The organism is Fibrella arboris, assembly GCF_041321095.1.
Lineage (GTDB): Bacteria > Bacteroidota > Bacteroidia > Cytophagales > Spirosomataceae > Fibrella > Fibrella arboris.
In genome coordinates, this window is the sequence record NZ_JBGGWE010000001.1 from 1 (window position 1) to 57,671 (window position 57,671).

At 53.9% G+C, this 57,671-nt stretch carries 44 protein-coding genes (1 of these 44 running past the window's edge); 19 read left to right on the plus strand and 25 right to left on the minus strand.

Annotated elements, in window-relative coordinates; translation table 11 throughout:
- Positions 1 to 97: 97 nt before the first annotated feature.
- On the minus strand, positions 98 to 760 hold the full coding sequence (locus ACAW75_RS00005) for a phosphatidylserine decarboxylase family protein (protein ID WP_370726599.1): 663 nt from the start codon (positions 758 to 760) through the stop codon (positions 98 to 100).
- Between the two features lie 152 nt (positions 761 to 912).
- On the opposite strand from ACAW75_RS00005, the gene ACAW75_RS00010 reads away from it, so the two are divergent.
- The 5 genes from ACAW75_RS00010 to ACAW75_RS00030 all read left to right on the plus strand — a co-directional run bounded on the left by ACAW75_RS00010 (position 913) and on the right by ACAW75_RS00030 (position 4,957).
- Positions 913 to 1,311 carry an HIT family protein gene (locus ACAW75_RS00010; RefSeq protein WP_370727097.1) on the plus strand — a complete coding sequence of 133 codons (399 nt, stop codon included), beginning with the start codon at positions 913 to 915 and terminating at the stop codon, positions 1,309 to 1,311.
- A 59-nt stretch (positions 1,312 to 1,370) separates the two neighbouring features.
- Positions 1,371 to 2,495, plus strand: coding sequence for an SDR family NAD(P)-dependent oxidoreductase (locus ACAW75_RS00015; protein WP_370726600.1), 1,125 nt, complete (start codon positions 1,371 to 1,373; stop codon positions 2,493 to 2,495).
- A 116-nt stretch (positions 2,496 to 2,611) separates the two neighbouring features.
- Positions 2,612 to 4,033, plus strand: a complete 1,422-nt coding sequence (locus ACAW75_RS00020) for an APC family permease (protein WP_370726601.1) — start codon at positions 2,612 to 2,614, stop codon at positions 4,031 to 4,033.
- 196 nt (positions 4,034 to 4,229) lie between these two features.
- A complete protein-coding gene (locus tag ACAW75_RS00025; protein WP_370726602.1) occupies positions 4,230 to 4,553 on the plus strand; it encodes a hypothetical protein in 324 nt (107 codons plus the stop codon).
- Complete coding sequence (locus tag ACAW75_RS00030) at positions 4,550 to 4,957, plus strand: hypothetical protein (protein ID WP_370726603.1); 408 nt, start codon at positions 4,550 to 4,552, stop codon at positions 4,955 to 4,957. The genes ACAW75_RS00025 and ACAW75_RS00030 overlap by 4 nt, the downstream gene beginning before the upstream one ends.
- Positions 4,958 to 5,055: 98 nt before the next feature.
- Here the strand turns inward: ACAW75_RS00030 and ACAW75_RS00035 are convergent, their stop codons facing one another.
- Positions 5,056 to 5,382 (minus strand): nucleotide pyrophosphohydrolase, encoded by a 327-nt coding sequence (locus ACAW75_RS00035; RefSeq protein ID WP_370726604.1) that lies wholly within the window; start codon positions 5,380 to 5,382, stop codon positions 5,056 to 5,058.
- A 111-nt stretch (positions 5,383 to 5,493) separates the two neighbouring features.
- On the minus strand, positions 5,494 to 6,729 hold the full coding sequence (locus tag ACAW75_RS00040; protein WP_370726605.1) for a M16 family metallopeptidase: 1,236 nt from the start codon (positions 6,727 to 6,729) through the stop codon (positions 5,494 to 5,496).
- Between the two features lie 53 nt (positions 6,730 to 6,782).
- Here ACAW75_RS00040 and ACAW75_RS00045 point away from each other — a divergent pair, with 53 nt between their 5' ends.
- Complete coding sequence (locus ACAW75_RS00045; RefSeq protein WP_370726606.1) at positions 6,783 to 7,772, plus strand: glycosyltransferase family 9 protein; 990 nt, start codon at positions 6,783 to 6,785, stop codon at positions 7,770 to 7,772.
- 136 nt (positions 7,773 to 7,908) lie between these two features.
- Here ACAW75_RS00045 and ACAW75_RS00050 read toward each other — a convergent pair whose 3' ends face one another.
- From ACAW75_RS00050 to bshA, 3 genes are all read right to left on the minus strand, one after another.
- Positions 7,909 to 8,538 (minus strand): sterol desaturase family protein, encoded by a 630-nt coding sequence (locus tag ACAW75_RS00050; RefSeq protein WP_370726607.1) that lies wholly within the window; start codon positions 8,536 to 8,538, stop codon positions 7,909 to 7,911.
- Between the two features lie 74 nt (positions 8,539 to 8,612).
- Entirely contained in the window at positions 8,613 to 9,962 is a 1,350-nt protein-coding gene (locus tag ACAW75_RS00055; protein ID WP_370726608.1) for an NAD(P)/FAD-dependent oxidoreductase, read from the minus strand.
- Positions 9,963 to 10,066: 104 nt separating this feature from the next.
- A complete protein-coding gene (bshA, locus tag ACAW75_RS00060) occupies positions 10,067 to 11,221 on the minus strand; it encodes an N-acetyl-alpha-D-glucosaminyl L-malate synthase BshA (RefSeq protein WP_370726609.1) in 1,155 nt (384 codons plus the stop codon).
- 177 nt (positions 11,222 to 11,398) lie between these two features.
- On the opposite strand from bshA, the gene ACAW75_RS00065 reads away from it, so the two are divergent.
- The 3 genes from ACAW75_RS00065 (at position 11,399) to ACAW75_RS00075 (ending at position 15,246) form a co-directional block, all read left to right on the plus strand.
- Positions 11,399 to 12,292 carry an META domain-containing protein gene (locus ACAW75_RS00065; protein WP_370726610.1) on the plus strand — a complete coding sequence of 298 codons (894 nt, stop codon included), beginning with the start codon at positions 11,399 to 11,401 and terminating at the stop codon, positions 12,290 to 12,292.
- 259 nt (positions 12,293 to 12,551) lie between these two features.
- Positions 12,552 to 13,823, plus strand: a complete 1,272-nt coding sequence (locus ACAW75_RS00070) for an McrC family protein (RefSeq protein ID WP_370726611.1) — start codon at positions 12,552 to 12,554, stop codon at positions 13,821 to 13,823.
- Between the two features lie 91 nt (positions 13,824 to 13,914).
- Positions 13,915 to 15,246 (plus strand): gluconate:H+ symporter, encoded by a 1,332-nt coding sequence (locus ACAW75_RS00075; protein WP_370726612.1) that lies wholly within the window; start codon positions 13,915 to 13,917, stop codon positions 15,244 to 15,246.
- Between the two features lie 243 nt (positions 15,247 to 15,489).
- Here the strand turns inward: ACAW75_RS00075 and ACAW75_RS00080 are convergent, their stop codons facing one another.
- From ACAW75_RS00080 to ACAW75_RS00135, 12 genes are all read right to left on the minus strand, one after another.
- Positions 15,490 to 15,999 (minus strand): GNAT family N-acetyltransferase, encoded by a 510-nt coding sequence (locus tag ACAW75_RS00080; protein ID WP_370726613.1) that lies wholly within the window; start codon positions 15,997 to 15,999, stop codon positions 15,490 to 15,492.
- Positions 16,000 to 16,010: 11 nt separating this feature from the next.
- Positions 16,011 to 16,919 (minus strand): NmrA family NAD(P)-binding protein, encoded by a 909-nt coding sequence (locus tag ACAW75_RS00085; protein ID WP_370726614.1) that lies wholly within the window; start codon positions 16,917 to 16,919, stop codon positions 16,011 to 16,013.
- Positions 16,920 to 17,086: 167 nt separating this feature from the next.
- Positions 17,087 to 18,166, minus strand: a complete 1,080-nt coding sequence (locus tag ACAW75_RS00090) for an endo-1,4-beta-xylanase (RefSeq protein ID WP_370726615.1) — start codon at positions 18,164 to 18,166, stop codon at positions 17,087 to 17,089.
- A 60-nt stretch (positions 18,167 to 18,226) separates the two neighbouring features.
- A complete protein-coding gene (locus tag ACAW75_RS00095; RefSeq protein WP_370726616.1) occupies positions 18,227 to 19,273 on the minus strand; it encodes a glycoside hydrolase family 43 protein in 1,047 nt (348 codons plus the stop codon).
- A gap of 171 nt (positions 19,274 to 19,444) precedes the next feature.
- A complete protein-coding gene (locus tag ACAW75_RS00100) occupies positions 19,445 to 20,296 on the minus strand; it encodes a pirin family protein (RefSeq protein WP_370726617.1) in 852 nt (283 codons plus the stop codon).
- A gap of 171 nt (positions 20,297 to 20,467) precedes the next feature.
- A complete protein-coding gene (locus ACAW75_RS00105) occupies positions 20,468 to 21,280 on the minus strand; it encodes an SDR family NAD(P)-dependent oxidoreductase (protein ID WP_370726618.1) in 813 nt (270 codons plus the stop codon).
- The gene (locus ACAW75_RS00110) at positions 21,280 to 23,403 is read right to left on the minus strand and encodes an alpha-glucuronidase family glycosyl hydrolase (protein WP_370726619.1); all 2,124 of its coding nucleotides are present in this window, start codon (positions 23,401 to 23,403) and stop codon (positions 21,280 to 21,282) included. Before ACAW75_RS00110 ends, ACAW75_RS00105 begins: the two co-directional genes overlap by 1 nt.
- 244 nt (positions 23,404 to 23,647) lie before the next feature.
- Entirely contained in the window at positions 23,648 to 25,030 is a 1,383-nt protein-coding gene (locus tag ACAW75_RS00115) for a glucuronyl esterase domain-containing protein (RefSeq protein WP_370726620.1), read from the minus strand.
- Between the two features lie 52 nt (positions 25,031 to 25,082).
- On the minus strand, positions 25,083 to 27,983 hold the full coding sequence (locus ACAW75_RS00120) for a glycosyl hydrolase 115 family protein (protein ID WP_370726621.1): 2,901 nt from the start codon (positions 27,981 to 27,983) through the stop codon (positions 25,083 to 25,085).
- A 7-nt stretch (positions 27,984 to 27,990) separates the two neighbouring features.
- Entirely contained in the window at positions 27,991 to 29,643 is a 1,653-nt protein-coding gene (locus ACAW75_RS00125) for a GH35 family beta-galactosidase (RefSeq protein ID WP_370726622.1), read from the minus strand.
- A 54-nt stretch (positions 29,644 to 29,697) separates the two neighbouring features.
- Positions 29,698 to 30,975: a mandelate racemase/muconate lactonizing enzyme family protein gene (locus ACAW75_RS00130; protein WP_370726623.1), complete on the minus strand. Its 1,278-nt coding sequence runs from the start codon at positions 30,973 to 30,975 to the stop codon at positions 29,698 to 29,700.
- A 27-nt stretch (positions 30,976 to 31,002) separates the two neighbouring features.
- Entirely contained in the window at positions 31,003 to 31,947 is a 945-nt protein-coding gene (locus tag ACAW75_RS00135) for an RraA family protein (protein ID WP_370726624.1), read from the minus strand.
- 233 nt (positions 31,948 to 32,180) lie between these two features.
- Here ACAW75_RS00135 and ACAW75_RS00140 point away from each other — a divergent pair, with 233 nt between their 5' ends.
- On the plus strand, positions 32,181 to 32,573 hold the full coding sequence (locus ACAW75_RS00140) for a hypothetical protein (RefSeq protein ID WP_370726625.1): 393 nt from the start codon (positions 32,181 to 32,183) through the stop codon (positions 32,571 to 32,573).
- Positions 32,574 to 32,681: 108 nt separating this feature from the next.
- Here ACAW75_RS00140 and ACAW75_RS00145 read toward each other — a convergent pair whose 3' ends face one another.
- Both ACAW75_RS00145 and ACAW75_RS00150 read right to left on the minus strand, forming a co-directional pair.
- A complete protein-coding gene (locus ACAW75_RS00145; protein WP_370726626.1) occupies positions 32,682 to 34,496 on the minus strand; it encodes a RagB/SusD family nutrient uptake outer membrane protein in 1,815 nt (604 codons plus the stop codon).
- 14 nt (positions 34,497 to 34,510) lie between these two features.
- A complete protein-coding gene (locus ACAW75_RS00150) occupies positions 34,511 to 37,729 on the minus strand; it encodes a SusC/RagA family TonB-linked outer membrane protein (protein WP_370726627.1) in 3,219 nt (1,072 codons plus the stop codon).
- Positions 37,730 to 38,116: 387 nt separating this feature from the next.
- Here ACAW75_RS00150 and ACAW75_RS00155 point away from each other — a divergent pair, with 387 nt between their 5' ends.
- The 9 genes from ACAW75_RS00155 (at position 38,117) to ACAW75_RS00195 (ending at position 54,971) form a co-directional block, all read left to right on the plus strand.
- Positions 38,117 to 39,145 carry a LacI family DNA-binding transcriptional regulator gene (locus ACAW75_RS00155; RefSeq protein WP_370726628.1) on the plus strand — a complete coding sequence of 343 codons (1,029 nt, stop codon included), beginning with the start codon at positions 38,117 to 38,119 and terminating at the stop codon, positions 39,143 to 39,145.
- Between the two features lie 438 nt (positions 39,146 to 39,583).
- On the plus strand, positions 39,584 to 40,231 hold the full coding sequence (locus tag ACAW75_RS00160; protein ID WP_370726629.1) for a response regulator: 648 nt from the start codon (positions 39,584 to 39,586) through the stop codon (positions 40,229 to 40,231).
- A gap of 32 nt (positions 40,232 to 40,263) precedes the next feature.
- Positions 40,264 to 42,015 carry a tetratricopeptide repeat-containing sensor histidine kinase gene (locus tag ACAW75_RS00165; RefSeq protein WP_370726630.1) on the plus strand — a complete coding sequence of 584 codons (1,752 nt, stop codon included), beginning with the start codon at positions 40,264 to 40,266 and terminating at the stop codon, positions 42,013 to 42,015.
- Between the two features lie 101 nt (positions 42,016 to 42,116).
- On the plus strand, positions 42,117 to 45,344 hold the full coding sequence (locus tag ACAW75_RS00170; RefSeq protein WP_370726631.1) for a SusC/RagA family TonB-linked outer membrane protein: 3,228 nt from the start codon (positions 42,117 to 42,119) through the stop codon (positions 45,342 to 45,344).
- A gap of 124 nt (positions 45,345 to 45,468) precedes the next feature.
- A complete protein-coding gene (locus ACAW75_RS00175; protein ID WP_370726632.1) occupies positions 45,469 to 47,040 on the plus strand; it encodes a RagB/SusD family nutrient uptake outer membrane protein in 1,572 nt (523 codons plus the stop codon).
- A 115-nt stretch (positions 47,041 to 47,155) separates the two neighbouring features.
- Positions 47,156 to 48,244: an IPT/TIG domain-containing protein gene (locus ACAW75_RS00180; protein WP_370726633.1), complete on the plus strand. Its 1,089-nt coding sequence runs from the start codon at positions 47,156 to 47,158 to the stop codon at positions 48,242 to 48,244.
- A 617-nt stretch (positions 48,245 to 48,861) separates the two neighbouring features.
- Positions 48,862 to 50,583, plus strand: coding sequence for a glycosyl hydrolase (locus ACAW75_RS00185; RefSeq protein ID WP_370726634.1), 1,722 nt, complete (start codon positions 48,862 to 48,864; stop codon positions 50,581 to 50,583).
- 122 nt (positions 50,584 to 50,705) lie between these two features.
- A complete protein-coding gene (locus tag ACAW75_RS00190; protein ID WP_370726635.1) occupies positions 50,706 to 52,235 on the plus strand; it encodes a TolB family protein in 1,530 nt (509 codons plus the stop codon).
- A 240-nt stretch (positions 52,236 to 52,475) separates the two neighbouring features.
- Positions 52,476 to 54,971, plus strand: coding sequence for a glutaminase family protein (locus tag ACAW75_RS00195; protein WP_370726636.1), 2,496 nt, complete (start codon positions 52,476 to 52,478; stop codon positions 54,969 to 54,971).
- A gap of 203 nt (positions 54,972 to 55,174) precedes the next feature.
- Here ACAW75_RS00195 and ACAW75_RS00200 read toward each other — a convergent pair whose 3' ends face one another.
- The 5 genes from ACAW75_RS00200 to ACAW75_RS00220 form a co-directional block, all read right to left on the minus strand.
- Positions 55,175 to 55,492 (minus strand): hypothetical protein, encoded by a 318-nt coding sequence (locus ACAW75_RS00200; protein WP_370726637.1) that lies wholly within the window; start codon positions 55,490 to 55,492, stop codon positions 55,175 to 55,177.
- Positions 55,493 to 55,595: 103 nt separating this feature from the next.
- Entirely contained in the window at positions 55,596 to 55,922 is a 327-nt protein-coding gene (locus ACAW75_RS00205) for a hypothetical protein (RefSeq protein ID WP_370726638.1), read from the minus strand.
- Complete coding sequence (locus tag ACAW75_RS00210; RefSeq protein ID WP_370726639.1) at positions 55,907 to 56,488, minus strand: hypothetical protein; 582 nt, start codon at positions 56,486 to 56,488, stop codon at positions 55,907 to 55,909. Before ACAW75_RS00210 ends, ACAW75_RS00205 begins: the two co-directional genes overlap by 16 nt.
- Positions 56,489 to 56,622: 134 nt before the next feature.
- Entirely contained in the window at positions 56,623 to 57,339 is a 717-nt protein-coding gene (locus ACAW75_RS00215; RefSeq protein WP_370727100.1) for a hypothetical protein, read from the minus strand.
- Positions 57,269 to 57,671 carry the final stretch of a WD40/YVTN/BNR-like repeat-containing protein gene (locus ACAW75_RS00220; protein ID WP_370726640.1) on the minus strand. Its footprint extends 626 nt past the window's final position, so 403 of the gene's 1,029 nt are visible here — the last part of the coding sequence; the start codon falls outside the window, past its right edge — the gene reads right to left on this strand; its stop codon occupies positions 57,269 to 57,271. Before ACAW75_RS00220 ends, ACAW75_RS00215 begins: the two co-directional genes overlap by 71 nt.

Here is a 57,671-nt window from a genome sequence, read left to right on the forward strand (position 1 = left end):
CGGGGTAGCGTGCACAGAGCTATTTTTCTCTGTACACGCTACCCCGAAACGGCGGACCGCTCTGGGTTTTATCCTTTACCCGGGAGATGGAACGTACCTAGGTCAACTCGGCCACAACCGTAACGCCGCCTTTCGTTTTCTGGCCCATGGTCACGTTGATTTTGGCATCCAATGGCAGAAACAGGTCAACCCGCGAGCCGAACTTGATAAAGCCCATTTCTTCGGTCTGTTTCACCGAATCACCTTCATTGACATACCAGACAATGCGGCGGGCCAGTGCACCGGCAATCTGCCGCATGAGCACTTCAACGCCGCTTTCCTGTTTGATCACCACCGTTGTCCGTTCATTATCGGTGCTCGACTTCGGGTGCCAGGCCACCAGGTATTTGCCGGGATAGTATCGGAAGTAGCTCACCAGGCCCGACAGTGGATTGCGGTTGACGTGCACATTCAGCGGAGACATGAAGATGGACACCTGCTTCCGCTTATCCTTAAAATATTCGTTCTCTACCGTTTCTTCGATAACCACTACGGTACCATCAGCGGGCGCCACTACCAATTTTTCGTCCAGCGTGTGTGCCCGTTTCGGAATGCGGAAGAACTGCACGACCAGCAAGAAGAGCACCAGGCTCACGATGCCCAGTAGCCACATGGCCGTGGCGTTTTGCCGGAATAGGAAGTAATAGGCAGATAAATTAAGGCCCAGCAATACCAGCGCTGTGGTAAACATAATGGTATTGCCTTCGCGGTGAAGTCGCATAGTCTGTTCGTTAAAGAGAATAGCAAAACTACAGTTGAATACACAATGAACAATTCGCGAAACGGAGTTGCTTACCGAATCAGTCATATTCTGACAAAAAAATCGGGAATTGTTCTCCCATCTTTGTGGTCAAAAACGCAAACGACCGCCCAATGGCCTCCATCTTCTCACGCATTGTTGCCGGGGAAATCCCCGCGCATAAAATTGCCGAAACAGACCAATTCCTGGCTTTCCTCGACGTAATGCCTACTACCCTGGGGCATACGCTGGTGATCCCCAAACAGGAAGTAGACTATATTTTCAACCTTGAGGATGACCTGTATGCGGGCCTGATGGCCTTTGCAAAAAAAGTAGCGCCTGCCATCGAAAAAGCGGTGCCCTGTAAGCGAATCGGCGTGGCTGTTATTGGTTTGGAAGTGCCTCACGCCCACGTTCATCTGATTCCGATGAACTCACTGGCCGACATGGATTTTAACCATAAAATAAAACCCAGCCAGGAAGAACTGGCCGAAACCGCCGCGACGATCAGGAGCTACCTTATCAATGGATAATTGAAAACCCTTTTCTCTATAGTCTGTTGTTTTAGTTGAGTATCAAATAAACCTCAACAATGGAAACACAGAACGGTAAAACGGCCCTTGTGACGGGTGCCACCAGCGGCATCGGCCGCGAACTCGCCAACCTTTTCGCCAAAGACGGCTACAACCTTATCCTCGTCGCTCGCAGCAACGATGACCTTCAGCAACTGGCACAGAGCTACGACCATCAGTTTGGTATCAAAACCACGCTCATCGTTAAAGACCTGGCCAGTGATCAGGCCGGCCAGGAAGTTTATGATGAAGTGAAGCAGCAGGGCCTCCAGGTCGATGTGCTGGTAAACAACGCCGGCATGGGTGAGTATGGCATGTTTGCCACCGAAACCGATCTGCAAAAAGAGGTCGACATCATTCATATCAACGTGATTGCGCTGGTGAAACTGACCAAGTTGTTCCTGAAAGACATGGTGGATCGCAATGAGGGTAAGATCCTGATGCTGGGGTCGGTAGCCTCGGTTATCCCAAACCCGTTGATGGCTGTCTACGGCGCCACCAAGTCGTTTATTTACTCGTTCTCAGAAGCGCTCCGCAATGAGATCAAAGACACCAACGTAACATTAACGGTGCTGATGCCCGGCGCTACCGATACCGATTTCTTCAATAAAGCCGGTGCCTCCAACACCAAAGCCCAGGAAAAAGCCCGCGAAACGCCCGCTGCCGATGTGGCTAAAACAGGGTACGATGCGCTGATGAGCGGTAAAGACAAAGTAGTGCATGGTGTGGCCAACAAAGCCTCTGTCGCCATGGCTCACCTCCTGCCCGACTCGGCCGTGACCAGTTCGTCGCGCCGGGATATGAAAGATAAAAACGAAGCCGAAGAAGAAGAGTCGCACAGCATTGCCATGAGTCTGGGGATTGCTGCGCTGGCTATTGCCGGCCTGGTGGTCCTGTCGGCCTGGAAAAGCCACAACGCGATTGAGCAGGAATACGACGAAGCCAAGTATCGGTATAAAGGCAACAAACTAAAAAACAACCTGACCAATAAAGCCAGCCACCTGAAAGATACGGTAACGGGTAAGGCCAGTTCCTTAAAAGAGTCAGTGGCTGATAAAGCTGGTTCGTTGAAAGATGACCTGACCAGTAAAGCTAAAAGCACGTTCGACGACCTGAAAGATACGGTGCTGCATGCGGTGAATTAAGCGATTCGCAGCGGCGCATACTTGCGTCTAAGGTGGGTCAGCAATTTGTGTTGCTCTAAAAGATTGCTGACGCCCGAGGAGACGCAAGTATGCGCCGCTACGATTATCTTTAACCCATGACGACCTCTTCATCCCCTGCGCCCGAACCGGCGGCCACCACATTAGTTCGCCCTAAAATAGGGTTACTGTCGGCCATCATCTTTGTCATTAGCTCCGTTGTTGGTACGGGGGTGTTCAAGAAAGTGGTGCCGATGTCGGCCGAATTGGGGTCGCCAACGCTGGTGCTGGCCGCCTGGCTCATTGCCGGTTTGGTGAGTCTCGCGGGTACGTTGAGCAACGCTGAAGTGGCGAGTATGCTGGCGAGCGAAGGCGGAGAGTACGTTTATTTCCGGGTTATTTACAATCGGTTTTTCGCGTTTCTTTTTGGCTGGACCAACTTTGCCGTTATTCGTACGGCCTCCATTGCCTCTATTGCCTACGTATTCGCCCAGTCGGTCAATTCGTTGATTGCCCTGCCGGTCACCCCTACGTCGTGGGCCGACGTCAATCTGCTGGGGTTGCATCCTTTCGATAACCTGAGCGTAAAAATCCTGGCCATTGTGCTGGTGTGGGGGCAAACTGCCTTCAACATCCGGGGCCTGAAAACCGGCGAAGCGATCAGCCGGTTCCTGACCGCCATCATGATTGCCGTCATGCTGGGCTTTATTGTTTTCGGCTTGTTCTCGAGTGTCGGCAGTGTGGTGAATCTACAGCCGGTTGATACGGGCCTGACCGGCAAATCGTTGATCAGCGCCATGGCGCTGGCCTGCCTGAGCGCCTTCTGGCCCTACGAAGGCTGGAATACCGTCGGCTACATCGGTGGCGAAATCGAAAAACCATCGAGGAATTTGCCCTGGGCCCTCACGATAGGTACGTTGTCGATCATGGGCTTATACCTGCTTATGAACCTGGTTTACCTATACGTGATGCCGGTACATGATCTGGCTGCGCTGAAACTGAGTCCAAACAGTATTGCGGCCGTGTCGGTAGCGGGTCTGATGGGCGGTAAAGCAGGCTCGCTGATCATCTCATGCCTGCTGCTGGTGACGACCTTCAACTGTTGTAGCATCACTATTCTGATGGCCTCACGTCTCTTCTACGCCATGTCGAAAGACGGACAATTCTTTAGCCGCATCGATTACATGCACCCCACATTCCAGACGCCGTCACGCTCGCTGGTGCTGCAAGCCGCCTGGACAACCCTGATGGTCCTGTCAGGCTCTTTCGACACCCTGACCGACATGCTGATTTTCGCGGCCTTCATTTTCTACGGAGCCACTACGGTGGGCGTCTTTGTGCTGCGCCGTCGTATGCCCAATGCCGAACGGCCCTACCGCGTGATCGGCTATCCCGTAGTGCCCGCCTTGTTCATTGCGTTCTGCGCGTATCTGGTCATTAACACCCTCATCAATCGCCCCGAAGAAGCCCTCGTTGGCTTGGGCCTGATGGCAACGGGCATTCCATTCTATTTCTACTGGAATCGAAAAAAACCAGTCTAGAGAAGGTCTTTACCGTACAAGTACGCACCTCCCTTTCCTGAACTACCTGAAAACGCCTTTCACAAGAAGGCGTTTTTTTACGCTAAAAAAGGGCTACCCAAGCCGGTACGTTTGTGCTGTTGGCAATGTGCTGCTGACGAGGAGCATCCGAAAATCCTTTAACCGAGTAGGGACCGTATCCTAAACCACAAGCAACATGGATATGAAAGCTGCCACCTTCACGCTCGACGTGAAGGGCCTTGAATTACCCGACGACGTTCGGGAAGAGATTAGCCTGGCGCTAAACAATACGCTGATGCGCAAATTGGGCGAAGTAAATCTGACCGGAAAAACAAACAATGCCGCCGCGGCTACGGGTAGTAATGGCCTGTTCGGCAAGGTCATCCGCATCGACGGCGGCGACTGGTCACGTCTGCTTAATCGCCACGATTTCGGGACCGTTTTCCAGAAAGCGCTCGACAACAGACAAGTGTTGGGGGCGGGCATTGAACAGGTAGGCCATCAGCAGTTCGGCGGATGAGCCCGCGGCCACAAAACGGGCCTCTACCGACCGATTCACGGCCGCTATGCCCGTCGGCTCCGTTGCGCGAGGGATCGCAGTTACTGGGCGTTGTGCGGCCGGACGGTGGCATTAGTCTGTTGGCAGAGCCGCTTCCCGTTACGTCCGGTTTTGTGGAAGCCGCCACCGCAGCGGGTCCTGCCGAAGAACGGTTTCGATTCGTGAACAAATGCGTCGAGAAAGGGTGCACCAAGTGGGGGGCGGGTGGTTGCAGCGTCGTAGCGGGGGCGCTGCAACGCCTTCAGGCTACCCAGGAAGCTATTTTACCCAGTTGTGGCATACGGCCATCGTGCCGGTGGTTTATGCAGGAAGGTGCCGCCGCCTGCCACATCTGCCCACAGGTAACGTACCTGAACTATGAATAGAGTTTGCTGTTTTCTGTCTGCAGTTTACGGTTGCTTTGCTACCCTCCGATATGTTTCGATCGCAGCGCAACCGTAAACTGCAGACAGAAAACAGCAAACTATTTCAGCTTCTCGTTATCCAGATGCCGGGTGGCATCACGGGTGTTTTTCTTTTCGAGGTTTTTGGCAAAGGCTTCGGTCAGGTCAATGCCGGTTTGGTTGGCCAGACAGATCAGCACCCACAGCACGTCGGCCATTTCGTCGCCGAGGTCCCGGTTTTTATCCGATTCCTTTTCCGATTGTTCTCCGTAGCGGCGAGCTATAATCCGGGCCAGTTCGCCAACCTCTTCGGTCAGTATGGCCATATTTGTCAATTCGCCGAAATAGCGAACACCTACCGTTTTTATCCATTCATCGACGGTGTCCTGTGCATTGCGAAGGGTCATGAAAAAGGAGTTTACAGGTTGCCGTTTACCGTTTTCAGTTGCTTCGCTTGTTATTGGCCTTGTTGATTAGCAACGCAACGGTAAACAGCAAACTGTAAACAGTAAACTCATTTATTTTTCCGGTGTAAAAAACAAGGTACTGAATTGCTGCTCGTTCAGCATGTCAACGGCCACATCCTGCAATTGATGAGCGGTAATGGCCTGAATATCTTTGAAAATATCGGTTAGCGGCTCCACCCGGTTAATGTCGAGCAGGCTCTTGGCCATCATTAGCATAAAGCTGTTATTTCCCTCTTCCGACATGGCCAGCTGGCCCATCAATTGCTCTTTCGTGTTGTGCAGTTGGGTGGTCGTCAGCACGTTTTCGCGCAGATTTTTAAACTCGCGGTAGGTTAGCGCCAGGCTACGGTCAATCTGTTTGGGGTCGGTACCAAAGTAAATGCCGAGATACCCTGTATCGAGGTAGGGCGTATAGCCAGCGTCGATCGAGTACACCAGTCCGTAGCGTTCACGCAGGTTCATGTTCAGCCGCGAGTTCATACCGGGGCCGCCCAGCAGGTTCACGAGCATAAAGAACGGTAACCGCCGGGGGTCGTTGAGGCTATAGGCAGGTCGGCCAATGGCTACCTGTGCCTGCGTAATGGGCCGGGGCATTCGCTCGTGCGTAGGGGCATAGTGGGTCGGCGCTTGCCGTTTCCGGTTGGCGTGTTTCTCAGGTACGTCGCGCAGGTATTTTTCGACCATTTTCACCACTTTCCCGAACGGCATGTTGCTGACCGACGAAAATACGATACGGTTCGTGTCCAGATTTTCGTTAATAAACGTCTCTAGTGACTCTTTCGTGAAGGAGCGTACTGTATCGGCAGTTCCGAGAATATTATATCCGAGCGAGTGATTAGGGAACACTAATTGATCGAAATCATCCTGGATCGCATCTTCCGGCGAGTCGTAGTACATCGACATTTCTTCCAGGATGACACCCCGCTCGCGCTCGATCTGCTTTTCAGGAAATGTGGAATGAAAGGCAATATCGGCTAAAAGCTCAATGGCTTTCTCGGCATGAACCCCCAGTACCGACGCATGAAAACAGATCTTTTCTTTCGTAGTATACGCGTTGAGTTCACCACCAACATTTTCAAGACGGTTGATGATATGATGCGCCTGTCGGCGAGTTGTGCCTTTGAAGGCCATGTGTTCCCAGAAGTGAGCGATTCCCTGCTGATGGGGCAGTTCGTCGCGGCTCCCGATGTCGAGCATCAGGCCTACGTGGGCAATCTGTGTATGGGGAACCTGCTTATGGGCAATTCGGATGCCGTTGGGCAGGGTATGCAGGTGATAGTCTTCCAAAAGGCAAAATCAGCAAAAAAGACACAACTTTGTGCCGTTAATTAACCCCATCCATGCCAGCCCGGTTCCTAATCATTCAGACAGCTTTTATTGGCGACGCCATTCTGGCGACGGCTCTTCTTGAAGACCTGCACCGGGCCTGGCCCGATGCCCAAATCGACTTGCTGATCAGACGGGGTAACGAAGCACTATTTAAAGGCCATCCCTTTATCAATCAGTTACTTATCTGGGAAAAAAGGACGGAGAAATACCGTAGTTTATGGCAGTTGCTCCATCAAATCCGCGCCACGCCATACCGGGCTGTTCTTAACCTGCAACGCTTTGGTGCCACGGGCCTGCTAACCGCTCTTTCGGGTGCTAAGATGACCGTAGGCTTCGACAAGAATCCGTTCTCAGCCTGGTTCACGCACCAAATCCCGCACGTAATTGGGCAGCATCGGCACGAGGTTCAGCGAAATAATGACCTGCTCAAGCCTCTGGCTATTGCCGGGTATAGTCAATCCAGGCCTAAATTATATCCGTCGCCCGCCGACTATTCGGCCGTAGCGCACTGGCAAACGGAGCCTTACGTGTGTATTGCCCCCACCTCCGTTTGGTTCACCAAACAGTTTCCGGCAAACGGCTGGGTAAAGGTCATCGAGCAACTGCCAGCTCATTGGCGGGTTTATCTGCTCGGCGCACCAGGGGATACGGGAGCCTGCGAATACATTCGGATCGAAACGGACCGGGACCGGGTAATCAATCTGGCGGGGAAATTATCGCTGCTCGAGTCAGCGGCTCTGATGCAGGGCGCCCGCATGAACTATGTCAATGACTCGGCGCCGTTGCACCTTTGTTCGGCCATGAACGCCCCCACCACAGCTGTTTTTTGTTCAACAGTGCCGGGATTCGGTTTTGGCCCGCTTGCCGATAACTCTCGTGTTGCCGAGATCCGCGACCTGATCGAGTGCCGCCCCTGCAATCTGCACGGCCGCAAAGCCTGCCCACTGGGTCATTTCCGTTGCGCCACCGAAATTGACATCGAGGATATAGTAGGAACCTAATAGCACGCGGACTGAAGGGAGTCAACCTGATGAACGCAGCTTTCTAGACTAGAACGGATCAGCGCCGCTTACATCTAAAAATCTGCGTTCATCAGGTTGGCTCCCTTCAGTCCGCGTACCTGTAAAAATCAGTATACTACTTCTGGAAGGAGTTGAAGATGTAATCCCACATCGGCGATGAGACGCCGTAGTTACTTTCGGGATTTTTGTAGTGGTGAACGCTGTGGTTGATCCAGAGCTGTTTAAAGAAATTTTTCGGTGGCGGATAGGCGTGTACGATAAAGTGTACCGACAGATAGCCCGTATACCCCACCATGAACCCAGGGAAGAAAGCATAGGCGGCTTCGCCCATCAGCAGGAAAAACAAGCTGAAGAATGCACCTGCCACAAAAATGGCCAGCGCTGGCGGCATAGCCAAACGAGTCTTGTCTTTCGGATATTCGTGGTGAACGCCGTGGAAGGTGTACTGAATCTTAGCCCGTTGCGGCGTAGTGGGTGCCAGGTGGTACAGGTAGCGATGCAGTACGTATTCAAAGATGGTAAACACGAATAAACCGGTAGCAAAGAGACCCGCAATCTGCCCTGTGCTCATGGCTGTGTATGTAAAGGCGTACCAGCCTAAGAAAGCCGACAGAGTCAGCCACATGGTAATCGGAACCGAGATGTGTGTACGCGACAAATACTCTAGAATAGGGTTGTCGAATAGTTTCTTCGTGCCGTTATTTTTTGGGCGGCTATGAATGGCTTTGTATTCTTCGAGTTGCATAATGTGAGTCCTAGTAGTACGGCAAAAATAACCGATTTTGGTTTTTCAATGTTCCAAACGGTCAACCAAATTGACTAAATAGCTGGTGTTTTGGCTACTTCCACCGAATCGTTTAATCGTTCCTTCGGAACATCCAATGGTGCTTTTGATAACTTAGGTTTTATTATTAACCTCAGTGACTGATTATATGTTAGGTAATTCCACATCCAGTTGATGAAAATCAGTAACCGATTTTTTACGCCCAGAATAGCCATCAGGTGCACAAACAGCCAGGTAAGCCAGGCAAAGAATCCGCTGAATTTAAGGAATGGCAGATCAACCACCGCTAAGCCACGGCCGATCGTCGCCATTGAACCCAGTTCTTTATACGTAAATGGAACAGGTTGCCCACCCCGGGTCAGCAGCGTCAGATTCTTCGATAGAAGCCGCCCCTGCTGAATAGCCGGCTGCGCTACCTGTGGATGTCCATCCGGCCATTTATCCCCTTCGGCCATCAATGCCAGATCACCTACCGCGAATATATCCGTGAAACCCTGTACCTGGTTAAACCGATTGACGATCAGTCGGCCGGCGCGACCAACGGTTTCGGCGGGTAGTCCAGCGGGTGTGTTGGCCCGCACACCCGCCGCCCAGATCAGGTTATTGGTGCGTAGCGTGGTGCCGTCATTCATCGATACGGTTCGACCGTCGAAGTCTTTCACGCGGGTTTTCAGCCGAACGTGTACACCCAATTCCTGTAGATAGTCGAGGGCATGTTTCTGCGCTTCTACCGACATGGGGCCCAGCAGTTCTCCCCCCGATTCGATGAGGTGAATGTCCATGCCCTTAAAATCAAGCTCGGGATAATCACGGGGCAGTACGGTCTTGCGCAGTTCGGCGAGGGTCCCGCAGAGCTCCACGCCGGTTGGCCCACCGCCTACAACTACCACGTCCATTAGTCCGGTTAGTTCGTCGTCGGTTTCTACGCTGAGGGCTTCTTCAAAATTCTGGAGCAGGCGATTGCGCAGGGCAATCGCTTCCTGCACCGATTTCATGGGCAAGGCCAGATCAATGAACATCTGCTGACCGAAGAAGTTGGTATCGGCCCCCATAGCCAGCACCAGATAATCGTAGGTAATGGCCCCGATATCCGTATCAATGGCTTTATCGGCCGGGCGTATACCATTCATAGACGTCACCCGGATGTGCACATTGGCTTTATCGCCCAGGGCGGCCCGTAGCGGAAACAGAATGGAATTGGCCTCCAGCCCCGCCGTGGCAACCTGGTAATAGAGCGGCTGAAATTCGTGGTAGTTGTATTTGTTGATAAGCACCACCTGAAATTCACTGCGGCGTGCCAGATGCCGAGCCAGGGTTAGTCCCCCAAAACCTGCTCCCACGATCACTACGCGTTTCCGGTCTGAGATAGGTATGTTTGGATTCATAGGTCAGTTATCAAATAGCCAGTAACAGTACTCAACGAATGATGGACAATGTAGAAGAACCTCGCTTAGCAACCAGCACGCCTTATAAGCAGCGTCTCTGTTTATTACACGTTGTTCATGGCTAATTGCCCATTGTTAATTAGCTGTAGTACCCGCTCGTAGTGCGCTTCGTACAGGGGAAGAATCTTCGAGATCTCAAATTGTTTGGCGCGGTCGAGCGCATTGGCCTTGAACTGAGGCAAATGATCGTCGTTGAGCACGTAGAGGGCATTTTTGACCATGCTGGGTACGTCGCCGAGGTTGCTCAGAAAGCCCGTCACGCCCTGTATGTTCAGTTCGGGCAGGCCGCCTACGTTCGTTGAAATAACGGGCACTTCGCAGGCCATTGCTTCCAGCGCCGCCAGTCCGAAGCTTTCGTTTTCAGACGGCATCAGAAACAGATCGGCCACCGACAGTACCTCCTCAACGGCATCGAGTTTCCCCAGGAAACGAACATCATCCATGATCTCCAGTTCGCGACAAAGCTGTTGGATACGGGCACGTTCAGGGCCATCGCCTACCAGCAGCAGCTTCACGGGCATGGTTTGTCGAACATGATAAAACGTCATCACGGCATCGTCGATCCGTTTCACACGCCGGAAGTTCGACGTATGCACGATCAGTTTTTCACCGTTCGGACAAATCGCCATTTTGAAGTGGTCTTTCTGTTGCCGCTGAAACCGCGACAGGTCGATGAAGTTCGGGATAACCTCGATCTCGCGTTTAATATCGAAATGCTCGAATGTTTCCTGCTTCAGATTTTCCGACACCGCCGTCACCCCATCTGACTCATTGATACTGAACGTAACCACGGGTTCATACGAGGCGTCTTTACCCACGAGCGTGACGTCTGTTCCGTGCAGCGTTGTCACAACCGGCGTGTGCCGGCCCCGCGATTTCAGCACCATTTTGGCCATGTACGCTGCGGAGGCGTGTGGTATAGCGTAGTGTACGTGGAGCAGATCCACTTTTTCGTTCAGCACCACATTAACCATCGCACTCGTTAGCGCCGACTCGTAGGGAGCATACTGGAACAGCGGATACGATGGGATATTGACCTCGTGATAAAAGACGTTCTCGTTAAAAAAATCGAGACGAGGCGGCTGCTGGTACGTGATAAAATGCACCTGATGGCCATTCTTGGCAAGTGCCTTGCCTAACTCAGTGGCTACTACGCCACTTCCCCCAAAGGTGGGGTAACAGACTATACCAATTTTCATGCGCCAGGCCGCGTTGTTCCAGCTTATGCTGTGAAGCGGCTCACTCCACAACACCGAAACCAACCGAAAAGGTTGAGCTGAAAATCATGTGTTTGTTAAGTAGTTGCCAACAATGGCGCCCGCCTCCCGGTTTTACGTATACTACCACTCACTCTATAAGCGTTGTAGGGAATGCGTATGAAACAAGTAGTATTAGCAGGCCTGCTAAGCGCGTGGGCTCTTTCCTTTACAAGTTGTCAACGGGCTGGTCAACCCGTATCTACGGCCAGCACTCGCCCCAAAGTGGCCGCCTTACCCGAATCAGAGATATGGCGCAACAAGCGCCAGGCCGGTATCGACTTCGTTGCGGCAGGCACCGCCCCCGCCGACTGGTCGATGGATATTGACTTTTCCAAGCAAATCACGTTCAAGCCCTCGAGTGGCACTACACTGGTTGCCAGTATGCCCAAACCCAAGCCCATTGGCGCCAATAGCACTGGCGTGCTGCTCGACGTAGGGCCACGGTCGGTACGTAACGAAGCGGGTGCATTGATAGCGTCGACGAGTAAAAAAACCTATGCCAGCCGGGCGGGGGGGGTTAAGGTATACATAGAGCCCGTGGTCACGCGCGACAACCTGACGGGACGTACCTACGCTTACACGGTACGTGTGGAAACAGGCGGTCGCAGGTACGTTGGGCATGGTGCTTTTATTAAAGGCAGCGATCGTCTCAACGGCACCTGGACCCTCGAAACCATTCATGGGCAACGCGTTCGGGCGGGTCAGTTTCCCAGCCACGAGCTACCGCAAATCACCATTAGCCTGAGCGACAACGCGCTGGAAGGCACAACAGGTTGCAACAAGCTCAAGGGTGATATACAGGCCGACGGCGATCATGTACAGTTCGTTGTACGCACGACGACGTCGAAAAAATGTGCTAACCCCTTCGAAGAAGAATACTTGACGGCGCTGGGGCAAGCTAGTTTGTTCCGCATCGGGAAAGATCGCCTTACCCTGCTGGCCAACGGGCAGTACGTGATGACGTTCCGCACCGAAATGCCCGAAAAAGCCGACGGCGGGAAAGTGCGCTAGAGAAGGTCCGTCTTCGACAAAGCGGACCTGTAGCGAGTCATCGGTCTGGATGGATGGCTCACCCAGCTCCGGGTCGGCTGCTGATTAAAACAAGCAAGGCAGTGAATGCACAACGCCGCCCATACAGTTTTTCATAACGTATTGGTCTCAAAGCAACAAAGCTTATCCGGGTAGAATTTATCCTCTATCAACCGGCTAATTCGCCTGAGTCGAGCGTTGGTCGGCACCTCAACCGTACCTTTTTGCGTAACTTGCTTCAATGCAACGTACCTACACCCTGTCTGAACGCGGTACGCTACACCGGGCCAGTGACTTTCCTGATCAGACCTCAACCCCCGACGATCTGTTGCTGCCCGACGCTGATTTCGATGCGGTGAAGCAACTCGCCACCCGTACAGACAGTACCACCGCCGATGCGCTCTTGACCTATACCCTCTACCGGGGCCGCGAACGGATGCTCTGGCGCAACTACGTGGGTTTGCTGACGCTGGCGAACGGCGTAGCACTAGAGGTTCGTCCGCGAGCGGGGCATTTGCCAACGTTGCTCCGGCACCTGCCCGAACTGGCTTTTCGTCACCTCGATTCGGGGCAGTTCGGCGCACAGAAACTGCCCCTTTGGGAGGTATTCATCGACGCTTTTCTGCGCGAAACAGCCCAGGCCCTTGGGCGCGGCCTGGCCCGTGACTACGTTACGCATGATGACACGCTGCCTACCCTACGCGGAAAACTGCGAGTGACCGATCAGCTCCGTCAGCCTTACTCCCGCCCCGACCGGTTGGCTGTCTCATACGACGACCATACGCCCGACATCGCGGTGAACAGGGTACTGAAAAAGGCATTACAACTGGCGGCGGCGCGTACCCAGACAACGACCGGCCAGACCCGCTGTCGGCAGTTGCTCACCACCCTTGCCGACGTGTCGGAACCAGCGAATCTGACCGTCGATCTGCAACGTACCCAGACCACCTCCCGCCTGTTAAAGACATACGAGCCTGCCCTGCGCTGGGCCGCCTGGTTGCTGCGCGGCCAGGGACCGGGTCTATGCGCCGGGCCAACCGTTTCGCATTGCCTGCTGTTTCCGATGGATCGTGTGTTTGAGCAATACGTAGCCGCCGGTTTCCGCCGGGCGGGGGTCGATGTCGAGATCCAGCAATCGTCGGCCTGGCTGATCGACGATCATAACGGCACGCCGCGTTTTAAGCTGCGCCCCGATCTGCTGCTGCGCCTGAATGACCGTACGATCGTGCTCGATACGAAGTGGAAAACCCTGGATGCAACGGACCATACAGGCCATTATGGGATCGAACAGGCCGACTTATACCAGCTATATGCCTACGGCAAAAAGTACGAGGCCACCGAACTGGTCCTGATCTACCCGGCCCATGCGCAGTTCCGGGAACCCCTTCAGCTCTTCGGCTACGATGCGAGTCTGCGTCTCCGTGTGGTACCTTTTAACCTCGATAAGCCGCTCAACGAGGAAATAGCAGCGTTGCTGAGCCACCTCACCCCCAACGCCGCTCCTGGTTTTTAGGAGTGGCTTGGGGGTGAGGTGGCTGCTGCATTGGGTAAATGAGCCGCCGGGTACGCTTCCTAGTACGATTGCCTAAACCATTCCTCTTTTTATGCCTCTTCTGCTGACCGTCGCTGGCATTCTGGCGCTGATACTCCTCATTGCTTATTTCCACCTCGATACCTTCATTGCTTTCATCCTTGTCTCCATCGGCATCGGCCTTGCGGCCGGTATGGCTGTTCCGGCGGTGGGCAAATCCATTCAGACCGGTATTGGCAATACCCTTGGCGATCTGGTACTGATCATCGGTTTCGGCGCTATGCTGGGGCGGGTGGTGGCCGAAAGTGGCGCCGCCCGGCGCATCACCAACGTGCTGGTCGATCTGTTTGGCGTAAAGAACATTCGCTGGGGTATGGCGCTGGCGGGCTTCATCATCGGCATTCCGCTATTCTATAATGCCGGGTTCATCATTGTGGTGCCGCTGATTTTTACCATTGCCGCCTCTACCCGCCTCCCCATGCTGACCGTGGCCATTCCTATGCTGTCGGCCCTGTCGGTAGCACATGGCTATCTGCCGCCGCACCCATCACCTGCCGCACTGGTAGGGCAGTTAGGGGCCGATCTGGGCAAGACCTTGTTCTACGGGATCCTGGTAGCTATCCCCGCCATTGTGCTGGCTGGCCCAATTTTTGGCAAAACGCTGGGCCGCTTCAACCCAAAACCTGACCGCGAAGTGTTTGATGCCACCGATGTCCCAAATACAGACCTGCCGGGCATTGGCATCAGTTTTTTTGTCGCCTTGCTGCCTGTGATCATGCTCACCGTGTTTGGTCCCCTGCGCGGTTACCTGAAAACGCAGGGCCTTGACCAGACGCTGGGCGGGAAAGTGCTGACGCTGCTCGGCGAGCCGTATATGGGTATGCTCGTGTCGGTACTGGTGGCCGTGTATACGCTGATGCTTCGCCGAAACGTATCGATGAAAAAGGCCATGAAACACCTGGAAGAGGCCATTAAAGCGGCATCGCCTATCCTGCTGGTCATTGCCGGGGCGGGGTCACTAAAACAGATTTTCAACGACTCCGGCACGAGCGTCTACATCGGTCAGCAACTCGCCGGACTGAATATGCCGCCACTGGTGCTGGGCTGGGTCATGGCGGCGCTCATCCGCGTCTGCGTAGGCTCGGCCACCATTGCGGGGCTAACCACAGCGGGTATTATGCTTCCCCTATTGCAGAGTCAGACGGGCGTTCACCCCGAACTGATGGTGCTGGCGATTGGCGCAGGTAGCCTGATGCTGTCGCACATCAACGACGCTGGTTTCTGGTTGTTCAAAGAGTATTTCAACCTCAGCATCAACGATACCCTACGTACCTGGACGGTCATGGAAACGATCGTTGGTGTGGTTGGTTTACTTGGCGTATTGACGCTCAACGCTATCCTATAGGCTGTTTCTGCATTCACTATGAGAAGTTCAGTTTACCTCGCTCTGCTCTACGCCGTAATCATGTTCCTGATTTACCGGTTCGTTACAGATCAGGAGTTACCACTTCACCGGATTCTTGTTAAAGTGGTCTTTACCAGCTTGTTTATGTTTTTCGCTTTGAGATGGATGAACAGATCTAATAAGCCGGGGTAAAGGGAATGCCGTGCTGCTCAACACACTGTAGCGGTACACGCCCGGTTGACCTTACTCGTTACAAAAAAGCAACAGTTCTTCCTGCGTATCGGGCGAAATCAGTAGCCCTTTAAACGTCATGCCCAGTTTCTCCAGCAGCTTCTTCGACGGGCTGTTCGTGGGTAGCACAATGGCAGCCACAACCGGTAGGTTTAGTGTCGTGCTGGCAAAGCTCATCAACCCTGAAGCAGCCTCGAAGGCATAGCCTTTACCCATGAAAGCGGGCAAAAAAGCAAAGCCAATGTCTGGATGGTCGAGGTAGGTTCTCTTCAGAAAACCGCACATTCCAACCGGTGTCTGACCGGCCTTTAGTTCAACCAGGTACAGGCCAAAGCCATAGGCTTCATAACTTGCCAGCGGGCCGTTCAGCAGATACGATTCTGCCTGCTCTTTCGCATGGATGTGTCTGTCGCCAATGTTTTTTAGCCAGCCAGGACTATTGACGAGCTCGATGATAAATGGCGCGTCGCTCAGTGTCAGTTGCCGAAGGGCCAGGCGCTCTGTTTCCAGAATATAGGTCATGGTCAGAACGATTATTTCTGTTCAGCCTGCTCATGCGCTGTCAGCACATCCCGGATCGTTGTCCAACGGATAGATGGGTAGCGATCGTTGTCGAGGCCATCGAGCCTTGCCCGCTTGTCTACCATGTTGCGCATGTACTGCATCCCCTGCCAGGCGGGGTACAGTTCACCTTCGCCAGGCGCCACCGCTTTGGCAACCTTGATCAGACCACTCAACACAAACGGACTGCCTGCCCAGAAAAGCCGGAATGGCTTACCGGTTACGCTACTTGCCACGTCTTTCAGGTGCCGGGGACTGATTTGATCGCCAGCGATGTAAAGATAGCGGGGCGTAGTTGGGTCGAGGGCCGCATTGGCGGTGAATTCGGCGGTGTTATCCATCGTGGTGAAACCCATTCGGTGGTTGGCATCCCCCCAATAGAGCACCAGTTTGGGTTTGAACAGAATGAGCGGCATCGCCCCGGTAATCAATTCGGCAAAAGCGCCGTTGAAGATGGTTGTCGTACTAATTGGCGCTTTGGCCAGGTACGTATGAAACTCCCGACGCAGGTCCAGATTTCGGTTTTCGCCGTCTGAAAAGCGGGTAAAATCCAGCGAATAATCAGAAGGGATAAAGCGGGGTACGCCCGCCGCGATGGCCGCGTCCAGCACTATTTTTTGGGTATCGACAATCGTATCGCGAAAGCCGGACAAGGCCGATACAACACAGTCAGCGCCCTGACAAGCCGCCGCCAAGTCGGTTGCATTGTTCATGTTTACCTTGTAGACGGTTACACCAGCCTGCTCCAGCGTTTTCACTTTGTCGGGGTCACTGCTCGCCCGAACAATAGCCCGGACGTTTGCGCTTTTTGCCAGTAAGGCCTTCACAAGGCGTCCGCCCAAATCGCCTGTGGCACCGGCTACCAGAATCGTGTTCTTCATTCGCTTTGTTTTCTCCTATAACTCAGTTGGGTACGTTATGGCTTTGGGTCGCTCACAAAACCCGTTAACCTATCAGCTACCATAAATGACAGACCGGACACTAGCGCCCATTTCTGGTACGCTAAGGCCCGGTCTGTCATTTGTTGAACGACCGTGCAGGTCGCTGCTTAGAACGTCACTATTTCAGTAAACGCCTTTTTGGGTTGGTAGTTCTGGTCGAAGAGCAGCGGAAAATCTTTGCGGTTGGGCACGGGGAAGTTGTCGAGCCACGAATATTTGTCGGAGAGGTTCCAGAACGTGACGCCGGTGAGCTGCTTTTTGTGCTTCCTGAACAGGTCGAACAGCATCTTGTATTGAGCCGCCTGCTTGTCGTTCATCGCCGCTGTAAACTCGCTGCGATCCGTATCGCGACGTTCGCGGCGTTCGTGCTCTTTTGGGTACACCGACATATCCATTTCGGTGATCTGCACCTTCAGGCCCAGGCTGGCGAAGCGGTTGATCGACTCTTCCATTTCCTGCTTCGTGGGTTCGTAGATCGACCAGTGGCCTTGCAACCCAACCCCGTTGATGGGTACGCCTTTGTCTTTCAGCTTCTTCAATAACTGATAGATCTTATCCCGTTTCGAGGCGCTTTCCGTGTTGTAATCGTTGTAGAACAGTTGCGCCGAAGGGTCAGCGGCATGGGCATATTCAAAGGCTTTCTCGATGTAGTCTTCACCGATGATCTCGTAGAATTTCGACTTGCGGTAGATGGCATTACTGGTGTCGGGTACGGCTTCATTCACCACGTCCCAGGCGTAGATTTTGCCTTTATAGCGGCCCACCACGTCGGTGATATGCTGTTTCATGCGGGCCAGCAACACCTCGCGGGTTACCTGTTTGCCGGTCGAATCGGTGAAGAACCAGCGTGGCGTCTGGTTGTGCCAGCATAAGGTGTGCCCCCGTACCAGCATTTTGTTTTGCTGGGCAAAGTCGACAATGGCATCAGCGTCTTTCCAGAAGTATCGTTTTTCTTCCGGGTGGATCGGCCCCATTTTCATGGCATTTTCGGGCGTCAGGCTACTGAATTGTGCCTTGATCAGATCAGCATTGGGCCCCGGCTGCACCATACGCGGATTTACGGCCACGCCAATCGGGAAGTAGTTGGCGTAGTAATCTTTCAATCCCTTCTGCGACTGGGCAGAGGCAATGCCTATTGACCCGATCAATAAAAGCGCAAGGCATCGAAAAGTGGCATTGTTTTTCATATGTTGGGTTGGAGTTGGGTACGTTGGCTTCGCGCTGGCACGAAGCCAACGTACTAGATTTTACTTATACGCCTCGATGGTTTTGATCGTGCCGTCGGGGTTGTAGGTCAGCTCGGTCACTTTCACGTTGCGGAGGTGCGTTTTGCCCGATAGCTGCACGTCGTGGTAGAACAGGTACCACTTCGCGCCAATCTGCACGATGGAGTGGTGGTTGGTCCAGCCCTGAACAGGTTTCAGCACTACGCCCTGATACTTGAACGGACCGTATGGGTTATCGCCAATGGCGTAGCAGATGTTATGGGTGTCGCCGGTCGAGTACGAGAAATAGTATTTGCCGTTGTACTTGTGTATCCAGGCGGCCTCGAAAAAACGTTTGTCATTATCTTTTTCGTGGAACGGCTTTCCGTTGGCGTCAACGAGTTGCAGCTCTTTTACGGGCTCGGCAAACTCGTTCATGTCGGCGGTTAAGCGAGCTACGCGGGGTTGGTAGGCGAGTTCATCCGGCTTTTTCAACGCGCCTTTCGCGTCATATTTGTTGCCGGTCCACCGCTGGAGCTGACCGCCCCAGATGCCGCCGAAATACAGGTACGCTTTGCCGTCGGTATCCTGAAAAACGGTGGGATCGATGCTATAGCTGCCTTTGATGGGCGCTGGTTCCGGCTTGAAGGGGCCCGTTGGTTTCTTGCTCGTGGCCACACCAATGCGGAACACGTCCTGCTTGTCTTTGACCGGGAAATACAGGTAGTAGGTGCCGTTCTTGTAGGTGGCATCGGGTGCCCAAAGCTGCCGACCGGCCCAGGGAATGTCTTTGATATCGAGCGCTACGCCATTGTCGGTCACTTTCCCGCCAATTTTGTCCATCGACAGAATGTGATAATCCCTCATGGCGAAATGGCCGCCTTCGTCATCCTCTTTGATCGCCGCGTCAATATCGTGCGAAGGGTAGATGTAGATCTTCCCGTTGAACACATGAGCCGACGGGTCAGCCGTATAAATGTTCGATACCAGCGGTTGCGAAATTGGTTTTTTGCCAACCGACTGACCGAAAGAAGCAACCGTGCAACCCATCAGGGCTGCAGTTAGGAATAAGGTTTGGGTACGTTGCATAAGGGTTTTGTTTTACTTGTTTTTTGAGGTGGGTTAAAAAGGGTTTAACACAGAGGAACAGAGAAAACAGAGAACACAGAGTTTTATGTCAAATAGAAAATTGATGACTGATAAAGTAAAACTCTGTGTTCTCTGTTTTCTCTGTTCCTCTGTGTTGAAATCTGTTTTGCCTCATTCACTCCAGACGCCGAATGTACCGGCCTGGTAATCCTGATACGCTTCCATGATTTGTTGGTCGGTATTCATCACGAAAGGGCCACGCGCTACGACGGGTTCGTTGAACGGCACGGCATGACCAACCAGTAACAGCGAATCAGTGGTAGCCGTAACATCAAGCGTATCACCATCGTGGTTGAACTCAGCCAGTTCGCGGTGCTTCACCGTCTGCCCGTTGACAGTAACGCCGCCCCGAATAACATAGAACAGACAATTTCGCTCCGTTGCCACCGGCAATGACACGGTGCCGCCTGCTTTGATAGCGACGGTGCTCAGAAACACATCAGACAGGGTCCCGAACGCACCTTTCTGCCCATCCCAGGTGCCCGACACAAGGTTGACCGTCACGTTATCGTTGACTGCAATGGCCGGAATAGCCTCTTTTTGCAAGCCCGAATAGGCAGGTTCTGTCATTTTCAGACGGGCGGGCAGGTTCACCCACAATTGCAGGATCTCCAGCGGTCCTCCCTCCTGTTTGAACGTATCAGACGAGGTTTCGGCGTGAATCAGGCCGCGCCCGGCGGTCATCCACTGCACACCACCCGCGCTGATCACGCTTTTGTAGCCGTGCGAATCCTTGTGCATGATGTCGCCCTCGACAATGAACGTGACGGTTTCCATGCCCCGGTGCGGGTGCGGCCCAAACGGCAGGCCATGGTTGTTCGGTCTATATTCCTGATAACCGTGGTGGTTCAGAAACAGGAACGGGTCGATCTGCTGCAACTGCCGCGATGGCAACGGCGAGTATGTGATCAGATCGGCGATGGGCCGGTATTCTGCCTGGTGAATTTTCTTGATGGTCCTCATGTGTAAATGCCAGTTTGCTGCGCGTCACTTGGCGTTTTTACGCTGCGCCCGCTCCAGCATACCGGTTATTTGTTGTTATGTATTGGAAAACAACAATTGGCTATAAAAACAGCGTAGTGTAATGACCACTTACTGCCCATTAATGACCACCTGATAACGACGAAGTCTTCGTTAAAACCCAATTGAGTTGCCGCCGTCGACGGGGAGCGAGACACCGGTAACGTACCCAGCCGCTTCGGAGGCCAGAAAAACGGCGGCCCAGCCAATGTCGGCGGGTTGGCCGAATTTACCCATCGGGGTACGGCGCATGGCGCGGGCAAAGCGGTCGGGGTCGCCGCCCATCGCGGTTTTGCTCATGGCCGTTTCGATGAAGCCCGGCGCAATGGCATTCACGCGAACACCTTTCCCCGAAAACTCAGACGCCAGCACTTTCACCATGCCCTCAACGGCCGATTTCGACGCTGCGTAGGCCACCACCCGGTCGATGCCGTAATAGGCGGCCATCGACGAGATCATGATGATCGAGCCATTTCCCCGTTCCAGCATCCGCCTGGCGCAGGTACGTGTCAGCGTAAAGACCGAGTTGAGGTTCGTGTGTACGATTCGATCGAAATCTTCGTCGGTAACGTCTAAAGCCGGTTTTTTCATGTTGACGCCCGCGTTGTTGACCAGGATATCGATGGGGCCGTAGGTGGCTTCGATGGTGGCCACCAGCTCTTCCAGCGACTCGCGTTCAGTCACGTCGTTCACCATGTAATGCCCTTTTTCGCCCAGCGTGTCAACGGCATCACGCAGGGGTTGTTCGCGCCGGCCGGTGATGACCACATCGGCACCGGCCAGCACCATGCACCGGGCAATGTCGAAACCGATGCCGCTACCGCCGCCGGTGATCAGGGCTAATTTTCCTTCGAGCGAAAAGATGCTGGAAAGCGTAGGCTGGCCGTCTGGAAGGACATTGTCCTGAATTGCATTCACTGAATTCATTAGCGTAACAGATAGAGGTTCACGGATTGTTTTACGTCGTCGAGCGTGCGATCCGGCTGTTTGAAAGGCGCAGGTACGGGTTGCTTAGCGAACGATTGAAGATACAACACCCAGGCATCGCGCCACCAGATGGCTTCGCGTTGTTGCGTGGCCAACCGGGCCGACACGTCGGCGTGAAGGTCGGGATTTATGGCCGGTTTTACGGCTGCCCATTCCCCTTGCATCCAGCGGACAGAATCAGCCCCGGTATAGAATCGGGTGCAGAGCTCAGCCCAGAGCGTACGGCCCGACGTCAGTTTTTTGTTCCAGGCCACATGGTGAAACCAAAGCAGGTACGGGAGCGGACAGGTTTCGGGGTTTTCCCACTGCGCCCGCACCTCCGGGCGGTATTGCGCCAGCGCATTGCTACCCGTTACGGTCCGGTTGAAGCCCAGGCCAAGCGAATCGGCTTTGTGGTAATAAACGGCCGTCCAGTCGGGGCGGGGGCTGCGGTTCTGCCAGGGTTCGGGCGCAAAATGCACACCCGTCCAGGGGCGCGACAGGCCAATGGGCGTGTTGTAATCGACGTAAATATCCCGCGATTTCAGCATCAGGTTCGTGATGCGTTTCACCGCCTGCGGCTCAGGCGTGAGTGTCATGGCTACCCATTCACTGGCAATGGCCTCCGACGACAGGGTATGGTCCCACGCCAGCCGCCCAAAGGCGTACCAGTTGGCTTGCGCCATCGGGTGGCCGGTCCAGTTGCGGGCTGAACCGGCATTGGCTACGCCCGCCATCAACGTGCGTGCATAGCTGTGTACGCTTCCGTCGATGACCTTCGCCACGGTTGAGCCTTTACCGTTCGCGTAGGTGTCCGCGTCCAGACATTCCTTGAACAAGGGCGCTTCGTAGACCATATGCGTGGCAAAGCCGAGGTATTCCTGCGTGATCTGAAATTCCATGCCCAGCGGTGTTTTCGGCATATTGCCGAACAGCGGCGAGAACGGTTCGCGGGGCTGGAAGTCGATGGGGCCGTTCTTCACTTGCACAATCACCTTTTTGTCGAAAGTGCCATCGAGGGGCGTAAACTCTTCATGAGCGGCTTTGAAGCGGTCGCCGTTGGGATCTGCCTTGTAAACGAACGCCCGCCAGATGATCACACCATCGTAGGGTTTCATGGCTTCGGCCAGCATGTTGGCGCCGTCGGCGTGGGTACGTCCATAATCCTGCGGGCCGGGTTCACCTTCCGAATTGGCTTTCACCAGCAAGCCACCGAAATCGGGAATGGCCTGATACAGTTCTTTCACTTTGGCGGCCCACCAGGCACGTACCTGCGGGTCGAGCGGATCGGCTGATTTAAGGCCACCCAGCGTTTTAGGGGCGGCCCAGTATACCGAGATATACGTCCGAATGCCATACGGACGAAACACACTGGCCAGCGCCGCCACTTTCTGAATGTAGTCGACCGACAGGAAGCGGGCACTGGCATTCACGTTGTTGACCGTCATGCCGTTGATACCGATGGATGCGTTGGCGCGGGCATAGTCGCGGTAGCGCGGGTCGATGCGTTCGGGCAGTTCATACCATTTCCAGAGCGACTGACCGGCATATCCCCGTTCAACCGTGCCATCAACGTTGTCCCAATGATTCAGCATCCGGTATTGCACCCTGGGGCTGCTCGTTAGTGACAGTCGCTCGATGGGCTGGCCCGTTTGTAGCTGCCGGAGCAGGGCAAAAGCCCCGTACAGCACCCCCGCATCGGTTTTGCCTGAGATCGTGATGTTTCCGGTGTTGATGGTAATTTGGTAGCCCTCGTTGTTCACAGCCGATCCACCCGCGCCCGACGATACCGCGAGCACAATCCCGCCTTTCCGACCGGCCGCACTAGCCACTACTGGCACGGCCTTGCCCAATAGGCCCGTCAACCCCATCTGCAACTCATCAGCCGCCGATTTCAGGATAGGCGAGTTGCCGGGCATGACAATAAATTGCGCCGACTGGGCATAGGCCTGCCGCCTGGGTACGTTGGTGATCAGGTCGTATTTCAGCCAAAGCCGGTAGCCATCATCGCCGGGTGGTGACGTTTGTGCGTAGCTAAACGTGGTGGTCAGCAAGAGGATGAATAGCCAGTGGTATCTTTTCATTCTTAGAAATCAGTTAAAATTAATTTGATTTATCCACGGCTTTACCCCCTACCCCCTGAAGGGGGCTAAAGCTCCGCGACTCCGTTGTCGCTCGCTTGTAGCGAGTGACGACTACCTGTAGGGCCTCTGGCCCGGTGGTTCCTTGCGAATTGACTCAATAAATGTTTCCACACTAAACCAGCAGCCGGGCCAGAGGCCCTACAGATAGTCGTCACTCGCTACAAGCGAGCGACAACGGAGTGATTCACTTCACCGTCACTTTCATATATCGATCGGCGTATTGCAGAAAGGCGGGCCAGTTGGGCACGGTGGTGTGCCCGCCGCTGTGTTGCCGGTAGGCGATCTCGCCACTGTCTACGGCCACTTCCTGAGCCGGGTACTCCGTTGTCCCCAGGCCCTTTTTGCCAAGCAGCTCATAGACCGGACCCGCGTATACACCGCCCAGAAACATGCCTTTTGCATCGAGCCAGCGGCCTTCCACGTCGGGCGAACCCGAGCTGATGAACACCGGACGGGGCGCACAAAGGGCAACCAATTCATGTGAGTCAACGGGCAGGTCGTTCGGCGTAAGTGGTCCGGCATATTTAATGAAGTTGCCGGCCATCCAATGATATTCGCCCGAACTGGCTACGTTCTCGACCTGCTCTCCATAGAGCCGACGATGCAGCTTCACGCCCCCTTCGCCCGACGAGCCAATGAACCCGATGGCGAAGCGAGGTTCGTAGGCCATGGCCACGACCGCCGATTTGCCGTAACGCGACAGGCCTTCGATACCTACCTGTTTGGCATCTACGGCTTTATCTGTCTCGAAATAATCCAGGGCACGGCTGGCTCCCCATGCCCAGGCCCGCAAGGCACCCCAGTCGTCGGGCTTGCGGCGTTGGCCTTTGTTGACCAGCCCGATAATGCCTTCGGTGAGGCCCGCGCCGTTATCGGCCTGGTAACTGGTTGGCACCAGCAGCGCATAGCCCCAGCCTTTTGCCAGCAACTGTTGCTGCCAGGTTAATGGCACCGGCGCGGTAGACGAGGTGGGCGGCTGTGGCAGTCTGAAACCGGCCGGAAACTTGAAGATGAACTCCATCATAACGGGCACCGGTCCGGTGGCGGCGGCTGGCGTAGCCAACGTCAGGTCGATATCGACGTGGATGGCTGGGTACGTTGCGTTGTCGACGTGGCCAATCAGCTTTTTCAGCTTAATCGGGTAACTGCCATCCACGGTATCTTTGGTGCTCACCACTTCCCAACGCACGCCAGGTACGTTGGCGGGCATTCGGCCATAGACTTCCCGATCGAAATCTTCCACGATTTCGGGGCGTCGCTTCTGCCACCACTCTTTCGCCGACTTCACTTTCTTGCCGTTTTTCAGCACCAATGGATCGGGCAGCGACGTATACGGACTGGCCTTGCTTTCGTCGGCGTTGGCGGCGTTGGGTGCTTTCGGGTTGCCCGACGGACCCGGCCGCAACTGGGTGATGTTAAGCTGCGCCATCATGGCCTGATGGTCGGCCTGCGTTTTGCGCTGCTGACGGGCCATAAGGCTATCCTGCTCAGGCGTTCGCGGGCCAAATTGAGCGAACAGCGAACCGGGTAACGTCAACAGCAGGCTACTGATAAGTAGGTGTTTCATTGGATTTAGACGGTTCGTTTAACCGGATGATGAGTTCGTTTAGAAGAAAGATCTACCTGTGAAAACTTTCGGGTGGGCCGAGGTAACTGGGTTTGACCACACCCCGGCTGATGACCAGTTTCTGAATCACCACCGCCGGATCGACCAGCCAGATTTTCAGGGTATGTACCCCAGCTTTTGCCAGTTTATGCTGCGACAGCACGATACGAATGTTGTCGGCCACCGATTTTTCCCACCGTTTGTCGGTCTCGTTCGCGTGAATGTTGATCACCTGCGGCATTTCATCGTCGAACGAAATGGCGTAGCGGAGGCCTTTGTTGTCGTTGAAATTGAGCGAGGGCGACAGGTACGTCTGCACCTGCACGGTGCCGCTGTCGGCCAGATACACAGCGTACTCGAGCCGGGGCGACGTGCCGGAAGGGGTCTCGACACTGGGCGTTGTGACCGGCGCAATGGTCATGCCGGCAGCGGTGCGGCCAATATCGGGAATCAGTTGCCATTTCACCGAGGCCGTTTCAACCACCCGGCTGGGGTGTTCGGCTTCGATAGAAATGTATCCGTTGCTCTCGACAAATCCTTTCACCTCGGCTGGTTTCGGTGAGGCCGGGTTATTGACCGTTGCCTGCACCACTACGCGTTTACCATCTGATCCGCTGATCGTAAGCTGGGTACGTTGCTGGCCGATGGGTACGTTCTTCCAGTCGACGCTCACCAGCAGGCGGGTTTCTTTGGTAACGGTTCCGGTTGGCACGCTAATTTTCAACCAGGGAACGTCAGCCTGCGCCGTGTATGTAAACGGAGCCTGCCCCCGGTTAAACACATCGATGTAGTAGGTCTGCCGGTTATACGGATCGAACGTGGGTAAAACGGCTGCCCCCGACGTACCTGCGCTCGCTTCATCTGCCATGGCAGCGCCCGGCCACCACCCTTCGGATCCTTCGATGGCCACGCCCATGTCCGCGTTGGCGGGCAGGTCGATGGTTTTCACGTCCGGCATTTTGTTCTTCTCGGGTTGCTGCCAGTAGGTGTAGCCGATGTGGGTCTGGTCCATCATGTGGCTCCATTTGCCCCCTGCCAGCGTGTCATTGTAGAAACGGGAAATCTGCGCGTCTTTGTCGAACAGTTGTTTCACGCGGTCGGCGCGGTCGTTGGTGGCAGCGCGGCCCTGTTTGGCGTACCACTGGTTCTGCCCGGCGGCCACATACAGATCGTTCAGCGTGGCGCAGGCTTTCACCGGATGCAACACCAGTTGGAAATAGGCATCCTGATAGGCGGCGGGCAGTTGCTTGCCAATCTGTTCCGCTTCGGCCAGCAGCTTGTTATAGTCGGCCACCACGGTTTCGGCCTCGTGGTAGTTGGTCAGGCTGTAGGTTGTGGGGGCTAGCAGTTCAGGTTTCCGGCGGGCGTTGTATTTCGTGTATTTCGCCAGTACATCAGCAATGGCGGCGGCATGTTTAGGGCCGAACTGTTTTTCGGCCCAAAGCCGGGTGTATTCATCAAGTTTCGCAGCGGGCCACTTGGCCGGGTTCCAGGCGTAATCGAGGAAGAACTCGATAGGAAATTCCATCGGTTTGATATCGCCCACATTCACGATCCAGATGCGGTCAACGCCGTGTTCATAGGCCAGGTGCATCTGCTCCCAGGTACGGGCAATCGGGTTGGTATTCAACCATTTATAGTTACGTGGTCCACCCACATAATCGAAGTGGTAGTAGATACCGTAGCCGCCCGTCCGCTTCGGTGCGCCAATAGCGGGAAGCTTACGCAGGTTGCCCCAGTTATCGTCGCAGAGCAGCAGCGTCACATCGTCGGGCACGCGCATGCCTTTGTCGTAATAGTCCTGCACCTCTTTGTACAACGCCCAAAGCTGGGGCGTGGCGGCGGCGTCTTTCCCCGTCACTTCGGTCAGGATTTTGCGCTGATCGGCCACAATTTGCTCCAGCAGCGCGGTATTGCTTTCGCGGCTCATCGGCGCATCGCCATCCCCCCGCATGCCCACGCTGACAATGCTTTCGTAGCTGCCCATCCGCTGAACACCCGTCCGCCAGAAGTCACGGAGGGCCGCGTCGTTTTTCTGGTAATTCCAGGCTTGCCCTTTGTTGTAGCGTCGCCACTCGTCGTGGGCCCGCATCATGGGCTCGTGGTGCGTTGTGCCGATCACCACGCCGTATTCGTCGGCCAGTTTCGGGTTCAGGGAGTCATCATCGTAAAAGGCGTTGCCCCACATGGCCGGCCAGAGGTAATTGCCTTTCATGCGAAGAATCAGCTCGAAGACGTGCTCGTAGAAAGCGTGGTTGACCCCGCCAAATTTCGCCTTCGTCCAGCCCGAGAGCGCGGGCGCTTCATCATTGATGAAAATACCCCGGTACTTCACGGCGGGCGTTCCCTGCGTATGCCGACCGGGCAATACATACAGTGCCGACTGCGGTTGTACAGGTACGTCGGCCCACCAGTTCCAGGGCGACACGCCGATTTGCGCTGACAGATCATAAATACCGAAAATAGTGCCGCGTTTGTCGCTACCGGCAATGACCAGCGCCCGCTCAACTCCGGGAAATGGCTTGTCCACGGTCTGCGTCACGAAGGTTTCCCACTTCCCGGAAAGGTCGGCCACGTTCAGCTTTCTGGCCTTCACCAACTGGTCGATCAGGGGGCTTTTCCCCAACGTACCTACCAGCACGATTTCTTTTTCTCCCTGGGTCGTTTCCGTCAGCACTGTCGGCTCAATGCCGGTAACTTTTTTAATGTCAGCCTGAAGGTTTTTCAGCGCCCGCGTTACACCCGCAAAATCAGCGCTACTGGCAACGAGTGACGTAGCTTTCCCCGCCGCAACGAGCGCAAAACGCCCTGTCCCTTTCTGACCCGACACATAAGCATCAGGGTCGATAGCGACCGCCGGGGTAAGAATGGCCAGACCTGCCGCAAGCAGCAGAAGACGAGTGATGAGTAGCATAGTTGAGTTATTTATACCGGTATAACTTGAGTTTCTGGATACTAAACTCGTCGACAGGAATGCGCAGGTGTCGTCCCTGATGATCCTGATCACCGTTCATCCGTCGACCGGCTACCCATTGCCCGTTGACGTATTTTCCTTCATCGATCCGGGCAATACCGGCAACGGGTGCGGCCGGGTCGTCGGATAAAAACGTGATGACCACGCCCGTTCCGGCTACGGTAAATTCGTTGGAGGCGGTCTGGATAATGAGCGCACCCGTCATGGGCCATTCCTCGTCTTTTGCTTTCGGCGACCAGCCCAGCGTATAGTCATGCTTACAGATAAACGTGTAGCCACCCATCCGAATGGTATCAGTGGCCGTTTTCCTGTCGAACAGCATGCCGTTCATCGTTTTTGACTCCTGCTGCGCCAGCACAAGCGGACTTAACTGGGTCAGCAGGTCATAGCTGCGGGCAATGGGCTGCTCGGCCGGTTTATCCGTCGATTCGATAGAGAACGGCGAAAAACCCAGGGCTCCGTAATGGCCAACGGCATAAAACGCTTTGGCCGCCACGGTGGCATCGAACTTGATTTCGGGAATGAACAACGGGTTATCGGCGCGGGTATACTGGTCGTTCCAAAGCTTAAAATCGGGATTATAAAAATCGGGCGACAGGAAATCGAGGGCAGGCGCACCGGCTTTCCAGACGTCGATGGTGTGGGGTAGCGGGCCACCACTGGGGTAATCGCCGGGTTTTACGTTGGGCCGATTCAGGGCCGCATTGACAAACATTGGCAGTGGGTATTGGGCTTTCCCGGCTTCGGCGATCCGGTTAGCATACTGCGCGAAATACCAGGCAATAAACAGCTCGTCGGTGGCCAGGCTCTTGCCGAAAAGGGCTTCCCAATTACCCGCCGTCTTTGATCCATTGGCTTGCCAGGCAGTCTGCAAAGCCGGGGCCAGCGATGCTTTGTGCGCCTCCAGGTACGTGATCAGCGGCTTGGGCACCGCCTGCTGAAAGGCCGTGTTCGCGGCGGGCGAATAGTCGCGGGCGTCGGGCAGCATACCGATCTCGTTTTCCACCTGAACCATGATGACCGTCTGGTCGCGCTCATCGATAGCCCGTATATGCCGCATCAGGGCCACGAACGCTTTCCGGTCGGCTTCCAGGTTTTCCGGGGCAAACGGCGTGAGAATTTCCTGTCCTCTACCCGTCTTGTTCTGCACGCGGGGGAAACGTTTCGTGTCTGTTTTCACCCACTCAGGTACGTAGCACGACATGCTGTTTTTCCAGGCGCCAAACCACAGCAGCACCAGCTTCATGTTATGCTGGCGGGCATCGGCAATCAGCGAATCGATCAGCCCAAACGAGAACTGTCCTTCCTGCGGCTCCAGCAGTTCCCAGTAAATCGGGAGCAGCACCGTGTTGACGTGCATTTGCGCGAGCTTCGGCCAGACCGGTTTCATGTACGCCCTATCCGACGCACTCGAATTACCCAGCTCGCCGCCCACCATCAGAAATGGTTTTCCCTTCACGATCAGCCGGGTGAACGTACCCCGTTTTTGCAGATGCGGCAGCGCAACGGTGGTATCAGCCAGCCCAGGTTCCGACCCGGCGGCAAGGATTGGCACGGATAGTACACAGGCCAACAAACCAACAAACAGCCTTACTCTCATGGGTAATCGTTAAAACTTACGGTTGCTTTCGCGCTGTGCGGCTTCGCGAAAGCTTCACACAAAAAACGGCACGCCTTTCGGGGCGTATTTCCGCATCCCTTCTTCGTTAATTTCTACGCCGATACCAGGTTTATTCGACAAGGGAATGAACCCTTTTTCTACCATTGGCCCATCGAAGGTGACGATCTCCTTGAACATGGGCTCTTCGTGGAAATAGATCTGCCACTCCAGGATTAGGAAGTTGGGCACCGACGCGCACACGTGGCTTGAGGCCATTGCGCCCAGGTACGAGGCTACCATGTGCGGCGCAAACGGTACGTAATACAGGTTGGCCAGGTTGGCAATACGCTGACCTTCGCCCAGGCCGCCCGCCTTCTGCAAGTCGGGCATAATGATGTCGACGGCCCCAATCTCAAGCAGCTTCCGGAATCCGTGGGCCAGGTAATGGTTTTCGCCCGCGCAGATTGGCGTGTTCGAGGCTTCGCGAATCTGCTTGTAGGCTTCGGCATTTTCGGCGGGAATGGGTTCTTCCAGGAACAGCAGGTTCAGCGGCTCCATCATCTTCGCCACGCGTCGACCAGTGGTCATATCGTAGCGGCCGTGCATATCCACGCAAATGTCGACCTTCGGACCAACGGCTTTCCGAACACCGGCAATCTGGTTGTACATCCGCTCCAGCTCACCCTGGCTGGCGGTCCAGTTGTAGGCGTCGTATTTGTTCGGATCATTCCGCTCGTCGATGTCGTATTTCACAGCATTGAACCCCATATCGACCGCTTTTTTGGCGCTCTTGCCAAACGCATCCGGGCTGGTGTCGGTCTCGCGGTAGGCACCCGTGTCGCAGTACACCCGCACTTTATCGCGGTATTTGCCACCCAATAGCTGATACACCGGCAGGCCGAGCGCTTTGCCGGTCAGATCCCACAACGCCGTTTCAATGGCCGACAGCACGGAGATGTAGATGCCAGCCTGCGCACCCTCGAAAAAACCCGATTTACGCACATCTTCAAACAACCGGTTCACGTTCAGCGGGCTTTTACCCTTGATGCGTTCGGCCATCAGTTTCACGAGGTGATACGTACCCACCGACGCGTCGACGGCCTCGCCACAGCCCCAGATGCCCTGGTTGGTGTGGACTTTCACGAACAGGCTATGCCCGTTGCGGGTGTAGCCGCACTTGATATCCGTGATTTTCAGGTCAGACGGGGCCGAAGACAGGGGGGCGCGGTGAACGGCCGTTTCCAGGCCTTCGCCGAAGGTTGAGAGTGAGGTAGCGGCCAACGCACTGGCGATGGCACTTTTAGTCAGGAAGGAGCGACGGGACGTGGTCATGATCGTAGCAGGTTTAGGTGAGTCGAATTACCAGGTACGTGTTTTCAGGTAGTCCTGAATCTGCTCTTTGGGCACGGGCAGTTCGCTGACGTGGTCGTTGAGCCACTTCGAAAAGTCCTTCTCGATCTCATCCGACCAGCGGGTGTCGATCTGGCCGGGCGTGTATTTCTGCTCCCGTAACCGCAGGTGGCCGAACATATCCCGCAGCCGGACGATCTCCGACGTTTTCACGACTTTCTCGGCCAGGTGGGGCGGAATGAACGAAACCGCCCCGTCGCGACCCAGCACAATATCACCGGGCATAACCAGCACTTTACCAATACGCGTTGGCTTGTTGATCCCGATCAGCACGGTGTTCAGATCACCGGGCGGGTTATGGTGCGACGGGTGATAGCTCCGGAAATACGACGTAAATCCGCCAATCTCTTTTAACCCGGCCACATCGCGGACGGCGCCTTCGTAGATGATTCCGTTGCCGGTTTTGGCGTAGATCGAATTACCCAGGTTATCGCCGATGGTGGGGCCATCCTCGTGCATCCCGTACTGGTCCACCACGTAAACGTCGCCTTTCACGAGCAGATCAATTGGCCAAGAGTTCTGCCCTTTCACGCGCCCATCCTTGTCGTGGCCTTTCTGGTCGATCACCTTGTGTATGTCGGGGCGACCGGGCATAAAACAGGCCGTAACGGCGCGGCCCACCAGTACGCTGTCTGGGTTGATCGTTTGCCAGCCTTCGGCATATTGGTATTTGTAATTCTCGCCTTTCATCACCGCCCAGGCTTCTTCATGCGTGACGAGCCGCATGCGTTTGAGCAATGCATCGGGCACTTTCGGACGCCCATCGGCAAACCGTTCGCCCTTCCACTCAGGGGTTAGAAAAAGCATCTCCTCGCGGGAAATCTGCTGGCCTACTGACACTGCTGCCTGGCCAAGCAGGCACAGTAGTACGGCTATGACGACTGTCAGCTTCATGGAAAATAGAGATTGGTTTAGGAGTTGTAGTAAGCTCGAACACAAGGATTTCGCTCCGCAATTCTACCCATTTTCAACCGATTGCATATCAACACCACCACACGGTCATCAGGCCTCGCTGCCAGTACACGCTGCTATCATTTGTTGTCATCCACTGTGCCGCGAGAATGACTACTCAATGACAATGAATGACCGTTTCTCTGAGGCCCTTCATGCCTCTGCGTCATCGCTGCATGAACCGATCTCCTGGTACAACCGGCGTTGAACAGGAGCGGGTAAGCATTTTTTTGATTGATCACGATTCAGCTGTCGGTATCATGACACCGCAGATCGAAACAACCAGCCCATTGAGCCGCCGGTACGTATTTGTATATCACTGCCTGAACTATCGTAGCCTGCACGCTCAGCCTGGTTTTGCGCTGCTCCGGGTTATGTTCGCTGATGAACAGTTCGGTGGCGGGGGCAGCGGCCTACTGGAATGCTTCCAATGCCCGGCTGCGACCCATGGCGACCAGCCTATCGGTCTCGTCGTAGTGCTGCTTCGTAGTAGCCTATGTCACGAAACGGCACAGACCCACCGCACTTGCCTGAGCGACAGCGACTTTTCCCCATCGGCCATCTTTTGACCTGATCAGAAAGGCGATGCAGCTCCGGTAAAGTCCGGTGAGTTACCCAGCAAAGCGAACGACGCCCCAAAGACAGAGGCGTCGTTCGTTTCACGTGTGTAACCTTGATTAATAGCCAGGGTTTTGCGGGAACTTAGGCCCATCGACCACCCGATCAATTTGCGATTGAGGGATTGGTCGCAGCATATTGAACTCCTGTACATACGGAGCCGCTTCTGCATTCCAGGCTTTTACGCGCCGAACCAGTGAGCGGGTACGTACCAGATCAAGCCACCGTTGCCATTCGCCGAAGAACTCACGGCTACGCTCATCCAGGATAAAGTCCACAGTCACATCGGCGGGCGTAATGGTCATGGCGGCTACAGCGGCAGCATTCTGAGCCGCCGTGTTTGTTTTGCGGAACGCCGCCCGCTGACGCACCACATTGATCATCGCTGCTGCTTTGGTGGCATCGCCTGCCTTCAGGTACGCTTCGGCTCCCGTCATGTAAACGTCGGAGAAACGGTATAGCACAACCGGGCGGGTCGATGGGTCATTGAAGTTGGCCCCCCGGCTGGGGTCCATAAACTTTTTCAGGCCGGGATAGATCGCGTTGTTCCACAGGCTGGGCGGTACCACAATCCCTTTGAAGGGCCGCGTACCGACAAACTGGGGCGCACCAGCCACCTCGACATCGGGGAACCAAACGGCGGTATCCTGGCCCGCTACGGTTGTGTAGCCAATTCCCCGGCTGTTGTTGGCGGCCGTAGGCGTGTTGGTAGCAGACGTATTGGCGATATAGGCAGTGAAGAACGAATTGACAAACCGTGAATCAACATCGCGTTTTACGAATGCCTGATCCAGGAAGTAGTTCTTGCCTGCATTGTCGCCGGTTTTTACCTTATCGCTGTTGGGGCGCATCCGGATGAACGGCCGACCGTAGAACGAATCGCGGATCATGCTCGATGGACCGGCAAATGACAGAGTTCCGGCCGCTGTTTTAAACGCATTGATCGTGCTGTTCGTCGGGTAGTTCCATTGCGTAAACCAGGGTGTCAGGTTTTGGGCTGCCCCACCGGCAGCAGCACCACCCACCGTATAATACCCATATTTGGGGTCGGCCACGTGGTCGCTGACAAACATCGTTTCTTTACCGTAATCGTTGGCGGGCACAAACGCATCGCCGTAATCCTGCCATAAATCGAGTCCGTATGATGCTTTATTGGCAATGATGGCATCACAAATAGCGGCCGCCTGCGCAAAATCAGCGGCGGTATTGTTCAACCAGCCACGAGTCAGGTACGCCTTGGCCAATAGCAGTTGGGCGGTAGCCTTAGTGGCCGCTTTACCCAGAAACGGAGCCGTAGGCTGGTTGGGCAGATCGGCAGCCGCTTCGGTCAGGTCCTTGATGATCTGCTCATACACCTGTGCTACCGGCTGGCGCGAATCGGCCTGCGAAGGCACCGTGATAAAGGTCGTGTGCAGCGGCACATCGCCGAAGGTCTGTACCAGGTAGAAGTACCAGAAGCCGCGCAGAAACTTGGCTTGCGCCAGATACTGTTTCCGGGTAGCATCGGGCAAATCGACCGTTTGGCCATACTGCAATACGCCATTCAGGGTATTGATATCCTGAAACGCTACGTTCCAGGCAGCCCCGAAATTACTACCGTTCAGGCCATTATACGTGTAAGCAACACCGCCGCCGGAACTCGCCCCCTGGATAAATTCATCGGTTCCCGCCTGCATCTCCACGGTGAACCCCTCAGTACCCCAATCCGACCGGATGTCGTTGTATACGCCGGCGATACCGCCCAGGACACCCGACGGGCTATTGAAATACGTAGGAACAACCTGCGATTGCGGATGCTCCTCTAATATGTCTTTACAGCCTGTGCCAGACAAGGCGATCAGACCAATGATTAACCCAACTTTTATCGTTCTCATGAGCGTGTTGACAATTAGAATTTAAGATTTACGCCAAACGTGAACTGCCGCACAGGCGGGTTATTCATGTTTACGACAATCTGACGGGCGGCGGCTCCCGAGTCGCTGGCCCCTTGTGCCGTTACCGTTCCTCCGTTAGACCCTGGCGTACCAGCGTACCCGTTTCCTTCCGGGTCGATGGCCAGCTTGGCGCTCACCAGCGGCGAATACAGGATCAGCGGATTGGTCGCGTTGATATAAACCCGGGCCGAGTTCATCCCGATTTTCCGGGCTAACTGGCTGGGTACGTTGTAGCCGAAGTTGATGCTCCTGATCTTGACGAACGAGCCGTCGTAATACCCCAGCGTTGAGGCATAGTTGGCTACCGAATTGTTGGCATCCGGTGCCGGGAAGGCGTTGGTCGGGTTCGTTTCCGTCCAGTAATCCACTTTCACCTGGTTTACGCGGCCCTGGTTGAAGAAAGGGAAACCGCCCGCACCACCCGCGTTGCCGGTGAGGTAAGGCACGACCACCTTCATCCCCATCCGGGCAAACGTAACAATAGACAGGTCAAAGCCTTTATAGCTGAATCGGTTGGTGATACCACCCTCCCATTTAGGCTGGAAATTGCCCAGAATCTGCCGGTCGCTCGGGTCTATCTTCCCATCGCCATTCAGGTCTTCAATCCGGATTTGACCCGGATATTGAACCGGCGACGTCTGCTTGGCCAGCGTACCGTTTTCTTTATCGGCCGTTTGCCAGATACCGATTTTCCGGTAGTCGTAGATAACGCTCAAGGGTTGGCCCACAAACCAGCCTGCGCCAATATTAGATTGCTCGGTGGGAGTGGTGAGTTGCGTAATTTTTTCCCGGTTAAAGAAGAAAACCGCATCGATGCTCCAGTTAAAGCCTTTTTGTTTCCGAATCGCATCAACAGTCAACGACACTTCCATGCCTTTCCCTTCCGTTTTGCCCAGGTTTTTCAGCGTAGAACCGGCCCCGTTACTAGCCGGCAGCGGTACAGACAGCAGAATGTCTTTCGTTTGCTGGTTGTAATAATCGACGCTACCCGTGATGCGGTTGTTGAACAAGCCGAAATCAAGTCCAATGTCTACCTGTGCGGTCGATTGCCAGCCCAAATTGGTAGCGGGCAAACTGGTGACGGTATAGGCCAGTTGCTGACCGGCGGTACCCAGACCAAAATTGTAATACCCTGCCGATAAAGCGCCCAAGGTGGCGTAGGGGCTTACGTTTCGGTTACCCGAAATACCGAAACCACCTCTTAGCTTCAGCGTATTAATAGCCGGAACACCTTTCACGAAATTCTCTTCGGCAATGTTCCAGCCCAGGCCCACCGCCGGGTAGTTGAAATACTGGTTACCTGGCGACAGCGTCGACGAACCGTCCCGACGCATCGTCAGCGTAAGCAGGTACTTGTCAGCATAGCTATAGTTTACCCGACCCATGTAGGAGATCAACCCCTGTTCTGAGAAGAACTGCTGGGTCGGATCGGCCACTGGTGTGCCACTGGCCAGCCCGAAGTTGGCATTGGCAATGTAATCGGCAGGTACGCCCGTTACGCTGAAATTACTGCCCACCGAGTGATCTTTCACCACTTCAAACAAGCCTGTGAAGCCAATTTTGTGCTTGCCAACCGTTTTGTCGTAATACAGCAGGTGCTGTAGATCGTAGTTCCAGGTCTCCGTATTGCTGATATTGGCGTTGGATGACGACTGCACCGTAGCCGTATTCACGTACGTCAACGGACCGCTATACCCATTGCCCGAATTCTGGCTGTAGTTTAACCCCGCATTGAACCGGTACCGAAGTCCATCGATAATGTTTACCTCGGCATAAAGGCTGTTGAAAGTCCGAAGGTTACGCGAGCGAGCCAGTATAGAGCTACTTTTCGTAAGCAACGTCAGCGGGCTGATCGTAGCGGCATCGATAGAGCCAATGGCTGGCGTCAGATTCAGGGTGCCGTCTGCATTATACGGTGAAGCTAAGGGAGTTAGCCGCACCAGGCCTGATGGAACGCCGCCCCCACCGGGCGTATTCGTATAGGTCAACGTGTTCAGGGTGTTGAGCCCGACTTTTACCCGATTACCTATCCGCTGATCGATGGTTGCCCGAATGTTATACCGGCTGAAGTCCTGGTTAGGAATAATACCCTGTTCCCGGAAATAGCCTGCGTTCATACCATACTGTGTCGTTTCGGTACCGCCCTGTAGCCCGAGCTGATGGTTGGTGGTGAAGCCTTTCTGGTAGATCAGGTCCTGCCAATCGGTAGATACGCCAGCGGCCAGTGCGTCTTTCTCCGGCTGCGTCAGCGGGTAAGACGTAGTGCCTGCTGAGGAGCGGTTGTAGGTGGCCGCATCCGTTTTAAACTGGGCGTATTCGGCCCCGTTGAATACAGGGTACTTGCCCATGATCGACGTAACGCTCTGATACCCATCATAGCTGATGACGGGCTTCCCGGTTTTGCCGCGCTTGGTGGTCACCAGCAGTACCCCACCGGCACCCCGCGACCCGTAAATGGCGGTAGCCGAGGCGTCTTTCAGGATTTCGATGTTGGCAATATCATCGGGGTTAAGGTCATTCAGCCCGCTATAGGGTATGCCATCCACTACCACCAGCGGACCATCCAGCGCGTCGGCTCCGCTTTGGCTGGTTGTCAGCGTGCGGTTCCCCCTGATCCTGATCTGGCCCTGCGAACCCGGCGTTGACCCGTTGCTGACAATAGTGACCCCGGCCGCCCGGCCTTTCAGCTGATTCACCAGGTTGGGCGCAGGTACCTCCTTCAAGGTCGCTTCACTGACGGAAGCTACAGCGCCGGTTATGTCGCTTTTGCGTTGGGTACCATACCCTACCACCACTACCTCGTTCAGTGACTTGATGTCGGCAGCCATGGTCACATCCACCGTTGAGCGGCCATTGGTAGGCACTTCCTGCGACGTATAACCAATAAATGAGAAAACCAGCGTTCCGCCGCTGGCAGGTACGTTGACCGAATAGCGCCCGCTGGGATCCGTTACATTACCGATCTGTGTTCCTTTCAGAACAACCGATACGCCGGGCAATGCACTCCCATTTTCGTCGATCACCTGACCACGCACCGGTGCTGTTGACTGAGCCTGGCTCATCAGCAGAGTACCGAAGCCAAGTAGCCCTGTAATGAACAAGTGTCTGACCCATAGCAGCGGGAGCATAGCCATCCGCTGTTTAGTCCTGTTTCCGTATAAAGATGTTCTCATCCTGTGTGAAGAGATAAAGTGTATAAAAGCGAAGTAGGCAGAATAAGTAGGCAAGGAGTGAGCTTGTTACAGATCAAGTGCAAATATTTTATGAAAAAATCAAATTAACAACCGATTGCATAATTTTTGGTCTGTATAATTTCATTTTATCTCGGTCAAATCCATTTTTCCAGAGAAAGAGCTAGGGTTTACCCTAAGTAAACTGCAATTTCTTGCCTACTTTATACATAATTCTCATATATTTACTCAAAAAATAAATTTCAGGTTAAAATAAGCTTGGCTATATCGGTACGATCTATGCAAGCGATTTCATTAAATAGTAGTAAAAGCTACCGACAACGAAAGCTTTTGTAATTTGTCTAAAACGGGAGGCGTAACGCGCAAACAATGGAGAAAGAAGTTACTATTTATGATATCGCGAAACGGTTGAACTATTCGCCGGCAACAGTCAGTCGGGCACTTAATGACCACCCCGCCATTAAGCTGGACACCAAAGACATTATCACGTCGACAGCCCGTGAAATGGGCTATCGGTCCAACACGTTTGCCAGTAATCTGCGTCGGCAACGTACCAATACCATTGGCGTCATTGTACCCCGCCTAAACAGCAACTTTGTGTCGTGCGTCCTGGCGGGTATGGAAAAGGTGGCTAACGAAGCGGGTTACAACCTGATTATCAGCCAGTCACTGGAATCTGTAACCAAAGAAAAGGCCAATGCGCTGACCATGTTCAACAGCCGCGTTGATGGCCTGCTGGTATCGGTAGCCTACGATACAGACGATATTGAGCATTTCAACACGTTCACCAAAAAGGGAATACCTGTGCTCTTCTTCGACCGGGTCATCACCAACGCCCGGTCAACAAGCATCGTCATTGACAACGCCAAAGCAGGCTATGAAGCCACGGCGCACCTGCTGAAACTGGGTCGCCAGCGAATTATGCACGTAACCGGCAACCTGAAACGGAATGTATATGCCGACCGATTGAAAGGCTACAAACTAGCGCTGGCCGATTATAACATTCCATTCGATGACAGCCTGGTACAGGTTACCGATTTAAGTCAGGAAGTGGGTGTAGAAATTGCCCGACAGATCACCCAGCTGCCGGTACGCCCAGACGGTGTCTTTGTCACCAATGACCTATGCGCCGTTAGCTGCATGACCACCCTGAAACAGTCAGGTCTGTTGATTCCAGATGATGTGGCTATGGTTGGCTTCAATAATGATCCTGTCTCTCAGGTAGTTAACCCGGCCCTGACAACGATTCATTATCCCGGTCGTGAAATGGGTGAGGTAGCAGCCAAGAGCCTGATCAATCACCTGAATGGCGTCATGGACATCGAGGCTACGAACACGATCATTCTCCGGTCCGAACTACTCATCAGGGGCTCATCGCAGAAGCAGGCAAGCCTGTAATCAGGTTGGTCTGTTAAGAACCCCCTAATAAACCAACGTAGTTGTTTCGCTTGGGTGCCGCTTTGCCCGATGAAGCCAGTAGAGCGGCTGGCCAATACGCCACATAATCAGTAGGATAAATATATTTTTAATGGAGAAAACAGTTAAAACGCTGTTTAAAGGACATTTTGGCCTTTTTTTGTAACTAGAATCATATAGGGTTTTCCCTAAATTTTATAAAAGTTGGGTTTTCACTATTCTATCTTGTTCTCGCTAAGTCCTAATTTTGCTAAACAAAGTTCTATTTATACCGTTGCTCTACCTCCTATCTGATTAGAATAAGTATCGCTTAGTCACTACAAAACGTGCGATTCAATTACTGGCAGGTTACTCTTCACCTTTTGTGCATCAACCGGTACCCAATTCCCCTTCTCTTTTATTTAGACACAAACAGTATACATGATACGGGTACTCATTGCAGACGATCATAACGTCTTCGTTGAAGGCATTGAATCGCTTATATCCGGTTCATCCGAGATTGAGGTGACGCAACGCTGCTATACGGTGGCGTCTGTGCTGGAGTCATTGAAGCAAACCCCAATTGATGTCGTACTGCTCGACATCTCTTTTCCCTTAATCGACGACGGCCTCGGGCTCTGTGAACATATTACCAGAACGTACCCGCAGACCAAAGTCATTGCCCTGACCATGCACGATGATGCCAGCCTCATCAAACGGGTTGTGAAAAAAGGCGCGAAAGGCTACCTCCTTAAGAATACGACCAAAAGTGAACTGCTCCAGGCTATTCGGACGGTACACAGCGAGAAACAATATTTTAACGAGTCGATCATGCACATCCTGCTGAACGATGAGCCCCGCGTCAGAAAGTCAACTGCGGGTGTGGGACTCAGGCCTAATTTAACGCCTCGCGAATCGGAAGTACTAACGCTGATATCACACGGCCTGACCACGCAACAGATGGCTAACCAATTGTTTGTCAGCGCCAAAGCCGTTGAATTTCACCGGAGTAGCCTGCTCATGAAATTCGGCGTCCCCAACACGGCGTTACTGATCAAAACCGCTATGGAAATGCAATGTATTGATTAGTGTTTCGTCAAAACAAAATGACGTGTCGATAGATGAAATTTTTCGCGCTCGTGCTGCTGATTTTTGGATGTAGCGGTTTGTTCCAGCAAGCCAGCGCGAAAGCGGACAGCCTGACCGTTGAGCGGGTAAGGAAAGAAATAAAGCAATTGCAGGCCGAAAAGAATTATGGGGCTGTTGCCAAAGCGTATGAACAGTTAGGGCAGCTTTACCATCAGCAATACGGGTATAATAAGCACACCATGGAGGCGTATTTCAACAGCATGAAATACTATAACCTGGTGGGTGATTCACTAGGCTATTACAACGTGCATATTACCATCGGCAATTACTACACGCAGGACTATTTCATGCAGTCGTATGCAGAACAGTACCTTAGGCGGGCAATGGGTTATTTCGACCGCACAGCCAATAAACCAAAGGTGATTGAATGCCGGTTAGGTATTGCTAACATCGACGAAAAAAAAGAACCGATTTCTAAAGACCTGATCACACAGCTACGGGAAACTGAAGCGATGTGCGTCAAGTACAACCAATCCTATTTTCAGACCTACGCGCTCAATCTGCTGGCCGATACGTACCTGCGCCTGAAACGTCCCGACTCGGCACAATACTTCGCTACCAGAAGCCTTTCCATGTCTAAAGACCTGAAAATCAGCTGGCTTATTTCGCTTAATTACTTTTACCTGGGTATAGTTGAGCAATTCAAGAATCGGCACGATAAGGCCATTGCCTTTTATCAGAAAAGCTACGCCATTGCCGAAGCAGAAAAAAATATTTCTACCCTACGCGAGCTATCGAAGCACACGGCTGATAGTTACTCGCATCTGGAAGATTACAAGAACGCCTATTTAGCTTCGCTGAAGACGCTGGACTTTACGAACCAATTTTATTATTCACAACAAACCAAAAGTATTCGACTACAGGAACTCGACAGTCAGATAAAAACATTGGCGGTTGAAAAACAACTGGCCGAAGAACAAAGCCGTCACCAGCGTATCATTAATTCAACCTTGATTTCCATTTCGCTCATTAGTGTACTGGGCTTTGTCGCGCTTGTTTTTCTTCGTCGGCAACAGAAATTAATTGCCCATCAGCAATCGGTTATTGCCCATCAGCAAATTCGGCAGCTGGAACTGAAATCGTTGCAGGCGATGATCGAAGGGCAGGAAGGCGAACGAAGCCGCATTGCCCGCGATCTGCACGATGGACTGGGCATTCAGCTGTCGCGCATCAAATTATTTGTAGAAGCCCATCAGGAACAATTACCCGTTTCTGTAAAAGACCCATTGAACCAGTTTCTGGATGAAGCCTGTACTGAAACCCGGCTTATTTCCAATAACCTACGCCCCTATGCGCTCTCAACGTTTGGCCTGATTCCGGCCATTGAAGACCTGATTCAAAAGCTGAACCTGGTGAATGAAACTGAGCTGACGCTCGAACATTACGGCGAAATTCCCCCGCTGGTCGATGAAGCCTCGGTGATGTTGTATCGCGTGGTGCAGGAATTGCTGAACAACGCCCTCAAACATGCCCAGGCCCACACCATTACCATCCAGATCATGGCGAACGATGAATCGCTGCTGGTCAGCGTCGATGACGACGGACAGGGTGGTGATTTTTCGGATGCGCCATCGCAAGGCAATGGTATTGCCAACATCAAATCCCGCATTGCCTACCTGGGCGGGCAGGTCATGTGGCAGAGTACCGCTGAACGGGGCACCTCTGTCATGATCTCGCTCCCAATGGCCAAACTGGTCAAACCTGCTGCACTTATCACCGCCTGAAATGCCCGACAACCAATGGTTCAGTCTTTGACATCCTTTTACACTTGCCTTCTATTTACTCAATCATACATCCATTAATTAGTACAACCAATTATACTCATATGCTAAAACATGTGCTTTCAGGGGCCGTACTGTTGAGCAGCTGGCTAACCGTCAGTGCTCAGGAGCGAACGACCGTAAGACCGGCCATCGACAAAAAATCGGTCGTGCTGGCATCGATAAAAGAGGCGAAGCGAGGCGTCACTAGCTTCGCAGACACCAAGGGTCTGATCAAAGGCACTGTCTCTGACGAAAAGGGGAACGGGCTGCCAGGAGCCACCGTCTCAGTGAAAGGCACCCAGCTGGGTACGACCACCGATGCGAACGGTGCTTTCTCGATCAACGTACCTACCGGCAGCAAAACGCTGGTGATCTCGTTTATCGGCATGACCACGCAGGAGGTAGAGATCGGTACACGCACCACGCTGAACATTACGCTCCAGAACACGGGGCAGGCACTCGATGAGGTGGTGGTGATCGGTTACGGTACGCAGAAACGGGCCGACGTGACGTCGTCGATTACGACGGTGAAGGCGGCAGATCTGAAAGATATTCCTGCCGCCGGTATCGACCAGTTATTGCAGGGTAAAGCCGCCGGGGTAACGGTTACCAGCAATGGTGGCCAGCCGGGTGGTGGCGTGTCGGTGAAAGTGCGGGGCGTAACCTCGATCAACAGCAATGACCCGCTGTTCGTGATCGATGGCGTGCCGTTCGTGGGTGGCAACACCTCGTCAAACACTGGCTACGCTGGTCTGGGTGGTGGCGACGGACAAACCGGCAACTCGGTGATGGCCATGCTGAACCCGAACGATATCGAATCGATCGACGTGCTGAAAGACGCTTCGGCGCAGGCTATCTACGGATCGCAGGCGGCCAACGGCGTGATCCTGGTCACGACGAAGAAAGGCAAACAGGGCGAAGGCAAGATCAACTACGAGATGTACACGGGTGTGTCGCAAGTAGCCCGTCGCCTCGACCTGATGGATCTGCGTTCATTTGCCCGCTATCAGAACGCCGTGTTGCCCATCATTGGTAACCCGGTTTCAGATGAGTTCAAGAATCCTGACCTGCTCGGCACGGGTACCGACTGGCAGGAGGCGATGTTCCAGCACGGCAAGATCAACAACCATCAGTTGAGCTTCTCGGGCGGTCAGAACAAAACGACCTACTATCTGTCGTTGAACTACTTCGACAATACGGGTATTCTGCTCGGTTCTGATTTCAAACGCTACTCGTCGCGCTTCAGCCTCGATACGCAACTGAAAAGCTGGGCCAAAGTGGGTATCAGCGCCAACGTATCGCGCAGCATCCAGAACGTATCCCTGGCCGATGCCGCCGAAGGAACCATCTGGTGGGGTGCGTCGACCAGCCCACTGACGCCGATCAAGAACATCGACGGCACCTGGGGCGGTGGCCAAACGGTTGGTGGCGTACAGTACTACGGCTCTAACCTGGTTGGTAACAGCCAGTTCCGGGGCAATACCAAAACGACCAACAACATTTTCGGTAGCCTGTATGCCGAACTGCAACTGGCCAAAGGGTTGACCCTGCGCAACGACCTGTCGTACTCGCTGGGCCAGGATAACAACATTGCCTACCAGAAAGCCGGTAACGTGGGCAGCACGTCGTTCCGCAGCAAGCTGATCGACGGGCGGTCTGACAGCTACTACTGGTCGCTGACCAACTACCTGAATTACAACCTTTATAAGGGCAAACACGGTATTCAGGCCACGTTGGGTCACCAGGCGCAGAACTCGTATTACCAGAGCATCTCGGGCACGAAAGTGGATTTGCAGGCCAACATTTTTGACCTCAGCACCGGTAGCGCCGACCAGACAACCTGGGGCCTGAACGGTGGTAAGGGGCAGTGGGCTATGGAATCGTATTTCGCCCGCGCCAACTACACCTTCGATGAGAAATACTCGCTGTCGGCCAGTATCCGGACGGATGGTTCGTCGAACTTCGGGCCAAACAACCGTTGGGGTGTATTCCCCGGTGTGTCGGCCGGCTGGACGGTCTCGAACGAGACGTTCATGAAAGGCGCGGTGGCCAATGTGCTGAGCTTTACCAAACTGCGCGTTGGTTATGGCGTTGTGGGTAACCAGAACTTCCCCGGCGGTGCCCCAAACCCGGCGTATGTAGGCGCGGTAACGTTCTTCTCAGGACCAGTTGGTTTCGGTTCGTCGAACATGATCAACGGCATTCCGAACCCGAACCTGAAATGGGAATCGGTGAAAACGGCCAACGTAGGTGTTGACCTGGGCTTCCTGGGCGGCCGCATCGACGCAACGATCGACGTGTACAAGAAAGTAACGTCCGATATGATCATCTTCCTGACCGGCCCGAACCTGATCGGTGTAGGCGACCAGTGGGACGATCTGAAAGCACCGCTGGGTAACGCTGGTCAGATGACCAACACGGGGGTCGATATCGGTATCACCACGACCAACATCAAGAAGGGTAATTTCAGCTGGAAGACGAACCTCGTTGTGACGCAGTTTACCAACACCTACGACAAAGCCGCTTCGGCTGCTTCAGCCCTCGACGGGAAGGTGTATTACAACAACTACCTGATCACGCACACCACGCCGGGCCGTCCGGTTGGTTCGTTCTGGGGGCTACAAACCGACGGTCTGTTCCGTACGCAAGCCGACCTCGATGCCAGCCTGCCGCAGTTTGGCTACAAGGTGAACCAGACTGAAACCTGGTTGGGCGATATCCGCTTCAAGGATCAGAACGGCGACAAGAAGATCGACGCGTCGGACTACACGTTTATCGGTAGCCCACTGCCCAAGTTCACCTATGGCTTCACCAACACGCTGAACTACGGTGATTTCGACTTCTCGGTGTTCCTGCAAGGTAGCCAGGGGGCCAAGGCATTCAACTTCCTGCGCTGGCAGCTGGAGGGCATGAACAACGCCTACACCAACCAGATGAACACGGTGAACGACCGCTACACGGCCGAAAACCCGAACGGATCGCTGCCCCGCTTCACGAACACCAACAAGAACAACACGGCCATGTCGGACCGGTACGTGGAAGATGCGTCGTACATGCGGATTCAGAACATCTCGATCGGCTACCGCCTGCCTAAGGCACTGTTGAGCCGCGTTAAAATTCAGAACCTGCGCATCTACGGTACCGTGCAGAACCTGAAGACCTTCACGAAATACTCGGGCTACGATCCAGAAATCGGCGCGTTCAACAACAGCATCAAGCTGATGAACGTCGACACCGGTCACTATCCGAACCCACGTACGTTCACGATCGGCGCGAATCTTCAATTTTAACAAAGACCCCACCCCCGGCCCCTCCCCTGAAAACAGGGGGGGAGACGCTCGGCCAAAAGCAGAGCATTGCCCCCCTCCCCTTGTTTAAGGGAGGGGCTGGGGGTGGGGTAAAGCTCAAAAAGACATGAAACGTAAACTCGTATATGCAGCCATGCTGGCTCCGGCTCTGTTCCTGACCAGTTGCAAAGAAACCTTCATTGAACGGCCTTCGCTGTCGGGTACCACCACCGGTAACTACTACAACAACGCCGACGAAGTGCGGGCCGCTACCAGCACCCTCTACAGCGGACTGCCCTGGCGGAACTACGAAAGCCGCGCACAGGATGCTATCGGCGATGTAATGGCCGGCAACATGTTCACCTACACCGACGTCGAATACCTGAACTTCTCGGTATCGTCGGCATCGGAGCGCATCGGCGCGTCGTGGGGGGCGTTCTACAAGATCATCGGCTATGCCAACGTGATGATCAAAACTTTTGAAGAGAAGAAAGCCGCCGGTGGCGACGCCTCGTATCTGGACCCTGCCATTGCCGAAGCCCACTACATCCGGGGTATGCTGTACTTCTTTATCGCCCGTACCTGGGGTGCCGCGCCGATCATTACCGATCCGGGTGCAACGGCGCTGTCGGGCAACTTCAACATCCCGCGCTATTTACAGAAAGATGTGCTGCGGTTTGCCTTGGAAGAAATGCAGGCGGCTGAGAAAGGGCTACCTGAGTCGGACGTACCTGGCCGGTTGACCAAGTATGTGGCCAAAGGCATGATGGCCAAACTGTACCTGTATCAGAAAGATTACGCCAACGCCAAAGCGAAAGCCGAGGAAGTGATCAACTCGGGTAGGTACACACTGGTGAGCGATTACCAGGGCATGTTCACGAAGTCGAGCATGAACAACAATGCCGAATCACTTTTCTCGATTCAGCACCAGTTTGCGCAGGATCCCTGGGGAACGGGCAACATCAAAAACCCGGATCGCGGGGCGGGTGCCCTGCGCACGGCCGAAGCGGATGCGTGGGAAATGTATGTGCCGTCGGTCGATATGTTGAAAGAATATGAGTTTGGTGATCTGCGCCGGAAATGGTCGGTGATGGAGCAAGGCTGGACTAACCCAAACTGGAAACCACAGCGCGCCAATGCCCCTGCCTACAACGCGTTTATGGCGAATGGGTTTAAATATGACACCCTACAGCCTGTAAACGACGGTGGTAGCCTGGCCCCAACCCGTGCCAACATTGTGAAGTATTTCGCTGGTCCGGGCAAAACGTTCGGTGGTGACCCGGTACTGGGTCAAAACTCAGGCAACAACGTGGTGCTGCTGCGCTACGCCGACATTCTGCTGATCTACGCTGAAGCAGTGCTGGGCGGGCAGGCGTCGACGTCGGATGCGAAGGCGCTGGACGCCCTGAACAAAGTACGGAGCCGCGCTGGTCTGCCTGCCAAATCGTCGATCACGAATAAAGATATCCTGCACGAGCGTCGGGTCGAGTTTGCGTTTGAAGGCGACTACTGGTACGATATTCAGCGGCAGGGCTATGCGGCTGCCAAGGCGATTATCGACAAGCAGGATCGGGGTACGAAAGCGTACTCGAACTTCATCACCAACTTCTCGGAAGATAAGATGTTCCTGCCTATCCCCGCTGGCGAGATCGTGCAGGACCCCGAGCTAGGTAAAGATCCCGTTCCGTATTACAAGTAGTTATTTGCTTCGCGTCGTTAGGTGGTCATTTGCTGTCATCATCAGCAAAAGGCAATGAATGACAACAAACGGCTACCTAATGACGCAAAGCAATTGACATTTAAACACCAAACCAATGAAATTCAACACTTTATATAGCGTAGCGAGCCTATCTGCCCTGACCCTGGCCACCGGGCTGACTATCAGCTCTTGCCAGAAAGATACCGATGGGCGTCCCCAAATCGGACCAGGCAACCCCGTTGCCACCAAAGTTATGCCCGACTCAGCCGCGGGCGGTACGCTGGTAACCCTGACCGGAACCGGCCTGGGCGACATTCGGACGATCATGTTCGAGAAGCAGAATGTACCGGCGGGCTTTCAGTCGACGCTGAATACCGATGGGGCTATTCTGTTTCGGGTACCTACCGAAGCAGCGGGCGGCAAGCAGAATATCATGCTCACCAACAGTGCCGGGCAAACGCTGACCGTACCCTTCAAAGTACTGGCGTTCCCGACCGTGACCACGATCTCGATGCTCGACTTCACGAAAGGCACCAAAGTAACCATCACCGGCAATAACCTCGATGATGTGACGTCGGTGGCCGTTGCTGATTCGGTCAAGGGCATTTCGGATGCGGCAACTATCGTGTCTAAATCGAAAAAGGAACTGGTCATCACCATGCCGGCGTCATCGCTGAACCGGGGTACGTTGGCCATTACCAACAGCACGGGCCGGATTCGCACCAAACAGGAGTTCACCAACATCGACAAGGCCTTCCCGATCTTCACCGATACCTACGGCGCTGGTTACCAGGACAACTCGTGGGGTGATGCCGGGGCTGTGTCAACGAAAGAAGCTGTATTTGGTACCGCTTCAGCCGCGAAAAACTACCAGAAAGGCAACTGGCACCTGATCGCCTTCGCCAACTGGGGTGGCGTGAAATACGATGCGTCGTATACGTACCTGACGGGCTGGATCAAAGGCGGATCGGTCGATTATCCGTTGTTCGTTACCACCGACGCCAGCAAAGCCGGGTTCGGCAACTTCGTTGATGCGAACCAGATCAATGTGAAAGCAGGCGTTTGGAACTACTTCAAAATCAAGCTATCCGACATGGACTTCTGGGCACCGGGTGCTAACATGCAGCAGATTGGCTTCCGCATCAAAGGGCCAGACAAACAGGATGAAGTGTTCTACTTCGATAACATCATGCTGGTGAAGTAACGGCTTTAGGTACGTTGCCGCTGGCAACTTAGCTATACGTGAAAAGAGCACCGGAGCAGTTCGGTGCTCTTTTTTTAGGTCTTGCTTCGGGTTAAGTCCTCTCCGTTGTCGCTTGCCTGTGGCGAGTGACCACTATCGACAGGGCCTCTGGCCCGGTGGTGGCTAATGAGACGGTCGTGAGGTTAACGTCTTGAACAGTTAACGAACGGGCCAGAGGCCCTGTCGTTGTCACTCGCCACAGGCAAGCGACAACGACAGGAAGCTCAGGTACGTTGATGACGACCTTGGGCGGGAGTGGTGCGCCACACCGGTGTCACCCTGAGCTTGTCGAAGGGCCAGGCGAGAGCAACCCGCACGCGCAGCAACGGTAAACAGCAAACTGGAAACAGTAAACAACCACCAACAACGGGGCTTAGGGTGACAAGCCCACCCAAGTTCGTCATTCACCTGCTGGATGTGTATTGTGCCCCTGAGCCTGTCGGGGATCGCGGCGGCGAACCGGCCTAGTCGAAGGGCCTGGAGCAAGAAAGCAACCTATAGCGCGAAGCAACTTGACTCACGCAAAACAACGTACACAACCCTCTTCATTAATCAATCAACACGTTGAAATACTTTTCATGAAGTACACTTTATCTAACATATATCAACGGGTGCTGGCTGGTAACAGCCGGTTCATCCTGCTACTTCTCATCTTGATTAGAGCCCTCCCCACCTTCGCCGCCGACCCGATCCGTATTGAGGCCGAAACCGGCGTGCTGACTGGCGTGACCATCGCTACAGCAACGGCAGGCTATTCAGGATCTGGGTACGTTACCGGCCTCGACGCCGAGATGGACAAAATACTGGTCACGTTCACAGCCAAAGCGGGCCTGTATGATCTGAGCATCGGCTACTCATCGCCCTTTGGCAATAAAGGCATCGATTTTCAGGTCAACGACGAAAAAGGGAACGGTACGCTTACCCAAACTTCAGCGGGTTTTCGCGCGGCGAACCTGGGTAAGTTCCTCTTGAAAGAAGGGCAGAATACCATCGCCGTTTTTCGGGGCTGGGGCTACTACGACGTTGATTACCTGCTGCTTACACCAACCACTGCCGTGCAACCGACCAAACCGCCTAAAACACTTGTTGATGGTCAGGCGACCGCCTCAACGAAGGGACTGTTCTCGTACATGGTCGACCAGTACGGCAGCAAAGTGATTTCGGCGCAGCAGGACGATGTGGACTACATTCTGGAGAAGACCGGCAAAGAACCCGCCATCGGCTCGTTCGACCTGATCGACTACTCGCCTACCCGCGTGCAGAACGGCGCAAAGCCCATACGTACCAGCGAAGCCATCATCGACTGGGCGAAGAAAGGCGACGGCCGGGGCATCATCAGCCTGATGTGGCACTGGAACGCCCCCACCGACCTGATCAACCTGGCCCCCGACAAGCTCTGGTGGCGCGGCTTTTATACCGACGCCACGACCTTCGATCTGGCCGCGGTGTTGGCCGACAAAAACGGGGCTAAATACAAACTACTTCTGAGCGACGTCGACGCGATTGCCGTTCAGTTGAAAAAGTTTCAAACCGCCGACGTACCTGTGCTGTGGCGACCGCTCCACGAAGCCCCCGGCGGCTGGTTCTGGTGGGGTGCCAAAGGCGCTGGTCCGTTTAAGGAACTGTGGACGCTTATGTATGATCGCCTGACGAACTACCACAACCTGCACAACCTGATCTGGGTCTACACCGCCACCGACACCTTCAGCGCCGACTGGTACCCCGGCGATCAGTATGTGGATGTGGTAGGGCTGGACATTTACGCCGACGCCAGTTCGAACATGAGTGGCAACTGGAGCAGTGCGCTGACTCCGTTCAATGGCAAAAAACTGGTCACCTTATCGGAAACGGGTAACCTACCCAACGCCGACAAAATTCGGGGGTTTGGTACCTGGTGGTCGTGGTTCTCGGTCTGGACGGGCAGCGATTACATCAAAAAACAACCCCTCGACCAGCTCAAAACGACCTTCCTCGATGCCGACGTGATCACCCGCGACGAACTGCCCGACTGGCGAGCTGTGGCCCCGGTAATCACCGCTATTGAGCCTCCCTTCCAGCTAGTGGTTCTAGGGAACCCGATCCGCGGGAACCTGGTCAACCTGGAGATCAAGGGTGCGAAATCGGTGCCCCTCACCCTTCGCCTGACCGATACGTTGGGCCGTCAAGTTGCTGATGAGCGCATCATCCCTGCATCAGCTACGGCCCGGCACCAGCTTACGGTTGGGTCGCAACCCGGCGTGTATCTTCTACAGGTCAGTAGTCAGGTCGGCGTGAAGACTTTGAGGATTGTGACGTACTGACAAAGCATATTTTCAGTTTGCTGTTGCTTTCGCGAAGCAACCTAGCTCGCGAAAGCAACAGCGGCACGAACCACCACAGAAGCCTTCCATACAAAACTCTCCTTACCTCCTAAATCATCCAAATGAAATTCTTAACCTTAACCCTATTAGCAAGCCTGATAGCGGCAGCCGTAATTCCTGCTCAGGCGCAGAAACTCGGCATCTTCGACGGGCATACCGACATTGGCAACGTGGCCAGAAAGGGGTCAGCGCAGTTCGACCCGAAAACGAATGAGTACAAAATGTCGGGCGCGGGCTACAACATCTGGTTCGACCACGACGAATTCCATTTTATGTGGAAACGCATGACAGGTGACTTCATCCTGACCACCCGTGCCTCACTGGTCGGCAAAGGCGTTGACCCGCACCGGAAAGTGGGCTGGATGGTCCGCAGCAGCCTGGATAGCAACTCGGCGCACATCAACGCGGCCGAGCATGGCGATGGGCTGACCTCGCTGCAATTCCGCCGCACGAAGGGGGCGAAAACGGAGGAAGTTCGGTCAAAACTGACCGGTGCCGACGTGATTCAGCTTGAGCGGCAGGGCAACAAATACATTATGTCGGTGGCTAAATTCGGCGACACCTTCGTGACGGAAGAAGTGACCGACCTGGATCTGGGCGACGAAGTATACGTGGGCCTGTTCATCGGGTCGCACAACAAAGATGTGGTCGAGCAGGGTGTTTTTCAGGATGTGCGTATGTACGTACCAGCCCCCGCTACGCTGGTTCCCTACAGGCAATACCTCGGCAGCGACCTCGAAGTGATGGACGTAGCCACTGGTCACCGCGAAAAACTGTACCACTCACCCGTATCGATTCAGGCCCCGAACTGGACGCTCGACAACAAGGCACTGATCTACAACGGCGACGGCAAGATCTACCGCTTCGACCTGAAGAAGAAGACACCAACCCTGCTTAATACCGGCGAGGTGACCAACAACAACAACGACCACGTGATCTCGTTCGATGGCAAGATGCTGGGCCTCAGCAACAGCAACACGCCCACGCCCGACGGCCCTAAATCGATCATTTACACGGTGCCCATCACGGGCGGCACCCCCAAACGCATTACGCCCATTGGCCATTCATACTTGCACGGCTGGTCGCCCGATGGCCAATGGCTGGTATTCACCGCCCAGCGCGACGGCGACTACAACATTTACAAAGTACCGGCCAACGGTGGCCCGGAGGTGCAACTCACGACGGCGAAAGGATTGGACGATGGTCCTGAATATTCACCCGATGGCAAGTACATCTACTTTAACTCGACCCGCAGCGGCCTGATGCAGCTCTGGCGCATGAAGCCCGACGGCAGTGAGCAGGAACAGATCACCAACGACGAATTCAACAACTGGTTTCCGCACATCTCCCCTGATGGAAAGCAGATGGTATTCTTATCATTCGGCCAGGACGTAAAGCCTGACGATCACCCCTTCTATAAGCGCGTATACCTGCGTCACCTGCCACTCGAAAACGGCAATCCGGTTAAAACCAAACCTAAAGCAATCGCCTATCTCTACGGCGGACAAGGCACGATCAATACCCCTTCCTGGTCACCCGACAGCAAGAAAGTAGCGTTCATCAGTAATTCGGGGCCGATAGCGGGGAAATAATCTTGTGTCCTCTGTCTTCAGTCTTCCGTCCTCTGTTGCTCTGCTAATGTACCTGACTGTGGTTTAGCGGAGCAACAGAGGACGGAAGACTGAAGACGGAGGACACCCTTTGCAAAGCGGGCCAGTCAATCAATCTTGAGTGCCGGGATAGGATAATTACCTACCCACCTTGCTTTACGTTGAAACGACTGGCTGTTGGTGGCTATTTCCGCAGCTGCCAGCTTCCAACAAGCACTCCTTATGAAAAAAAGACCGTTCAGCTTAGTACTGCTTGCCGCTGCACTCTCGTTTACCACCGTACAGGCGCAGACACTACGTCCACCCGCCTACCCGCTGATTACCCACGACCCGTATTTCAGCATCTGGAGTACCACCGACCGACTCACCGACAGCCCCACCCGCCACTGGACCGGCAAGCCACAATCGCTCGAAGGCATTGTGCGGGTCGATGGCCGGACGTATCAGTTCCTGGGTGGTTCGCCGACCGTGTATAATGCGCTGCTGCCCACGGGTGAAGCGAAACCCTATACCGCTCAATACACGCTGACCGACCCCGGCGAGGGGTGGGAAAAGCCGGATTATAACGCACAGGGCTGGAAAACAGGCCCCGGCCCGTTCGGCGATACGCCCGAATCACGGACGCCCTGGCTCAGCAGCCGCACGGATAAAAACGGCATCCACATCCGGCGCGAATTCACCTACGATGGTAAACTAGACCCGTCGAAACTACTGCTGGCGATTAGTCACGACGATGACGTGTCGGTGTATCTGAACGGCGTTTTGCTGGTGAGCAAACCCTGTTGTGCGGGCGAATACATTTACCTGGCATTACCCCCCGAGGGGCAGCAGGCATTGCGCAAAGGGCGTAACGTATTGGCGGCGCATTGCGTGAGCCCGGTGGGTGGGTCCTTCATCGATGTGGGGCTGGTGAGTCCGGCCGCTGTGCCAACGGTATCGCAGGCGATCCAGAATAGCGTCAACGTGACCGCCACGCAGACCGACTACACCTTTACGGCTGGCCCGGTTGAGCTGCACGCCAATTTCCTCTCCCCGCTCTTGCTCGATGAGCTGGAAATAGCCGCTCGTCCGGTCAGTTACGTCACCTTCGAGGCCAAGTCGATGGATGGCAAACCGCACGCGGTGCAGGTCTATTTCGGGGAAGCGGCCACGGTAGCGACCAACACCACGGGACAGGAGGTGGTGACGAAAACCGGGCAGGGGGCCGGGCTGACCTACGCCTCAGTGGGCACCAAAGCGCAATCCGTTCTGGGCCGCAAAGGCGACAACGTCCGCATCGACTGGGGCTATGCCTATCTGGCGGTGCCACAGGGAATGGGCAACCGGGTTGTGGCTGGTCAAGCAGCGGCGCTGAAACAGGCATTCTCCAGCAAAGGCGTGCTGGCCGCGAACAGCAAAAACGTGGCCGATCTGGCTGGTAACGTCACGCTGGCTACGGTGCTGAACCTGGGGACCGTCTCGAAGGAAAGTACCGCCAAACACCTGCTGCTGGGCTACGACGATCTGTATTCGGTGCAGTATTTCGGCAAGAACCTGCGTGGCTGGTGGCACCGTGACCCCAACATGACCATGGAGAAAACCCTGCAAGCCGCCGAAACCGACTATACCCGCATCCGGCAGAAGAGCACCGATTTCGACAGGCAACTCTACAACGAAGCTCGCAAAGCCGGTGGCAAAGAGTATGCTGACCTGTGCCAACTGGCCTACCGACAGGCCATTGCCGCCCACAAGATCGTGGCTGGACCAAAGGGCGAAGTCTTCTTTCTCTCGAAAGAAAATTTCTCGAACGGCTCCATCGGTACCGTCGACGTAACGTACCCATCGGCGCCCATGTTTCTGCTGTATAACAACGAGCTGGCCAAAGGGCTGCTGCGCTTTATCTTCGATTATAGCGAGTCGGGTCAGTGGAAGAAAGACTTCCCGGCCCACGATATAGGGACGTACCCACTCGCCAACGGACAGACCTACGGCGAGGATATGCCCGTGGAGGAAGCTGGTAACATGATCATTCTGACGGCCGCTTCGGTGAAGATGGATGGTAACCCCAACTTCGCCCGCGAGCACTGGCCCACGCTGACCAAATGGGTGGGCTTCCTGAAACGCGACGGCTTCGACCCCGGTAATCAGTTGTGTACCGATGATTTCGCCGGTCACCTGGCCCGCAACGCCAACCTGTCGGCCAAGGCCATTATGGGCATTGCCGCCTACGGACAGATGGCCGGGCAACTCGGCGAGCAGAAAGTGGCCGATGAGCACCTGGCGCTGGCCCGCGACATGGCCCGCCGCTGGATGGAGCTGGACAAAGACGGCGACCACTACGCCCTGACCTTCGACAAAACGCCCGGCAGCTGGAGCCAGAAATACAACATCGTGTGGGACAAGCTGCTGGGCCTCGACGTGTTTCCGAAAGAAGTGGCAAAGCAGGAGATCGACTTCTACCTGAAAAACCAGAAGCCCTACGGCCTGCCGCTGGATAGCCGCAAGACCTACACCAAGTCGGACTGGATCATCTGGACGGCCACCATGACCGACTCAGACCGCGATTTCAAAGCGCTGGTAGACCCTATCTGGAAGTACGCCAACGAAACCCCCACGCGCGTGCCCCTCTCTGACTGGCACGAGACCACCAACGCCAAGCAGGTCGGTTTCCAGGCACGCTCCGTCGTCGGCGGCTACTTCATCAAAATGCTCGACGAACGCCTCAAGCAGAAGAAGTAAACAGGTTGAACTAGGAACGTACCGGGTTTTTGTCATCCCGACAAGGGAGGGATTGCGGCGTTCTTATTAAAAGGTGCCAAGCCCTGGCTGAAGGATCGTGACGTTCCTTCAGCCAGGGCTGGCAAAACCCCAGGTACGTTCCTTCACCAACAAGCCGCGCCAGTCGATACTGAGCGCGGCTTGTTGGCGTATTAAACTCGTTATCAAATGGATAATCTGCGCTGAATGTCAAGTACAAACGCTACCGAAACGGCATTATCTTCCGCGATTTCGTCAATTGTAAGTTTGCCGCGCTTTAGCGCATTTGTAACAGCTTCAGCTTTAAGTGCCGCCTCTGCTTCCTGAATCTTCTGCTTCTCCGCTTTAACCGCTTCGGCATTGGCCGCTGTTACGCGCGCAAAGTACGCCCGCTCTTCAGGAGTCATTCTGCGCGTATCCAACTCTTCGATAGCCCGACGTAGCCATTCTTCGTTCCAAAAGGCCGGATACTGCGTCGGTTCTGTTATATGAAGCGTTTTCATGGTGTAAACAAGCTTTTCTAAATCAGTCTCTATCTCAGCAACTTGCTTGGTGAATTTAGCTATTTTTAACTATCAACTAAATACGCCATATCACAACTCATTTTTACTCATCTTGAAGTAAATCTTCTTCTTCAATAAGGTTCAAGTTCATCAAACTCTCCACAGTCTCTTGAATCTTTTTACACAATTCAAAAACCTTCACCAGATTGGTATCGTTTGAGGTTTCGAAGTGTTCAATACTGAAATTGTAAGTGTCACCTACAGCAAAAACTTCATCAATTTCTTTCAACTCATTTTGCATTCCAAAATTAACAATCTGTCCAAATACAATTTCTCTTGCCTCACACAAACTATTAATTATATCTACTAACTGCTCTCTGTATGTCTTCGTGGCTAAATACATATCGAAGCTATCTACCGGGATTGCCATAGAACTAGGTCTAACATCTTTATCTCTGCAATATCTACATTCGGATAAACTATTTTAAATTGATTAACTAAATACCTACCTTGTTCATTCTGTAAATAGTCTATATAACACCGATTTATTTTCTCATACAGGGAGCAAATACTTTCAAATCTATTTGGATCACTTTGATAAGGAAGTTTGGCATTTAAATTCTTCAACACGATTGAATCAATGACAGGCATCTGTGGGTCCAAAGTTGCCACCAATTTGCTTGCAAACGATGCCTCATATCGGTTTGTAGCTCTGTGCAAAGAACGAAGTATGGTTGAAAAATCAATTGACTGACCCCGCGATTCATCAAGCAACTCATAAAAGGTATCATACCAAGCGGCTGGCTTTTGACGAATGCGATAGAAGCCGTTGAAGCTTTTCCTAAAATCTGTATTATCCTTTAATGGCTTGCCAGTTAGTTCACTCAGTCGTTTTTGGATGTTCAGATATTTGGCGAGACCTACCTTGACATTTCCTAAACTTAAGTCTATTTGTTGAGTTGTCAGACTCACTGTCAGAGTAAATGGTTTTTTCATACTTGGCTTGATAGAGGCTCAAAAACAATTGATTTTTAGAATTTATAATTCAAGCGCCTACCCTATCGATCGTAACCGCGCAGTCCGTCAATGTAACATGCAAACTGCCGGGTACGTCGAAAGGAGTAATTATTCTAATTGATAACGGTATTTGTGCCTCTATTGTAGTAGTTACGGAGTAACTCTTTCCAAGAGACCTTATTGGCTTTAAACTGCATACCTCCTTTTCGTTCCAACTGCCAGATAGCTGCCTGAACAAATAGAGTAGCTATCTGACTTGACGCTTGCGCCGTTGTCAGAGGTAAGTTCAGCGATTCTAGTATGAAGCGACCTAATCCTTCCTTCTCGCTTCCATCGGTCAGTTTTGATACACTATTACCAAGACGTACAATTTCCGCTTCTTCAACATAAGCCATAATCAGGTCAAGCTGTGGAGCGGAGAATTCTACGTCATGTTGCCGAAGGTCTTCCTTATTCTTAAATAATCGAGAAATATGTAGACTATTCGTATCGTCCATTTTCCAATAAAATTCCTTGGCTTTACCGCCTAACGTGTTATCCTTAGCCCACTCATTGCTATAATTAAAATTGGTAAATTTACTGTTCATTTTTTGTCTATTTAAAACAGTTTTACTTATGATGAATGTTAAAATTGAAGCCTTATTTCCACGCAATTGACAATTGTAATTATCCTTTAAATTAAGCATTTTTTTCAACATTACCAACTGATTAGTAAGATCATAAATTGAAACTATCAGCAAGTGTCCTAACTCAACACCTCTACTTAAATTTAAACACCCGTTTGCTGACCTTCCCCTTCGCGCCAACGGCGTAACAGGTGCCTTTGGCACAGGCGACAGAATGAAAGCCCTCCAGATCGAGTTTAGTCCAGGTCTGGCCCTGATCGGCGGATAAACTGGTGCCTGATGGGCCAACAGCCAGCAGGTAATCACCGGGGAGTATCGAGATAGCTTCTTTTAAGCCGGGTGGGTTGGTGGCGGCGACAAGTTGCCACGTTTGTCCACCGTCGCGGGTAATGGTGGCGTTGAGCCCCGGCAGGTTCTCCTGTTTATAGTTGCCGCCAACCGCCATTCCGTTTTTGTCGCTGAAGAACTGCATCCCGAACAGGCCCGTTGCTTCGCCGGCGGGCAAAGGCGTGGTGGCAACAGCCCAGGTACGTCCC

Excerpts from the sequence above, each read along its gene's own strand:
- ACAW75_RS00135 (WP_370726624.1), bottom strand. The coding sequence starts at position 31,947 with ATGAAGCTGACAGTCGTCATAGCCGTACTACTGTGCCTGCTTGGCCAG.
- ACAW75_RS00200 (WP_370726637.1), bottom strand. The coding sequence starts at position 55,492 with ATGAAAACGCTTCATATAACAGAACCGACGCAGTATCCGGCCTTTTGG.
- ACAW75_RS00100 (WP_370726617.1), bottom strand. The coding sequence starts at position 20,296 with ATGAGGACCATCAAGAAAATTCACCAGGCAGAATACCGGCCCATCGCC.
- ACAW75_RS00020 (WP_370726601.1), top strand. The coding sequence starts at position 2,612 with ATGACGACCTCTTCATCCCCTGCGCCCGAACCGGCGGCCACCACATTA.
- ACAW75_RS00160 (WP_370726629.1), top strand. The coding sequence starts at position 39,584 with ATGATACGGGTACTCATTGCAGACGATCATAACGTCTTCGTTGAAGGC.
- ACAW75_RS00030 (WP_370726603.1), top strand. The coding sequence starts at position 4,550 with ATGAGCCCGCGGCCACAAAACGGGCCTCTACCGACCGATTCACGGCCG.
- ACAW75_RS00025 (WP_370726602.1), top strand. The coding sequence starts at position 4,230 with ATGGATATGAAAGCTGCCACCTTCACGCTCGACGTGAAGGGCCTTGAA.
- ACAW75_RS00125 (WP_370726622.1), bottom strand. The coding sequence starts at position 29,643 with ATGAGAGTAAGGCTGTTTGTTGGTTTGTTGGCCTGTGTACTATCCGTG.
- ACAW75_RS00075 (WP_370726612.1), top strand. The coding sequence starts at position 13,915 with ATGCCTCTTCTGCTGACCGTCGCTGGCATTCTGGCGCTGATACTCCTC.
- ACAW75_RS00035 (WP_370726604.1), bottom strand. The coding sequence starts at position 5,382 with ATGACCCTTCGCAATGCACAGGACACCGTCGATGAATGGATAAAAACG.
- ACAW75_RS00120 (WP_370726621.1), bottom strand. The coding sequence starts at position 27,983 with ATGCTACTCATCACTCGTCTTCTGCTGCTTGCGGCAGGTCTGGCCATT.
- ACAW75_RS00170 (WP_370726631.1), top strand. The coding sequence starts at position 42,117 with ATGCTAAAACATGTGCTTTCAGGGGCCGTACTGTTGAGCAGCTGGCTA.
- ACAW75_RS00155 (WP_370726628.1), top strand. The coding sequence starts at position 38,117 with ATGGAGAAAGAAGTTACTATTTATGATATCGCGAAACGGTTGAACTAT.
- bshA (WP_370726609.1), bottom strand. The coding sequence starts at position 11,221 with ATGAAAATTGGTATAGTCTGTTACCCCACCTTTGGGGGAAGTGGCGTA.
- ACAW75_RS00175 (WP_370726632.1), top strand. The coding sequence starts at position 45,469 with ATGAAACGTAAACTCGTATATGCAGCCATGCTGGCTCCGGCTCTGTTC.
- ACAW75_RS00130 (WP_370726623.1), bottom strand. The coding sequence starts at position 30,975 with ATGACCACGTCCCGTCGCTCCTTCCTGACTAAAAGTGCCATCGCCAGT.
- ACAW75_RS00070 (WP_370726611.1), top strand. The coding sequence starts at position 12,552 with ATGCAACGTACCTACACCCTGTCTGAACGCGGTACGCTACACCGGGCC.
- ACAW75_RS00195 (WP_370726636.1), top strand. The coding sequence starts at position 52,476 with ATGAAAAAAAGACCGTTCAGCTTAGTACTGCTTGCCGCTGCACTCTCG.
- ACAW75_RS00080 (WP_370726613.1), bottom strand. The coding sequence starts at position 15,999 with ATGACCTATATTCTGGAAACAGAGCGCCTGGCCCTTCGGCAACTGACA.
- ACAW75_RS00095 (WP_370726616.1), bottom strand. The coding sequence starts at position 19,273 with ATGCAACGTACCCAAACCTTATTCCTAACTGCAGCCCTGATGGGTTGC.
- ACAW75_RS00110 (WP_370726619.1), bottom strand. The coding sequence starts at position 23,403 with ATGAAAAGATACCACTGGCTATTCATCCTCTTGCTGACCACCACGTTT.
- ACAW75_RS00205 (WP_370726638.1), bottom strand. The coding sequence starts at position 55,922 with ATGGCAATCCCGGTAGATAGCTTCGATATGTATTTAGCCACGAAGACA.
- ACAW75_RS00115 (WP_370726620.1), bottom strand. The coding sequence starts at position 25,030 with ATGAAACACCTACTTATCAGTAGCCTGCTGTTGACGTTACCCGGTTCG.
- ACAW75_RS00055 (WP_370726608.1), bottom strand. The coding sequence starts at position 9,962 with ATGAATCCAAACATACCTATCTCAGACCGGAAACGCGTAGTGATCGTG.
- ACAW75_RS00065 (WP_370726610.1), top strand. The coding sequence starts at position 11,399 with ATGAAACAAGTAGTATTAGCAGGCCTGCTAAGCGCGTGGGCTCTTTCC.
- ACAW75_RS00010 (WP_370727097.1), top strand. The coding sequence starts at position 913 with ATGGCCTCCATCTTCTCACGCATTGTTGCCGGGGAAATCCCCGCGCAT.
- ACAW75_RS00145 (WP_370726626.1), bottom strand. The coding sequence starts at position 34,496 with ATGAGAACGATAAAAGTTGGGTTAATCATTGGTCTGATCGCCTTGTCT.
- ACAW75_RS00045 (WP_370726606.1), top strand. The coding sequence starts at position 6,783 with ATGCCAGCCCGGTTCCTAATCATTCAGACAGCTTTTATTGGCGACGCC.
- ACAW75_RS00090 (WP_370726615.1), bottom strand. The coding sequence starts at position 18,166 with ATGAAAAACAATGCCACTTTTCGATGCCTTGCGCTTTTATTGATCGGG.
- ACAW75_RS00140 (WP_370726625.1), top strand. The coding sequence starts at position 32,181 with ATGAACCGATCTCCTGGTACAACCGGCGTTGAACAGGAGCGGGTAAGC.
- ACAW75_RS00190 (WP_370726635.1), top strand. The coding sequence starts at position 50,706 with ATGAAATTCTTAACCTTAACCCTATTAGCAAGCCTGATAGCGGCAGCC.
- ACAW75_RS00050 (WP_370726607.1), bottom strand. The coding sequence starts at position 8,538 with ATGCAACTCGAAGAATACAAAGCCATTCATAGCCGCCCAAAAAATAAC.
- ACAW75_RS00085 (WP_370726614.1), bottom strand. The coding sequence starts at position 16,919 with ATGAAGAACACGATTCTGGTAGCCGGTGCCACAGGCGATTTGGGCGGA.
- ACAW75_RS00015 (WP_370726600.1), top strand. The coding sequence starts at position 1,371 with ATGGAAACACAGAACGGTAAAACGGCCCTTGTGACGGGTGCCACCAGC.
- ACAW75_RS00150 (WP_370726627.1), bottom strand. The coding sequence starts at position 37,729 with ATGAGAACATCTTTATACGGAAACAGGACTAAACAGCGGATGGCTATG.
- ACAW75_RS00005 (WP_370726599.1), bottom strand. The coding sequence starts at position 760 with ATGCGACTTCACCGCGAAGGCAATACCATTATGTTTACCACAGCGCTG.
- ACAW75_RS00165 (WP_370726630.1), top strand. The coding sequence starts at position 40,264 with ATGAAATTTTTCGCGCTCGTGCTGCTGATTTTTGGATGTAGCGGTTTG.
- ACAW75_RS00180 (WP_370726633.1), top strand. The coding sequence starts at position 47,156 with ATGAAATTCAACACTTTATATAGCGTAGCGAGCCTATCTGCCCTGACC.
- ACAW75_RS00210 (WP_370726639.1), bottom strand. The coding sequence starts at position 56,488 with ATGAAAAAACCATTTACTCTGACAGTGAGTCTGACAACTCAACAAATA.
- ACAW75_RS00185 (WP_370726634.1), top strand. The coding sequence starts at position 48,862 with ATGAAGTACACTTTATCTAACATATATCAACGGGTGCTGGCTGGTAAC.
- ACAW75_RS00105 (WP_370726618.1), bottom strand. The coding sequence starts at position 21,280 with ATGAATTCAGTGAATGCAATTCAGGACAATGTCCTTCCAGACGGCCAG.